Genomic DNA, 45,333 nt, shown 5'->3' with positions numbered 1-45,333 from the left:
CCCCGCCCCCCCCCCCCCGCCCCCCCCCCCCCCCCCCCCCCCCCCCCCCCCCCCCCCCCCCCCCCCCCCCCCCCCCCCCCCCCGCGGGCCGCTGCTCGGGAGCCTGCTGCGCTGGCTGCCCGGCCGGGCGGGCCGTCGGCGCGGGGCGGTCGCCGAGGTCGGGCAGCTGCTCCAGGAGCGTGCGCACGTCGGTGAGCCGCTCGGCGAGCTCGTCCCGGACCGCCCGGATGGCGGCCGCGGAGGCCTCCGCCTCGGTGACGGTGCGGTGCGCGTGCTCGTCGGCGGCGGCCACGCGCTGCTGGGCGGCGGCCACGGAGTCGCGCTCACGCTCCTCCTCCAGCCGGGCGGCCTCGGTGCGCCGGATGCGCATCGCGATCTCGAAGTCCTCCTCCGCCTTGGTGCGGCGGGCCTGCGAGTCGGCGTCGAGGCGGGCGACCCGCTCCTGCGCCTTGGTGACCAGCTCGTCGGCGCGGGCCTGGGCCTTCACCGCGACCTGCTCGGCGTGCGCCCGGGCCTCGGCGACGAGCCGCTCGGCCTCGGCCCGGCTGGCGGCCGACCGTTCCCCGAGCGCCCGCTCCTCCCCGGTGATCCGCTCGCGCACCGCCTCGGCCTCGGCGGCGACCGCCGCCTGCAGCTGCGCGGCGTCCTCCTGGGCGGCCCGGCGGATCTCCGCGGCCTCCTCCTCGGCCAGCCGCAGCATGTTCGAGATGCGCTCGCCCATGTTCTCGAACGTGGGCGCACTGGCGCTCGCGGCCCGGCGGCGCAGCTGCTCCACCTCGCCGTGCAGGGCCTGCAGCTGGCGGGCCAGGTCGGAGGAGCGCGCCACCGCGGCGTCCCGATCGGCGATGGCGACCCGCAGGTCGGCGTCCATCCCGGCGAGGGTCTCGTGGACCTGTTCGCGGTCGTAACCCTTGCGCACCACGTCGAAGCCGGGGCCGCCGTCGCGGAAGAAGTCGTCACGAGGGTCGCTCATGGGCGACATCCTCGCAGAGAACCGGCGCCGGGTCAGCGTGTCCCAGGCCGCTGCGCGGGCGGCTCCCGGGGAGCCCGGCCGGGGGCCGCGATCCGGGCCGGAGAGCCGCTCAGCGGTCGGCGGGGCCGCCGGCCGGCTCGACGAGCTCGACCAGCACGCCGCCGGCGTCCTTGGGGTGCACGAAGTTGACCCGGCTGCCGGCGGTGCCGCGGCGCGGCGAGTCGTACAGCAGGCGCAGTCCGCGGTCGCGCAGCGTCTGCGCGGCGGCCTCGACGTCGGTCACCCGGAAGGCCAGCTGCTGCAGGCCCGGGCCGGAGCGGCCGATGAACTTCGCGATCGTCGACTCGGGGGTGAGCGGGGCGAGCAGCTGGACCCGGGTCTCCCCGTCGCCGACGACGAGCATCGCCTCCCGGACGCCCTGCTCCTCGTTCGTCTCCTCGTGCACCGACCGCACGCCGAACGTGCCGGCGTAGAAGGCGACCGCCTCGTCCAGGTCGGGCACCGCGATGCCCACGTGGTCGATGGTGGTGAACATCCCGGCGGGCAGCCGGCTGTGCGCGTCGTCGGGCACGGCATCGGTCATGCCGGGCATCCTGCCGAAGGAGACGCCGGGGCCGTCGTCCGGGCCCTATCCTCGACGGGTCCCGCAGCGGTGCGGAAGGCCGCGCCGCGATCCCGGAGCAGGCCGCCAACGGCGGCGGCCGGAGCCACTGGAGGCCCCGATGAGCCAGCCCGCCCCCACCCGCTCGGTCATCGTCGGCGGCGCCCGCACGCCGATGGGCCGGCTGCTGGGTTCCCTCAAGGACTTCAGCGCCGCCGACCTCGGCGGCGTCGCCATCAAGGCGGCCCTCCAGCGCGCCGGGATCACCGGCGACCAGGTCGACTACGTGATCATGGGCCAGGTCGTCCAGGCCGGTGCCGGGCAGAACCCCGCCCGCCCGGCCGCGGTCGCCGGCGGCATCCCCATGTCGGTGCCCTCCTTCACGCTGAACAAGGTCTGCCTCTCCGGCATCGACGCCATCGCCCTGGCCGACCAGCTCATCCGGGCCGGTGAGTTCGACGTCGTGGTGGCCGGTGGCATGGAGTCGATGACCCGGGCGCCGCACCTGCTGCCCAGCTCGCGCACCGGCACGAAGTACGGCGACGCCGCGCTGGTCGACGCGATGGCGCACGACGGCCTCACCGACACCTTCGACCAGGTGGCGATGGGGGCGCTCACCGAGCAGGCCAACAGCCGCTACGGGCTGACCCGGGAGGAGCAGGACGCGTTCGCCGCCGCCAGCCACCAGAAGGCCGCGGCCGCGCAGAAGAACGGCCTGTTCGACGACGAGATCACCCCGGTGCTCATCCCGCAGCGCAAGGGCGACCCGATCGAGTTCCGCGAGGACGAGGGCATCCGCCCGGACACCACCGCGGAGAGCCTGGCCCGGCTCCGGCCGGCCTTCGCCCCCGACGGCACGATCACCGCGGCCTCGGCGTCGCAGATCTCCGACGGCGCCTGCGCGGTCGTGGTGATGTCCGCGGCCAGGGCCGCCGAGCTCGGCTGCACCGTGCTGGCCGAGATCGGCGCGCACGGCGTCGTCGCCGGCCCCGACGCCACGCTGCAGACCCAGCCGTCCCGGGCCATCGCCAAGGCGTGCGCCCGCGAGGGGATCGACCCGGCCACCCTGGACCTGGTCGAGCTGAACGAGGCCTTCGCCGCCGTCGGCATCGTCTCCACCCGTGAGCTGGGCATCGACCCGGAGCGGGTCAACCCCAACGGCGGGGCGATCGCGCTGGGCCACCCGGTCGGGATGAGCGGTGCCCGGATCGTGCTGCACCTGGCGCTGGAGCTCCGCCGCCGCGGCGGCGGGGTGGGCGCCGCCGCGTTGTGTGGCGGTGGCGGCCAGGGTGACGCGCTCATCCTCCGGGTCCCCGCCGCGGCGTGACCGAACCCGACCCGCTCGCCGTCCAGGCACCGGCCGCCGGCCCGGGACGGCGGGGCCGGCGGGCGGCCGACGTGCCGGCGCTGGTCGCGGGGGCCCGGGAGGGCGACGCCCGGTCGGTGGCGCGGCTGATCTCGCTGGTGGAGGACGCCAGCCCGCTGCTGCGCGACGTCGCGGCCGCGCTGGCGCCGCACACCGGCTCCGCCCGGGTCGTCGGTCTCACCGGACCGCCCGGGGTCGGCAAGTCGACGACGACCACGGCGCTGGTGCGGGCCTTCCGGGCGCGCGGTGAGCGGGTGGGGGTGCTCGCCGTCGACCCCTCCTCACCGTTCTCCGGCGGCGCGCTGCTCGGTGACCGGGTGCGGATGCAGGACCACGCCGGCGACCCCGGGGTGTTCATCCGGTCGATGGCCTCCCGCGGGCACCTGGGCGGGCTGGCGTGGGCCACCCCGCAGGCGCTGCGGGTGCTCGACGCGGCCGGCTGTGACGTCGTGCTGGTCGAGACGGTCGGGGTGGGCCAGTCGGAGCTGGAGGTCGCCTCGCTGGCCGACACCACGCTGGTGCTGCTCGCCCCGGGCATGGGCGACGGGATCCAGGCGGCCAAGGCCGGGATCCTCGAGGTCGCCGACGTCTTCGTGGTCAACAAGGCCGACCGGGACGGCGCGGACCAGACCGTCCGCGACCTCCGCGCGATGCTCTCCCTCGGCGGCCGGCACGCCGACGCCGGGGAGTGGCGGCCACCGATCGTGAAGACGGTGGCCAGCCGGGGCCAGCACTCCCGGGACGGGGACAGCGGGGTGGACGACGTGGTGGCCCGGCTCGACGAGCACGCCGCCTGGCTGGCGTCCTCGGGGCAGGGGCGCCGGCGCCGGGTCGCCCGGGCCGTCCGCGAGGTCGAGGCGATCGCCGTCGCCGGGCTGCGCGAGCGGATGGGGGACGTCGGCGGCGCAGCCGCGTTGCCGGCCCTGGCCGAGCGGGTCGTGGCGGGCGAGACCGACCCGTACCGCGCCGCGGACGAGCTCATCGCGCACCTGCAGGACCCGGCGGGCAGGATGGCTCCCGTGCAGAGGTCAGCCAGGTGAACGGGACCCCGGACGCGGTCGTCGTCGGAGCCGGCCCGAACGGGCTGGCCGCTGCCCTCCGCCTGGCCGCGGCCGGCCTCTCCGTGCGCGTGGTGGAGCGCGGCGAGCAGCCCGGCGGCGGGCTGCGCACCGAGGAGGTGACGCTGCCCGGCTACCGGCACGACATCTGCTCCACGGTGCACCCGATGGCGGCCAGCGCGCCGTTCTTCACCGAGTTCGACCTGGCCTCCCGCGGGGTCCGGCTGCTGCAGCCGGAGGTCAACTTCGCCCACCCGCTGGACGGCGGCCGGGCCGCGCTCTCGGTGCACGACCTGGACCGGACGGCCGAGTCGCTCGGCCGGGACGCCGCGGCCTACCGGCGGCTGTTCGGGCCCCTGCTGCGGCACGCGGACGACATCGTCGACTTCTTCCTGACCTCGGCCTTCCGCCGGCTGCCGGTGCGCGGCGCGCCGGCGATCGCCGCCTTCGGCCTGCAGGGGCTGCCGAACATCGAGTTCCTGGCGAACCGCTGCTTCGCCGACGACGAGGCGAAGGCGCTGGTCACCGGCGCCGCGGCGCACGGGATGCTCGACCTCACCCGGCCGCTGACCGCGGCGCTGGGCATGTTCCTCGGGATGCTCTCCCACCACCAGGGGTGGCCGGTGGTCCAGGGCGGGTCCCAGGTGCTCTCCGACGCCATGGTCACCGCGCTCGAGCAGCAGGGCGGTGAGGTCGTCACCGGGCACGAGGTCACCGACCTGCGCGAGTTCGCGGGGGTGCCCGCCGTCCTGCTGGACACCTCGCCGGGGGCCTTCGTGGCGATGGCCGGCAACGGCGTCACCGACGGGTACCGGCGCTGGGTGCACCGGTACCGGCACGGGCCCGGGGTGTTCAAGGTCGACTGGGCGCTGTCCGAGCCGGTGCCGTGGACCAACCCCGACGTCCGGCGGGCCGGCACCGTGCACGTCGCCGGCACCATGGCGGAGACGATCGCGGGGGAGGCGGCCCCGGCCGGCGGGCGGATCACCGACCGGCCCTACGTGCTGGCCGTGCAGCCGACCGTCGTCGACCCCTCCCGCGCGCCGGAGGGCGGGCACGTCTTCTGGGCGTACGTGCACGTGCCGCACGGGTCGACGGTGGACATGACCGAGGCGATCGAGGCCCAGATCGAACGCTTCGCACCCGGCTTCCGCGACACGATCCTGGCGCGGCACACCATGCACGCCGGGGAGATGGAGCACTGGAACCCCAACGACGTCGGCGGCGACATCTCCAACGGCGAGGCGTCACTGCGGCAGATGCTGTTCCGCCCGGTGCCCCGCTGGAACACGTACAAGACGCCGATGGCCGGGGTCTACCTCGCCGGTGCGGCCACCCCGCCCGGGCCGGCCGTGCACGGTCACTGCGGCGACAACGCGGCCCGGGTGGCGCTCCGTGAGGTGTTCGGCATCCGCCGCGCGCCGGAGCTGCGCCCCGCTCCTCCCGCCTGACCCGTTCGCCGGGTGTCGACTCGTCGACAGGTCGACGGGTCGACGGGGGCGGTCGGCGGCCGGAACTACGCTCTGCGGTCATGGTCCGACCCCTGGGGCTGCCCTTCGACCCGATCGAGCGCGCGGCGGAGACCTGGGCGGAGCGCTTCGGCCCGGCGGCCTCGATGCGTGCGGCGACGTCGGTGTTCCGGGTGCAGCAGATCCTGCTCGCCCGATTCGACGAGGCGCTGCGCCCGCACCGGCTGACCTTCGCCCGCTACGAGGTGCTGGTGCTGCTCACCTTCTCCCGCACCGGTCAGCTGCCGCTGAAGGTGATCGGCAGCCGGCTGATGGTGCACCCCACCAGCGTCACCAACGCGATCGAGCGGCTGGTCGCCGCCGGCTACGTCGAGCGGCGCCCCAACCCGACCGACGGCCGGGGGGTGCTGGCGGCGATCACCGACGCCGGCCGGGAGGTCGTCCCGCCGGCCACCGAGGCGCTCACCGGTCAGGACTTCGGCCTGGCCGGCCTGCCCGAGCACGAGCTGGACACCTTGTTCGCCATCCTCAAGAAGGTGCGGCTGGGCGCCGGCGACGTCGCGCCGGACTGACCGGGCCGCGGACGCTGGCCGCAGATGCTAGGACGTCCTAGCATCTGGTCATGACCGAGCCCGCGGGCAGCGAGGCCCGCCAGCGCTGGCAGCAGCGGTACGACGCGGCGCTGGCCGCCGGGCGGGTCCGGGCGGCCGACTTCACCACGCTCTCGGGGGTGACCGTCGACCCGGCCTACGGGCCCGCCGACGAGCGCACCGTCCCCGGGTTCGAGCGGATCGGCTGGCCGGGGGAGTTCCCGTTCACCCGAGGGCTGCACCCCACCGGCTACCGCGGCCGGCTCTGGACGATCCGCCAGTTCGCCGGGTTCGGCAACGCCCGGCAGACCAACGAGCGGTTCCGGTCGCTGCTGGCCGCCGGCGGTGGCGGGCTGTCGGTCGCCTTCGACATGCCGACGCTGATGGGCCGGGACTCCGACGACCCCCGCGCGCTCGGCGAGGTGGGCCACTGCGGGGTCGCGGTCGACTCCGCGGCCGACATGGACGTGCTGTTCGACGGCATCCCGCTGCAGGACACCACGACGTCGATGACCATCAGCGGCCCGGCCGTCCCGGTGTTCTGCATGTACCTGGTCGCCGCCGAGCGCCAGGGGGCGGACGTGTCGACGCTGGACGGCACGCTGCAGACCGACATCTTCAAGGAGTACACGGCGCAGAAGGAGTGGCTGTTCGCCCCCGGACCGCACCTGCGGCTCATCGGCGACCTGATGGAGTTCTGCGCCGCCGAGCTCCCCGCCTACAAGCCGGTCTCGGTGTCCGGGTACCACATCCGGGAGGCCGGTTCCACGGCTGCGCAGGAGCTCGCCTACACGCTGGCCGACGGCTTCGGCTACGTCGAGCTGGGGCTCTCCCGGGGGCTGGACGTCGACGTGTTCGCGCCGGGGCTGTCGTTCTTCTTCGATGCGCACATCGACTTCTTCGAGGAAATCGCCAAGTTCCGGGCCGCCCGGCGGATCTGGGCGCGCTGGCTGCGCGACGTCTACGGCGCCCGGACGGCGCGGGCCCAGCAGCTGCGCTTCCACACCCAGACCGCCGGGGTCTCGCTGACCGCCCAGCAGCCGGAGAACAACATCGTGCGGACGGCGGTCGAGGCGCTCGCCGCGGTGCTCGGCGGCACCAACTCGCTGCACACCAACGCCCTCGACGAGGTGCTCGCGCTGCCCAGCGCCAAGGCGGCGCAGATCGCGCTGCGCACCCAGCAGGTGCTCGCCGAGGAGACCGGGGTGGCGAACGTGGCCGACCCGCTCGGCGGCTCCTGGTACGTCGAGGCGCTCACCGACGAGCTGGAGCGCCAGGCGGAGGAGGTGTTCGCCCGGATCCGCGAGATGGGCTCCGACGGCTCGATGACCAGCGGCATCCTGCGCGGCATCGAGGACGGCTGGTTCACCGGGGAGATCGCCGAGGCGGCGTTCACCTACCAGCGGGCCCTGGAGAAGGGCGAGAAGAAGGTGGTCGGGGTGAACACCCTGACCGACTCGGTGCAGGACGGCGACCGGCTGGAGGTGCTGCGGGTCGGCCACCAGGTCGAGCTCGACCAGCGGGCCGAGCTGGCCACCCGGCGGCAGGCCCGCGACGACGCGGCCGCCCGGGCCGCGGTGGCCAGGATGGTCGAGGTGGCCCGCACCGACCAGAACATGGTGCCGGCGATGCTCGACGCCGCCCGGGCCGAGGCCACCCTCGGCGAGATCTGCGACGCCCTCCGCGCCGAGTGGGGCACCTACGCCGAACCGGCGAGGTTCTGAGCCCGCACGCGGCCGACATCCCACCTGGTCGACGACCGGGTGCATGGGGTGACAATGGGTCCATGCAGCCGAACCGCCCTGCTCGTCCCGCCGCCCCGCGCGACCCCCGCGCCGCCGCCCAGCAGGCGCAGATGGCCGCCTCCCTGGCCGGTGCCGTCGACCTCGCCGCGGTCAAGGCGCGCAGCGAGGCGGCGGCCCGGGCGCAGGCCGCGCCGCCCCCGTCGGCGAGCGCGCCGGCCGGCGCCCCGGGCAGCGCCGTCGTCGACGTCACCGAGGACACCTTCCAGTCCGAGGTCCTCGACCGCTCCTTCCAGGTGCCGGTCGTGCTCGACCTGTGGGCCGAGTGGTGCGGCCCCTGCAAGCAGCTGTCGCCGGTGCTGGAGAAGCTGGCCACCGAGGGCGCCGGCTCGTGGGTGCTGGCCAAGGTCGACGTCGACGCCAACCCGGCGCTCGCCCAGGGGCTGCGGGTGCAGGGCATCCCGGCGGTCAAGGCGGTGTGGCAGGGCCAGCTGGTCGCCGAGTTCACCGGGGCCATCCCGGAGGAGCAGGCCCGCCAGTTCGTCACCGAGCTGGTCGCCGCCACCACCGGGGGCGCGGTGCCCGGCGCCGAGGGTGAGCCGGCCGAGCCGGAGGACCCGCGGCTGGACGAGGCCGAGGCCGCGCTGGACCGTGGTGACCTGACCGCCGCCGAGGCCGCCTACCAGGCGATCCTCGACGCCGAGCCCGAGCACCCCGTCGCCGGGCTCGCGCTGCGCCAGGTGCAGCTGTTCCGCCGGGCCGAGGAGGCCGGGCCGGAGGCGCTCAACGCCGCCGACGCCGCACCCGACGACGTCGCCGCGCAGACCCGCGCCGCCGACCTGCTGCTCGGCACCGGCAACGTGGAGGCCGCGTTCGACCGGCTGCTGGACGTCATCCGCCGCACCGCCGGTGAGGACCGCGACCTGGCCCGCAAGCACCTGGTCGAGCTGTTCGGCGTCGTCGGCGACGACGATCCCCGGGTCGGCGCCGCCCGCCGCGCGCTCACCCTCGCCCTCTACTGATCGGTTCCGGTTGGATCAGGTGACCTGACCAGAATCCGTCCTCCCGCACCGATGCTGGTGCGGGAGGACAGCCGTTGATCAGGTCACCTGATCACTCCGTGAGCGGAGGGGCGCGGCTCAGCTACCGAGGCCGCAGGCGGTCGGGCCTTCGAACACCCCGGCGCGGAAGACGTCGACCAGCTGGAAGCCGGTCAGCCCGACGTCGGCGATGACCTCGGGGTCGTCGCTGTACTCGAGCAGGAACGAGACGCTCTCGTCGGCATCGCCGGGGGAGATCCGGATGCTGGGCACCTCCTCCTCGAGCGCCGCCGCGGTGAAGGCCCCGGCCAGGCACACGGAGGAGCGGACCGCCTCCTGGTCGTCGGTCGACAGCCCGAGCTGGTCGCGCACCGCCAGGCCGTACGGCACGGCGACGGCGGTGAGCACGGCGTAGTCGCCCAGGTCGTCGTAGAGCGGCCGGGTGAGGTCGGCCTCGTCGAAGGCGACGGTGCCCTCCGCCGGGCAGTAGACCAGGTCGCCCTCGGGCCGGCTCCCGGCGCAGCCGGGCGCCGTCCGGGTGAACGGCTGCAGCTCGGGGGCTCGGAACTCCTCCCCGCGGGAGTCGAGGACCGCCGTCCAGAACTCCGGGAAGGACGTGGCGATCAGGCTCTGCACGTCGGCGTAGGGCGCGTCGCCCCCGGTGAGCAGGTCCTGGTCGGAGAACTCGCGCTGGGTGTACGGGCGGTCGGGGCCGAAGGCGTCCCGGCAGGCCGTCGGGCCGTCGTCGAAGCCCTGCTGGAAGGCCGAGACCCGGTCGAAGTACGAGCCGTGGGCCTCGCCGGCGTCGAGCCCGGTACCGACCGGGTCGCGCAGCAGCAGGTAGCCGCGCAGCACGTCGTCCAGCTCCGCCGGCCGGATCGAGTTGTGCGGTGCCTCCCCGTCGGCGACCCACCGGGTCCAGGCCCCGGCGAAGCAGTCGGCCTGGGTCTCGATCGCGATGGAGGCCTGGACCGGGTAGCCCACGCGGCCCTGCACGGCGTGGCCGAACTCGTGGGCCATCACCAGCGCCGGGATGAAGCGCCCGTAGCCCTCGGACCCACCGGTGCCGAAGGCCAGCTCGCCGAGGAACGCCCGGTCGTACTGGATGGCGTCCCCGTTGGGGTACTGCTGGCTGGGCCCGCAGTAGAAGGCGTTGTCCTCGACCGCCTCGGGGGGCTCGCCGCAGCCGATCTCGCCCCCGGGGTAGGCGGTGGGGTCGATGTCGGCGGGGTCGACGGAGTAGTAGCCACCGGTCAGCGGTGGGAACTGCTGCTGGTAGACCGGGCCGAACTGGTCGGCCCACCAGGTGTTCAGGTCGGCCAGCGCGTTGCGGGCGAGGCGGTCGACGTCGGAGTCGACGGCCCCGATGATCGGGAACTCCTCCGGGTCGACGTCGCCGCGCACGTCGACCAGCGGGGTCGCCGAGCCCTCGATGAAGGTGACCGCACACCCGCTCAGCGCCGTGGTCCCGAGCGTCGCGGCCAGCGCGAGGCCGGCGAGCCGGCGCGAGGAGATGGGCATCGGCTCCCTGTCGTACGGGCCACCGGGCCGGTGGCGGTCACCCCGCGGGACGGCGGAGGTGGCGACGGCCCCGCGGGACCGTCGCCACCTCCGGGTCACTCCTGGGTACCGGCCTGCGCCGGCTCCAGCCCGGTGCCCGGCCCCTCGGCGGCACCGGAGGCCTCGGCGGCGGCGATCTGCGCCTGGTCGGCCGGGGCGCCGGAGTCGGGCAGCTCGGGCTCGGGGCCCTCGTGCACGAGCCACACGGTGGCCAGCGGCGGAGCGGTGAGCGTCGCCGACCACGGCTGCCCGTGCCAGGCCTCGGCCACGGCGTCGACGCCGCCGAGGTTGCCCACGCCGGAGCCGCCGTAGCCCTCCGAGTCGGTGTTGACCAGCTCGCGCCAGCGGCCACCCCTCGGCAGCCCGATCCGGTACTCGTGGTGCGGGGTGCCGGAGAAGTTGGCGACGCAGGCCAGCACCTGGCCGTCCTTGCCGTAGCGCAGGAAGGTCAGCGTGTTGCCGCCGGCGTCGTTGGCGTCGATCCACTGGAAGCCGGCCGGGTCGACGTCCTGGGACCACAGTGCCTCGGTCTCCTTGTAGACCGTGTTGAGGTCGCGGACGAGGTCCAGCACGCCCCGGTGTGCTGGGTCGTCGAGGTGCCACCAGTCCAGCGAGCGGCTCTCCGCCCACTCCGAGAGCTGGCCGAACTCCGAGCCCATGAAGAGCAGCTGCTTGCCCGGGTGGGCCCACATGTAGCCCAGGTAGGCGCGCAGGTTGGCCAGCTGCTGCCAGCGGTCCCCGGGCATCTTCCGCAGCAGCGACCCCTTGCCGTACACGACCTCGTCGTGGCTGATCGGCAGGACGTAGTTCTCCGAGAACGCGTAGACCAGGGAGAACGTCAGCTGGCCGTGGTGGTAGCTGCGGTACACCGGCTGGTTGGCCATGTAGCCCAACGAGTCGTGCATCCAGCCCATGTTCCACTTGAAGCCGAAGCCCAGGCCGCCGAGGTAGGTGGGCCGGGTGACGCCCGGCCAGGCGGTCGACTCCTCGGCGATCGTCACGACGCCGGGCACCTCGCGGTACACGGTCGCGTTCATCTCCTGCAGGAACGAGACCGCGTCCAGGTTCTCCCGGCCGCCGTACTGGTTGGGCGTCCACTCGCCGTCGTTGCGGGAGTAGTCCAGGTAGAGCATCGAGGCGACGGCGTCGACCCGGATGCCGTCGACGTGGAACTCCTGGGCCCAGAACAGCGCGTTGGCGACCAGGAAGTTGCGCACCTCGGGCCGGCCGAAGTCGAAGACGTAGGTGCCCCAGTCCGGCTGCTCACCGCGGCGCGGGTCGGCGTGCTCGTACAGCGCGGTGCCGTCGAAGCGGGCCAGCGCCCACTCGTCCTTCGGGAAGTGCGCCGGCACCCAGTCGACGATGACGCCGATGCCGGCCTGGTGCGCGCGGTCGATCAGGTAGCGCAGGTCGTCCGGGCTGCCGAAGCGTGAGGTGGGGGCGTAGTAGGAGGTGACCTGGTAGCCCCACGACCCACCGAAGGGGTGCTCGGCCAGCGGCATGAACTCCAGGTGGGTGAACCCGGCGTCCGTGACGTAGGCGACGAGCTCGTCGGCCATCTCGCGGTAGGACAGCCCCTGGCGCCACGAGCCGGCGTGCACCTCGTAGACGCTCATCGGCCGCTCGTGCCACCTGCCCTCGGCGCGCTGGGCCAGCCAGTCGCCGTCGCCCCACTCGTGCGTGGACTCGGTGACCACGGAGGCGTTCGACGGCGGCACCTCGGTGGCGAACGCCATCGGGTCGCTCTTCACCCGCCACTGCCCGTCGGCGCCGAGCACGTGGTAGCGGTAGCGGGTGCCCACCTGCACGCCCGGGACGAAGACCTCCCAGACCCCCGAGGAGCCCAGCGACCGCATCGGGTAGGCGCGCGCCTCCCAGTAGTCGAAGTCGCCGGTGACCTTCACGCCGCGGGCGTTCGGCGCCCAGACGGCGAAGGAGACGCCGTCGACCGGGCCGCCGGGGGTGTCGTAGTGCCGGACGTGCGCACCGAGCACGGTCCACAGCTTCTCGTGGCGGCCCTCGCGCAGCAGGTGCTGGTCGAGCTGGCCGAGCGTGGGCAGCCAGCGGTACGGGTCGTCGACGGTGTAGGTGTCGGTGCCGCCCTGCCCGTTGGGGTAGACGACCTCGATGCGGTAGTCACCCGGCTGCTGGGGCAGGCGGGCTTCGTAGATGCCACCGCCGTGCAGCTGGTGGGCCTCGTACCGGGTGCCGTCCTGGTCGACGACCACCACGGCCACGGCGTCCGGCCGCAGCGTGCGGACCGCCCAGCCCTCGGGCAGCCGGTGCGCACCGAGCACGCCGTGCGGGTCGTAGGACCAGCCTTCGACGACGGCGCGCAGCTCCTCCCCGGTGACCTCGCGGCCGGCCGGGGTGGCGTCCTCGGGCACCGACGTGCTCACCGGCGCCTGCCCGTCCGGCAGGGCTGCCACGAGCTCGGTGGCGGCCGGCTCCGGGACGTCGCCGGGGGCGGGCGGCAGGTCGGTGACCTCGCCGACGACCAGGTCGCCGGTCGCCGTCTCGGCCGTGGTGGCCTCGGCGTCGACGGTGTCCGGTGCGGGCTCCGTGCCGGATGCGGAGGCGGTCTCGGCCGGGGAGCTGCCGCCGGTGCCGGCGTGCTGGCCGTCCTCGGGCGCCTGCGGGGTGCTCGGCGCGGCAGGGTCGGGGCTCGGCGGCTCGGGCTGGGGGGCCGGGGGTGCGCTCGGGTCGCCGGGCTCGGCGATCGGGGCCGGGGCGACGACCGGGGCAGCGGTCACCTTCTTGGCGGCGGCCTTCCGGGTGCGCTTCGCCGGGGCGGCATCGCCCTCGGCGGCCGCACTCTCGACAGACGGGGCCGCCTTCTTCGTCGTCCGCTTGGCGGCCTTCTTCGCCGGCGGCGCCTCGCCGGCGGGCTCGGTCTGCTCACCGGCGCCGCCGGCTGCGGCGGCCGCCCGCTTGGCCGGGGTCTTCGCCGGGGCCTTCTTCGCCGGGGCCTTCTTGGCGGCGGCCTTGCGCGTGGTCTTCTTCGCCGGCTGCGCGGCGTCGGCCGGGTCGGTGTCGGTCGCGGCGGCCTCATGGACGGCGGCCGTCTTCTCCTCGACCCGGCGCATCAGCTCGTCCTTGCCGGCCGGCTCGGGGTCGGGGGAGCGCCCCTGCGTGTCCTCGGTGCTCATCGGTGTCTCCAGGTGCTTCTCGGTGGTCCGTGGTCGTCTCAGGCCGGGCCGTCCGGCGTCAGTCGCCGGAGGTCAGCCGGGACAACGAGCTCAGCGGGATCATCAACCAGTGCGGCCGGTTCCGCGCCTCGTAGACGCACTCGTAGACCGCCTTGTCCGCCTCGAACGCGCGAAGCAGGGCCGAGTCGGCCGACAGCGGCACCCCGCCGGCAGCGGAGTAGCCCGCGCAGAAGGCGGCCCGGTTCCGCTCGGCCCACTCCTGGGCGCGGTAGGCCCGCTGCGGGTCGTCGGGCTGCTCGACCAGCATGTGCCGGGCCGCGTAGTCGAAGCTGCGCAGCATGCCGGCGACGTCGCGCAGCGGGGTGTCCAGCTCGCGCCGGGCGGCCAGCGGCCGGGCCGGCTCGCCCTCGAAGTCCAGCACGATCCAGCCGCTGGTGGTGCGCAGCACCTGGCCCAGGTGCAGGTCGCCGTGCACCCGCTGGCGGGTGACCGGCTCCTCGCTGTCGGCCACCGCGGAGTAGAGCGTGCGCAGCCCGTCGGCGTGCTCGGCCAGGTCCGGGACGACGGCGAGGGCCGCCTCCAGCCGCTGGGTCATCTGCTCGCCGAGGGTGCGGTACCAGTCCCGGTCGGCCGGCTCGACCGGCAGCACCCGGGCGAGGTCGGCGTGCACCGAGGCGGTGGCCTCGCCCAGCCGCTCGCTCTCACCGGCGAAGTCCCCGCCCACCTCGTCGGCGTGCAGGTCGCCCTCGGCGTAGAGGTCGCGGACGCTGGAGGTGGCCAGCCGCCAGCCATCGCTGGCGTTGGGGACGAAGGTCTGCAGCATGGCCACGGTGGCCGGCTCGTCGCCGGGGGCGCCGTCGATCTCGATGTACCCGAGCAGCCCGGCGATGTGCGGGTTCTCCGCCCGGCGCAGGGCGTCGTGGATCTCGACGTCCGGGTTCAGCCCGGGCTCGAGCCGGCGGAACAGCTTGAGGATCGCCGTCTCGCCGTAGACCAGCGAGGTGTTGCTCTGCTCGGTGGAGACGATGTCGCCGGGCAGCCCCTCGGGGATGTGCGCGACCCCCGCCGGGTGGAAGTGCATGGGGCCCACGGTGGAGGCGGCCACCAGGTGGGTCAGCCACGGCACGGTGGCGTCCCGGTCGCGCATCGCGTCGTAGGCGTAGTTCTCCGTGCCGTTGGCGCCGGTCACCGCACCGATGAAGGCGCTGGACAGGTCCTCGGCCGGCGACTCGCGCCAGGAGAGGGGGACCAGGTAGGTCTCGGTCGCCCCGTCGGTGTAGGTGACCTGCACGCGGTGGACGGAGAGGACCGGGTCGGACTGGTCGAGGAAGAACCCCTCGTCACTGACCTCGGCCCACTCGCGGCCCTTGCCGCCGAACCAGCGCTGTCCCGGCATCCAGCCGGCCAGCAGGTCGGTCACTGCAGTCATCAGGCCTCTCCCTCACGGTCGGTGGTCGTGGCGGCCTCGCTGCCGAGACCCCCGCTGCCCGCCGGGGCGCCCTCGGAGACGAGACCGGAGTCCAGCAGGGACCGCGCGACGTTGCTGCTCGTCGTGCTCTCCCAGTCCTCCTCGTCCTCGGGTGTCGTGTCGACGGGCTTCTGCAGCTCGAACCAGTAGAAGCCGTGACCGCCCAGGGTCAGCATGTAGGGCAGCACCCCGATCTGGGGGAACTGCACGCGCCCGGTCAGCTCGACCGGGGTGTAGCCCTCGAAGCGCCGCAGGTCCAGCTCCACCGGCTGCGGGAACCGGGACAGGTTGTTCACGCAGAGCACGATGTCGTCGCCGAACTCGCGCACGAACGACAGCACGGTCGGGTTGCGGGAGCCGATCTCGGTGAAGCTGCCGACGCCGAAGGTCGGGTGCTGCTTGCGGATCGAGATCATCGTGCGGGTCCAGTGCAGCAGCGAGTTCGAGTTGCGGAGCTGGGCCTCGACGTTGGTCACCTGGAACCCGTAGACGGGGTCGGCGACCAGCGGCAGGTGCATGCGCTGCGGGTCGGCGGTGGAGAAGCCGCCGTTGCGGTCGGGGGTCCACTGCATGGGGGTGCGCACGCCGTCGCGGTCACCCAGCCAGATGTTGTCGCCCATGCCGATCTCGTCGCCGTAGTACATGACCGGCGACCCGGGCAGCGACATCAGCAGGGCGGTGAACAGCTCCAGGGTGTCCAGGTCGTTGTCCAGCAGCGGGGCCAGCCGGCGGCGGATGCCGATGTTGGCCTTCATCCGGGGGTCCTTGGCGTACTCGCCCCACATGTAGTCCCGCTCCTCGTCGGTGACCATCTCCAGGGTCAGCTCGTCGTGGTTGCGCAGGAAGACGCCCCACTGGCAGTTCTCCGGGATGGCCGGCGTCTGGGCCATGATCTCGGAGATCGGGAAGCGCTGTTCGCGCCGCACGGCCATGAACAGGCGCGGCATCACGGGGAAGTGGAACGCCATGTGGCACTCGTCGCCGTCCTCGCCGAAGTACTCGACGACGTCGGCCGGCCACTGGTTCGCCTCGCACAGCAGCACCCGGTCGGGGTACTCGGCGTCGACGACCTTGCGCAGCTTCTTGAGGAACTCGTGGGTGCGGGGGAGGTTCTCGCAGTTGGTCCCCTCCTCCTCGAACAGGTAGGGGACGGCGTCCAGCCGGAACCCGTCGACGCCGAGGTCCAGCCAGAACCGCAGGGCGTCGATGATCGCCTCCTGGACCTTCGGGTTCTCGAAGTTCAGGTCGGGCTGGTGGCTGAAGAACCGGTGCCAGAAGTACTGCTTGCGGACCGGGTCGAACGTCCAGTTCGAGCTCTCGGTGTCGACGAAGATGATCCGCGCGTCGGCGTAGCCGGTGTCGTCGTCGGCCCACACGTAGAAGTCGCCGTAGGGACCGTCCGGGTCGCTGCGGCTGGCCTGGAACCAGGGGTGCTGGTCCGAGGTGTGGTTCATGACGAAGTCGATGATCATCCGCATCCCACGCGAGTGGGCGGCCTCGATCAGCTCCTTGAAGTCCTCGATGTCGCCGAACTCCGGCAGCACCGCGGTGTAGTCGCTGACGTCGTAGCCGCCGTCGCGCAGCGGGGAGGAGAAGAACGGCGGCAGCCAGAGGCAGTCGACGCCGAGCCACTGCAGGTAGTCGAGCTTGCCGATCATGCCGCGCAGGTCGCCGATGCCGTCGGCGTTGCTGTCGGCGAAACCGCGGACCAGCACCTCGTAGAAGACGGCGCGCTTGAACCACTCGGGGTCGCTCCCCGGGGGAGGGAGGATCGACTGCTCGCCCGCGCCGGAGGTCGACTGGGCGGGGACGGGGAGGGTCATGGAACTCGGTCCTCGTTCGTTCTCGGGGGTGCTGGGCGGTGCGACGGCGCCGGCCGCGGCAGGTCCGGCGCCGTCGCGGGGTGAGGACGGTCGGGAGACCCGTCAGGGGGTCAGCGGGTCCACCGGTGCGGCCAGGCTGCGGTGCACGGTGAACACGTGGGCCGGCTCCCGGTAGGGGTCGAGCTCGACGTAGTTGTGCTGACCCCAGTCGTAGTGCGCGCCGGTGAGCTCGTCGGTGACGGAGAACCGGTCGGACCAGTCGAGCCCCAGGGCCGGCATGTCCAGTGACGTGGTGCCGATCTGGGTGTAGCTGCTGTTCAGCGAGACCACCACGAGCACCGCGTCGGGCGAGCCGGGGTCGGTCTTGGAGAAGCAGAGCAGGTTCTCGTTGTCGATGTGGTGGAACCGCAGCGTGCGCAGCTGCTGCAGCGCCGGGTGTGCCCGGCGGACCTCGTTGAGCCGGCGCAGGTAGGGCGCCAGCGTGCGGCCGCTGGCCTCGGCGCCGGCCCAGTCGCGGGGGCGCAGCTGGAACTTCTCGGTGTCCAGGTACTCCTCGCTGCCCGGGCGCAGGCCGACGTGCTCGAACAGCTCGTAGCCGGAGTAGACGCCCCAGGTGGGGCTCATCATCGACGCCAGCACCGCGCGGATCTTGAACATCGGCGGCCCGCCGACCTGCAGCGTCTCGTGCAGGATGTCCGGGGTGTTCACGAAGAAGTTCGGTCGCATGTAGTGCGAGCTGGCGGCCAGCTCGCGGCCGTACTCCTCCAGCTCCCACTTCTCCGTGCGCCAGGTGAAGTAGGTGTAGCTCTGGGTGAAGCCCAGCCGGGCGAGCTGGTGCATCATCGCCGGCCGGGTGAACGCCTCGGCGAGGAACAGCACGTCCGGGTCGGTCTTCTTGACCTCCCAGATGAGCCAGTGCCAGAAGTTCAGCGGCTTGGTGTGCGGGTTGTCGACCCGGAACACCCGCACCCCGGCGTCCATCCAGTGCCGCACCACCCGCAGCACCTCGGCGTAGATGCCCTCGGGGTCGTTGTCGAAGTTGATCGGGTAGATGTCCTGGTACTTCTTCGGCGGGTTCTCCGCGTAGGCGATCGTGCCGTCGGGCTTGGTGGTGAACCACTCCGGGTGCTCGCGCACCCACGGGTGGTCCGGCGCCGCCTGCAGGGCGAGGTCGAGCGCGACCTCCATGCCCAGCTCGCGGGTGCGGCCGACGAAGGCCTTGAAGTCGTCGAGGGTGCCCAGCTCGGGGTGGACGGCGTCGTGCCCGCCCTCGTCGCTGCCGATCGCCCAGGGGGAGCCGACGTCGTCCGGGGTCGCGACCAGGGTGTTGTTCTTCCCCTTGCGGTTGACCTTGCCGATCGGGTGGATCGGCGGCAGGTAGACCACGTCGAAGCCCATGTCGGCGATCGCCGGCAGCCGCTCGGCGGCCTGGGCGAACGTGCCGTGCGTGGGCCGGCCGCCGACGACGGGGCCCTCCGAGCGCGGGAAGAACTCGTACCAGGAGCCGTACAGCGCCCGCGGGCGGTCGACCCACAGCTCGTGGTCCTGCGTCGGGGTGACCAGCCGGCGCACGGGGTGCTCGTACAGGAACTGCTGGAGCGCCGGCGCGAACGCCGGGGCGATCCGGGCGGTGAGCTCACGGCCCTCGTCGCGGAGCGCGCCGACGGCGTCGTACAGCGCGGGGCGGTGCTCCTCGGAGACGGCGGCGGCGACCTCCTCGAGCAGCCGGGCGCCGGACTCCAGGTCGTTGGCGAGCTCGTCGGCGCCCTGGCCGGCCTCGACCTTGACCTCCACGTCGTGGTGCCAGGTGCTCAGCGGGTCGTCCCAGGCCTCGATCCGGAAGGTCCACAGGCCCTCCCGGTCGGGGACGACCGTGGCGGCCCAGCGGTCGGGCTCGGGCCCGAACTTCCGCATCCGGGTCAGGGAGGGCGTCCCCGCGGTGCCGTCCGGGGGCGTGAGCACCACGGTGGCGGCCACGGCGTCGTGGCCCTCGCGGAAGACGGTGGCGGTGATCGGCAGGTGCTCGCCGACCACGGCGCGGGTCGAGAACGACCCGCACGACACGACGGGGGCGACATCGGTGATGCCGAGGCGGAGGTCAGCGCGGCCAGTCATCGCGGCAACGCTATCCACATCCGCGCTGGTGGGCACTTCGGAGTGATCTCCCCTCCGCCAGGAGGGGGAGGCGGGCCGGTTCGCCGGACCCCTGCCCCCGACCCGCGAGCGCGGGGCCGGGCAGGGGTCGGTCGACGGGAGAACGCAGGTCGTTCGACCCGGTGCGGACCGGTCGCCGCGGCTAGGGTCGGGCCCGTGCGAGCTCTCCGCCGACTGACCGTCCGAGCCTCGCTGCCCGAGGCGCTCCTCCCGCTGTCCCAGCTGGTGACGAACCTGCGCTGGTCCTGGCACCCGGAGACCCGCGACCTCTTCGAGGCGCTGGACCCGGAGCTCTGGGCGTCCTGCGACGGCGACCCGGTGAAGGTCCTCGGCGAGGTCTCCGCCGATCGGCTGGCCACGCTGGCCGCCGACCCGGCGTTCCTGCAGCGGTTGCAGACCGTCGCCGACGACCTCCGCGAGTACCTCGACGCCCCGCACTGGTACCAGTCGCTGGGCGAGGGCGCGCCGGCGACGATCGCCTACTTCTCCGCCGAGTTCGGCATCACCGAGGTGCTGCCGCAGTACTCCGGTGGTCTGGGCATCCTCGCCGGTGACCACCTCAAGGCCGCCTCCGACCTCGGCGTCCCGCTGATCGGCGTCGGGCTGCTCTACCGGTCGGGGTACTTCTCCCAGGGCCTGTCCGCCGACGGCTGGCAGCTGGAGCACTACCCGGCGCTGGACCCGCACGGCCTGCCGCTGAAGCTGCTCCGGGACGCCGACCGCAACGCAGTGGTGGTCGCGGTGCCGCTGCCCGAGGGGCGCACGCTGCACGCGCACGTCTACCGCGCCCAGGTCGGCCGGGTCTCGCTGCTGCTGCTCGACAGCGACATCGAGGAGAACAGCCCGGCCGAGCGCGGGGTCACCGACCGGCTCTACGGCGGCGGTGAGGACCACCGGCTGCGGCAGGAGATGCTGCTGGGCATCGGTGGCGTCCGGGCGCTGCGCGCCTTCTGCTCGCTCACCGGCACCCCGCCGCCGGAGGTGTTCCACGCCAACGAGGGGCACGCCGGCTTCCAGGGCGTCGAGCGGATCCGCGAGCTCACCGAGTCCCACGGCCTGTCCTTCGCCGAGGCGCTGCAGGCGGTGCGCGGCGGCACGGTCTTCACCACCCACACCCCGGTGCCCGCGGGGATCGACCGCTTCCCCAAGGCGCTCATCGAGCGGTACTTCGCCGGGTTCGGCGTCCCGATCGACCAGCTGCTGCCGCTGGGCGCCGAGGACGACCCGAGCAAGTTCAACATGGCCCACATGGGGCTGCGGCTGGGGCAGCGGGCCAACGGGGTCAGCCAGCTGCACGGCCACGTCAGCCGGGACATGTTCGGGCCGCTGTGGCCGGGCTTCGACCCCGACGACGTGCCGATCGGGTCGATCACCAACGGGGTGCACGCCCCGACCTGGACCGCGCGCGAGCTGCTGGAGCTCGGCACCCAGACCACCAGCCAGGGCGATCCGCTCGAGGTGGACGGCGACGTGCACTTCGACGGCGTCGACCGCATCCCCGCCGCCGAGCTCTGGAACACCCGCCGGCTGCTGCGGAGCCGGCTGGTCGAGGAGGTGCGCCGCCGGGTGCGGGCCACCGCCGTCTCCCGCGGCGCGGCGGAGGCGGAGCTGGAGTGGACCGAGACGGCGTTCGACCCCGACGTGCTGACCATCGGCTTCGCCCGCCGGGTGCCCTCGTACAAGCGGCTGACGCTGATGCTGCGTGACCCCGGCCGGCTCAAGGCGCTGCTGCTGGACGACGAGCGACCGGTCCAGCTGGTCATCGCCGGCAAGAGCCACCCGGCCGACGACGGCGGCAAGCAGCTGATCCAGCAGATGGTGAAGTTCGCCGACGACCCGGAGATCCGGCACCGGATCGCCTTCCTGCCCAACTACGACATCGGCATGGCCCGCTACCTCTACTGGGGTTGTGACGTCTGGCTGAACAACCCGCTGCGGCCGCTGGAGGCCTGCGGCACCTCGGGGATGAAGTCGGCGCTCAACGGCGGGCTGAACCTGTCCATCCGCGACGGCTGGTGGGACGAGTGGTTCGACGGCCAGAACGGCTGGGCGATCCCGACCGCCGACGGCGTCGAGGACCCGGAGCGGCGGGACGACGTGGAGGCGCAGGCCATCTACGACCTCCTCGGCCGCCAGGTCATCCCGCGCTTCTACGAGGTCGACGAGGAGGGCATCCCGAGCCGCTGGGTGGAGATGGTCCGCGACACGCTGCGCGAGACCGGCCCGAAGGTGCTCGCCACCCGCATGGTGCGGGACTACGTGCAGCGGCTCTACGTGCCGGCGGCCGGCGCCGCCCGCGCGATGGCCGCCGGGGGCTACGAGCCGGCCCGCGCCGAGGCGGCCTGGCGGGCCCGGCTGCTGGAGCACTGGCCCGGGGTGCGAGTGGCCCACGTGGAGGCGACCGGTGTGGGGGAGACCCCGGAGATCGGCGGGGGCATCGGACTGCGGGCCGAGGTCGAGCTGCCGGGGCTCAGCCCGTCCGACGTGCTGGTGGAGGCGGCCTACGGCCGGGTGGACGACGCCGACGGGCTGCACGAGGTCACCACGCTGGAGCTGCGGCACGACGGTGCGGAGGGTTCGCGGCACTGGTTCACCGGAACCGTGCCGCTGGAGCGCACCGGCGCCTTCGGCTACACGGTCCGGGTGCTGCCGCACTCGGAGCTGCTGGCCACGCCGGCCGAGCTGGGGGTCGTGGTCAACGCCTGAGGAACGACACCCGCGCCGGCTCGGGCCAGCCGCTGAGCGGGGCCCGGCAGCGGGCCGACGGCTGACTGCTCACAGTCATCGAGCCGTAGCGGAACGTCACGGTCTCGGTGGTGAGGATGTGACCGCTGGTACGTGCCGGGCAGAACGGGTCGAGATCACGGCGCGGCACGCGGTGGCGGGCGGTCGGATGTGCGGGTCCCTCGTTAGGGTGGCCTCCATGCCCGACCGCTGTGAGGTGCTCCCCGGAGACTCTGTCGTCGCCCGCCGCGGCGGCGGCCTGCTGTGGGTCGACGCCCCCGGCTCACCGGCGCTGGTCGCCGCGCTGCACGCCTGTCTCGGCGTCAGCGGCCCCGGCGCCGACCGTGTGCTCGCGGCCGTCGCCGGACAGGTGAACCGGCTCTCCGACGGCCCCGTCTCCTTCGCCCTGGTCCTCGCCGACACCACCGACGGCGCCGGCTCCGGCGTCGCGCTGTGGTCGGGGAAGGGCCAGCCGGCCGTCGACGGGGTGCCGGTCTCCGGCTCGGCCGCCGACGGGTGCACCCTGGCCGCGGGCTTCGCCCTCGGGCAGACGCTGTACGTCGGCCCCGGGCAGCAGGCCGCGGCCATGCCGCCGGGGGTCGCGCTCGACCTCGTCGAGGGCACCGTGCCCGGCTCCGGTGCGCTGCTGCAGCTGGCCGCCGCCGTGCCGCCCGCCGTCGCCGTGCCGCGGTCCGCCGGCCTGCCCAGCGAGTCGCCCTTCACCGCGAGCACCGACGGGGGCTTCAGCGGCGCCGGGCGGGCCGCCTCCGCGGCGGCCGCCCCGTCGGGTGAGCAGACCGCCTTCTGGCGTCCGGAGCCCCCGGCGGCCCCGGTGCTCCGCTTCGACGACGGCATGGTCGTCACCGTCGACGAGGACCTGGTGCTCGGGCGCCGTCCCGACGGGCACGACCTGGTCACCAGCGGATCGGCGCGGCCGGTGCCGATCGCCGACACGCAGAACGTGCTGTCCTCGGCGCACGCCGCCATCCAGCGCTCCGGGCGCGAGGTGTCGCTGATCGACCTGGGCTCGCTCAACGGCACCCACGTCGCCGGCCCCGAGGCGACCGAGTGGACGCAGCTCGAGCCGGGCGTCCCGCACGTGCTCGCCGACGGCGACCGCCTGCTGCTGGGCTGGACCGTCATCACCTTCGAGCAGGCCGCGGAGTAACCGCAGCCCCACCCACGACCGCGGCCTCGTCCCTCCTGCCGGGGGGACGGGGCCGTGTCACGTGCGGCGAGCAGGTCCGCCGTCGATCATGACGGTGTTGCCCGCCGACACTCCGCTCACCGGCGTGTCGGCGGGCTGCTCGCCCATGGTCAACCTGAGGGACCCCGTCAGGAGGCGTGCGCCTCCGGCTGCGGCGGCCGCAGCACGCGCAGGGCCCACACCGACCGGCCGGGCAGCTGCACCGGGCCCGGGGCCACCGCCGTCGGCCGGGGTGGCTGGCCGGTGGGGTACTCGGTGGCCAGCACCAGCTCGTAGCCGTCGCTCCAGGGGGCACCCGGCAGGGCGACGTCGACCGCGTCGGCGCCGGCGTGCAGCCAGATCAGCCACGAGTCGTCGACCACCGGCCGCCCGCGCTGGTCGCGGTGCCGCAGCCCGCGGCCGTCGAGGTACATGCCCACCGTCTGCAGGTCGGCGTCGAACCAGTCACCGCTGGTGAGCTGCTCTCCGGTGGGGGAGAACCAGGCCAGGTCCCGGGTGCCGCCGGTGCCGACCACCTCGGCGCCCTCGAAGAAGGCCTCCTGGCGCAGCGCGGGGTGCGCCCGCCGCAGCCCGACGGCGTGCGCGACGAACGACCACAGGTCGGCGTCCATCGCGCCCCAGTCGATCCAGGAGACCTCGTTGTCCTGGCAATAGGCGTTGTTGTTCCCGCGCTGGGTGCGGCCCAGCTCGTCGCCGGCGGTGAGCATCGGCACGCCGGTCGACAGCAGCAGGGTCGCCAGGTGGTTGCGCACCTGGCGGGCCCGCAGCTCGGTGACCGACGGGTCGTCGGTGGGGCCCTCGACGCCGCAGTTCCAGTTGCGGTTGTGGCTCTCGCCGTCCCGGTTCTCCTCGCCGTTGGCCTCGTTGCGCTTGGTCTCGTAGGTGACCAGGTCGGCCATGGTGAAGCCGTCGTGCGCGGTGACGAAGTTGACCGAGGCGAACGGACGGCGGCCGTCGGAGCGGTAGAGGTCCGAGGAGCCGGTGAGCCGGTAGGCCAGGTCGCGCACCCCCACCCGTGCCCCGGACCACACGTCGCGCACGGTGTCGCGGTACTTGCCGTTCCACTCCGTCCACGGCGGCGGGAAGTTGCCCACCTGGTAGCCGCCCTCGCCGATGTCCCACGGCTCGGCGATCAGCTTGACCGTGCTGACCACCGGGTCCTGGTGCACCACGTCGAAGAACGCCGACAGCCGGTCGACGTCGTGCATCGAGCGGGCCAGCGCCGAGGCCAGGTCGAACCGGAACCCGTCGACGTGCATCTCGGTGACCCAGTAGCGCAGCGAGTCCATCAGCAGGCCGAGCACGGCCGGGCGACGGACGTCGAGGGTGTTCCCGCAGCCGGTGTAGTCGGTGTAGCGGGACGGGTCCTCACCGCCCAGCCGGTAGTACCCGCCGTTGTCGATGCCCTTGAACGACAGGGTCGGGCCGGTGTGGTCCCCCTCGGCGGTGTGGTTGTAGACGACGTCGAGGATCACCTCGATGCCGGCGGCGTGCAGCGCCTTGACCATGGCCTTGAACTCGGTGACCTGACCGCCGCGGGAGCCCACCGAGCTGTAGGCCGCGTGCGGGGCGAAGTAGCCCAGCGTGTTGTAGCCCCAGTGGTTGGTCAGCCCGCGCCGCAGCAGGTGCGGCTCGCTGACGAAGTGGTGCACGGGCAGCAGTTCGACCGCGGTGACGCCCAGGGAGACCAGGTGCTCGACGAAGGCCGGGTGGGCCAGGCCCGCGTAGGTGCCGCGCAGTGCCGGGGGCACGTCGGGGTGCAGCTGGGTGGCGCCCTTGACGTGCACCTCGTAGATCACCGTGTCCGACCACGGGGTGTCCAGCCGGGTGTCGCCGTCCCAGGGGAAGGAGTCGTGGATGACCACGCCCCGCGGCACGTACGGCGCGGAGTCCCGCGGGTCGGCGAGGTTCGGGTCGTGCCGGTCGTGCCCGAACAGCGCGTCGTCCAGGACGAGCTCGCCGTCGACCGCCCGGGTGTAGGGGTCCAGCAGCAGCTTGGCCGGGTTGTACCGGGCGCCGGACGCCGGGTCGAAGTGCCCGTGCACCCGGTAGCCGTAGCGCTGCCCGGGCCCGACGCCGGGCACCCGCCCGTGCCACACCTGGTGGGTGGTCTCCCGCAGCCGCTGCCGGTGCTCGGTGCCGTCGGCGTCGAACAGGCACAGGTCCACTCCCGACGCGCCGGCCGACCACAGGGCGAAGTTGGTGCCCGTGCCGTCCCAGTGCGCTCCGAGGGGCGCCGGCCTGCCCGGCCACACCTCCGCCGTGCCGCCGTGCCAGCGTGCCCCCGTCTGTCCGCTCACCCGGAGCATGGTGCCCGACACGGCCCGCCCAGTCCGTCGCGACGCCCGGCGGGTTGGTTGGATGGTCCGCGTGGAGAACGAGCCCGTCGTCGAGATCCGGGGTGTGGACGTCGTCCGGGGCCAGGCGCACCTGTTGCGCTCGGTCGACTGGACCGTCCGGGCCGACGAGCGCTGGGTGCTGCTGGGACCCAACGGGGCGGGGAAGACCACGCTGCTGCAGCTGGCGGGAGCGCAGATGCACCCGACCCGCGGCGAGGTGCAGGTGCTGGGGGAGACCCTGGGCGCCGTCGACGTCTTCGAGCTGCGCCCGCGGATCGGGCTCACCAGCGCCGCGCTCGCCCAGCGGATCTCCGCCAGCGAGCGGGTCGGTGACGTGGTGGTCAGCGCCGGCTACGCGGTGATGGGCCGGTGGCGCGAGCGCTACGACGTCCACGACCTGACCCGCGCGGCGATGCTCATGCAGCAGTGGGGGATCGCCCCGATGGCGCACCGGCCCTTCGGCACCCTCAGCGAGGGTGAGCGCAAGCGCACCCAGATCGCCCGTGCGCTGATGACCGACCCCGAGCTGCTGCTGCTCGACGAGCCCGGCGCGGGGCTCGACCTGGGCGGCCGGGAAGACCTGGTCACCCGGCTCTCCGGCCTGGCCCGCGACCACTACGCGCCGGCCCAGGTGCTGGTCACCCACCACGTCGAGGAGATCCCGCCCGGGTACACCCACGCCCTGCTGCTGCGTGCGGGCGAGGTGGTCGCTGCCGGCCCGATGGCCGAGGTGCTCACCGCGCCGCTGCTGTCGGATGCCTTCGGCGTCGGGCTCGACGTGCAGCTGGACCGCGGCCGGTTCGCTGCCCGCCGCGCCTAGCAGGGCCCCGCCCCCCCCTCGCACGCTCGCGGCGGACCCCTGCGAGGGGGCCGGTCGTAAGGTGCCGGCATGACCCAGCCCGAGTTCGTGACCCTGCAGGTCGACGGTCCGGTCGGCACGATCCGGCTGGACCGGCCGAAGATGAACGCCATCGACGAGCAGGTCCACTGGGAGGTCCGCGCCGCCGCGCTGGAGGCCGGGTCACGGGAGGACGTGCGCGCCGTCGTCCTCTACGGCGGGGAGCGGGTCTTCGCCGCCGGCGCCGACGTGAAGGCGATGGCGGAGCTGACCGGCGCGAGCATGGTCGCCTGGGGGCGTGAGCTCACCGCGTCCTTCACCGAGGTGGCCCGGATCCCCAAGCCGGTCATCGCCGCGATCACCGGCTACGCGCTGGGCGGCGGGTACGAGCTGGCGCTGTGCGCGGACTTCCGGGTGATGGGCCACGGGGCGAAGGTGGGGCAGCCGGAGATCCTGCTCGGCGTCATCCCGGGTGCCGGCGGCACGCAGCGGCTGGCCCGGCTGGTCGGCCCGGCCAAGGCCAAGGACCTGGTCTTCACCGGCCGGCACGTGGGGGCCGAGGAGGCGCTGGAGATGGGCCTGGCCGACGCCGTCGTCCCGGACGACGACGTGTACGCCACCGCGGTGGCGATGGCCCGCAAGTTCGCCGCCGGCCCGCCGCTGGCGCTGGCCGCGGCCAAGCGGGCGATCGACCAGGGGCTGGACGGGTCGCTGGCCGCCGGCCTGCAGCTGGAGAGCCGGCTGTTCGCCGAGCTGTTCGACACCGAGGACCAGGCGGCGGGGATGCGCTCGTTTCTGGAGCAGGGGCCGGGCAAGGCCACCTTCACCGGCCGGTGAGCGCCCCCGCCGACCTCGACCGCTCCGACCCCACCGGCCGGGCGTGGGTCGAGCGCGCGGTCGCGCTGGTCGAGGCCGACGCGCACCGCAGCGCCGACACCCACCTGCTGGTGTTCCCGCTGCCGCCGGAGTGGGGGATCGACCTGTACCTCAAGGACGAGTCGACCCACCCCACCGGCAGCCTCAAGCACCGGCTGGCCCGCTCGCTGTTCCTCTACGCGCTGTGCTCCGGCCAGCTGCACGAGGGCAGCACCGTGGTGGAGGCCTCCAGCGGGTCGACCGCGGTCAGCGAGGCCTACTTCGCGCGGATGCTCGGGCTGCCCTTCGTCGCGGTCATGCCGGCGGCCACCAGCCCGGAGAAGATCGCGCTCATCGAGTTCCACGGCGGCCGCTGCCACCTGGTCGCCGACGCCGGCAGCGTCTACGACGAGGCGCGCCGGATCGCCGCGGAGTGCGACGGCCACTACCTGGACCAGTTCACCAACGCCGAGCGGGCGACCGACTGGCGCGGCAACAACAACATCGCCGAGTCGGTGTTCGACCAGCTGGCCCGGGAGCGCCACCCGGTGCCGGAGTGGGTGGTCGTCGGCGCGGGGACCGGCGGCACGAGCGCCACGATCGGCCGGTACCTGCGCTACCGCCGGCTGCCCACCCGGCTGGCCGTCGTCGACCCCGAGGGCTCGGCCTTCTTCGCCGGCTGGCGCGACGACGACCCGGCCGCCACGGCGCGCGGGTCGCGGATCGAGGGGATCGGCCGCCCGCGGGTGGAGCCGTCGTTCGTGCCGACGATCGTCGACCGGATGGTGTGCGTCCCCGACGAGGGGTCGCTCGCGGCGATGCGGCACCTGCAGCGGGTCACCGGGCGGCGGGCGGGCGGCTCGACCGGCACCAACCTGTGGGGCGCCTTCGGGCTGGTCGCCGAGATGCTCGCCGCGGGCCGCACCGGCAGCGTCGTGACGCTGCTGTGCGACGGCGGCGAGCGCTACGCCGACACCTACCACTCCGATGGCTGGGTAGCGGGTCAGGGGCTGGACCTGGCGCCGTTCGTCCGGACCCTCGAGCACTTCACCGCGACGGGGGAGTGGCACCCTCCCACGTGACGGGGGCCACCCGCACCGGCGTCGTTACCGGTGAGTAACCTCGATGATCGGCGCGAGGCGGGCCCCGCCCGTGCCCCGACTGAGCACCGCGGAGGTCGTCTGACGATGGACATCGTCGTTCTGGTCAAGCAGGTCCCCGACTCCGGCAGCGAGCGGAAGCTGGACCCGGCGGACAACACCGTCGCCCGGGCCACCGCCGACAACGTCATCAACGAGATGGACGAGTACGCCATCGAGGAGGCGCTGACCCTCAAGGAGGCGCACGGCGGCGAGGTGACCGTGCTGACCGTCGGCCCGGACACCGCCACCGACGCGATCCGCAAGGCGCTGTCGATGGGTGCGGACAAGGCGGTGCACGTCAGCGACCCCGCGATCCACGGCGCCTGTGCTCCGCAGACCAGCGCCGTGCTCGCTGCCGCGCTCTCCCGGGTGCCGTACGACCTGGTGCTCTGCGGTGCGGAGTCGACCGACGGCCAGGTGTCGGTCATGCCCGCGCTGCTGTCCGAGCGGCTGGGCATCCCGCAGCTGTCCGGCGCCCGCAAGCTCACGGTGGAGGGCACGACGGCCCGGGTCGAGCGGCAGACCGACGGCGGCTACTGGGAGCTGGAGGCCCAGCTGCCGGCGATCGTCTCCACCTGGGACACGATCAACGAGCCCCGGTACCCCTCGTTCAAGGGGATCATGGCGGCCAAGAAGAAGCCGGTGGAGACGCTGACCCTCGCCGACCTGGGCATCGACCCGGCGACGGTCGGTCTGGCCACCGCCACCAGCGCCGTCGTCGACTTCGCCGGACGCCCGCCCAAGGGCGAGGGCGTGAAGGTGACCGACGACGGCGACGGCGCCGAGAAGCTGGTCGGCTTCCTCGCCGAGCAGAAGATCGTCTGAGCCGGACCTCGAGGAAGAGGAGCAGCAGAACATGGCAGAGGTACTGGTGCTGGCCGAGCTGAACCCGGCCGGCGGTGGCGTGCGCAAGACGACGCTGGAGGCGCTGACCGCGGCCCGCGCCCTCGGTGAGCCCTCGGCGGTCGTGCTCGGGGCCCCCGGCACCGCCGCGTCGGTGCGCGAGCAGCTGGCCGAGTACGGCGCGGCGAAGGTCTACGTCGCCGAGTCCGACGACGTCGACGCCTACCTGGTCGCTCCCAAGGCCGAGGTGCTGGCGCAGCTGGTCGCCGAGGAGCAGCCGGTGGCGGTCGTCATCCCGTCCTCGTCGGAGGGCAAGGAGATCGCCGCCCGGCTGGCACTCAAGACCGGCAGCGGCTTCCTCACCGACGTCACCGAGATCGCCCCCGACGGCACCGCCACCCAGGTGGCCTTCGCCGGGGCGACGATCGTGCACTCGAAGGTGACGGTCGGCACGCCGATCTACACCCTGCGGGGGAACTCGGTCACCGCCGAGCCCGCGCCGGCCGCCGGCGCCGAGGAGACCGTGGCGGTCTCGATCTCCGACCAGGCCCGGCAGACCCGCGTGGTCGACCGGGTGGTGGAGCAGAAGAGCAGCCGCCCCGAGCTCACCGAGGCGTCCGTCGTCGTCTCCGGCGGCCGCGGTGTGGCCAGCGCGGAGAACTTCGCCATCATCGAGGGGCTCGCCGACGCCCTCGGCGGCGCCGTCGGCGCCTCGCGCGCGGCGGTCGACTCCGGCTTCTACCCGCACACCTTCCAGGTCGGGCAGACCGGCAAGACCGTCTCCCCGCAGCTCTACATCGCGGTCGGGATCTCCGGGGCGATCCAGCACCGCGCGGGGATGCAGACCTCGAAGACGATCGTCGCGGTCAACAAGGACCCCGAGGCGCCGATCTTCGAGCTGGCCGACTTCGGCGTGGTCGGCGACCTGAACACCGTCGTCCCGGCCGCCACCGAGCAGATCGCCGCCCGCCGGGGCTGAACCGCTCCGCGCCGCCGTTCGGGCGTCGTCCCTCCGGGGGCGGCGCCCGACGTGCGTGCGGGTGGCCACTTCCACCAGCCGGGCGCCCGGCGACCGGGGCCGTTCCGCGGCGCCTACGCTTGCCGGTGCCATGACTCACCAGGACCAGCCATGACCTACCTGGACCACGCGGCCACCACCCCGATGGTGCCGGCCGCCGTCGAGGCGATGGCCGCGCAGCTGGGCCGGGTCGGCAACGCCTCGTCGCTGCACGCCAGCGGGCGCGAGGCCCGGCGGGTGGCCGAGCAGGCGCGCGAGCAGCTCGCCGCCGCGCTGGGCGCCCGCCCCTCGGAGGTGCTGTTCACCGCCGGCGGCACCGAGGGCGACAACCTCGCGGTCAAGGGCCTGTACTGGGCCCGGCGGGGCGCCGACGACCGGCGGCGCCGGATCGTGGCCAGCCCGGCCGAGCACCACGCCGTCCTGGACAGCGTGGAGTGGCTGGAGAAGCACGACGGCGCCGAGGTCACCTGGCTGCCGGTCGACCCCAGTGGACGGATCACCCCCGGAGCGCTGGCCGACGCCCTCGGCGAGGGCGCCGACGTGGCGCTCGTCAGCGTCATGTGGGCCAACAACGAGATCGGCGCGGTCAGCGACGTCGCCGCGCTGGCCGACGTCGCGCACGCCGTCGGCGTCCCACTGCACACCGACGCGGTGCAGGCCGTCGGCCAGCTGGCGGTGGACTTCACCGCCAGCGGCGTCGACGCGCTGACCATGACCGGGCACAAGCTCGGCGGGCCGATGGGCGCCGGCGCGCTGCTGCTGCGCCGGGACGCCGAGTGCACCCCGCTGCTGCACGGCGGGGGCCAGGAGCGCGACGTGCGGTCGGGCACCCTCGACGTCGCCGCGATCGTCGGGCTCGCGACCGCGACGCGGCTGGCCGTCGCCGACCGGGTCGAGCGGGGCACGCGGATCGCGGCGCTGCGCGACCGGCTGGTGGCCGGGGTCGTCGCCCAGGTGCCCGACGCCCAGCTCAACGGCCCGGCGCTGGACGACGTCGTGGCCGGTGGCCCGGGCCGGTTGCCCGGCAACGCGCACCTGTCCTTCCCGGGCGCGGAGGGCGACGCGCTGCTGATGCTGCTCGACGCGCGCGGCATCGAGTGCTCGACCGGGTCGGCGTGCAGCGCCGGCGTCGCGCGCCCCAGCCACGTGCTGCTCGCCACCGGGGCGGACGCCGCCCGGGCGCGCAGCTCGCTGCGGTTCAGCCTGGGGCACACCTCCACCGACGGTGACGTCGACGCCGTGCTCGAGGTCATCGCGCCGGTCGTCGAGCGGGCGCGCCGGGCCGGCACCGGGCGGTCCTGACCGTGCGGGTCATCGCCGCGATGAGCGGGGGAGTGGACTCGGCGGTCGCCGCCGCGCTGGCGGTGGAGGCCGGGCACGACGTCACCGGCGTGCACCTGGCGCTCTCCCCGGACCGCCAGCAGCTGCGGAGCGGGGCGCGGGGGTGCTGCAGCGTCGAGGACGCGCACGACGCCCGGCGGGTCGCCGACGAGCTCGGCATCCCGTTCTACGTGTGGGACCTGGCCGAGCGGTTCCGGGAGGACGTCGTCGAGGACTTCGTCGCCGAGTACGCGGCCGGCCGCACGCCCAACCCCTGCCTGCGCTGCAACGAGAAGATCAAGTTCTCCGCGGTGCTGGACCGGGCGCAGGCGCTCGGCTTCGACGCCGTCGTGACCGGCCACCACGCCCGGCTGGCCGACGGCGAGCTGCGCCGCTCGGTCGACGCGGCGAAGGACCAGTCCTACGTGCTGGGCGTGCTGACGCCCGCGCAGCTCGCCGGCGCCGCCTTCCCGCTCGGGGGCATGACCAAGGAGCGAGTGCGCGAGCTCGCCGCCGAGCGCGGTTACGCGGTGGCCGCCAAGCCCGACTCGCACGACATCTGCTTCATCGCCGACGGCGACACCCGCGGCTTCCTCGCCCGCCGGCTGGGCGAGCAGCCCGGGCCGGTGGTCGACGCGCTGACGGGGGAGACCGTCGGCACCCACGCCGGCGCCTACGGGTTCACCGTCGGTCAGCGGCGTGGGCTGGGGATCAGCACCGGCGACCAGCGGCCGCGCTACGTGCTGGGCATCGAGCCGGTGAGCCGCACGGTGACCGTCGGCACCGCCGAGCAGGCCGAGGTCGGCGAAGTGTGCACCGGGGCCCCGACGTGGACCGGCCCGGCGCCGGCGCTGCCGTTCACCGCGGAGGTGCAGCTGCGCGCGCACGGCACCCCGGTGCCGTGCACGGTCACCGCGGCCGGCGACGGCGGCCTGCGGATCGAGCTGGGCCGTCCGCAGCGCGGCGTCGCGCCGGGGCAGTCCGCGGTGCTGTACGAGCCGGACCCGGTGCGGGGTGACCGGGTGCTCGGCCAGGCCGCCGTCCGCCGCGCGCAGTGACGACGGCGGGCGACGGGTGCGCGGGAGGGGCGGGCTACCGTCGGCGCCGTGGCCTCGCCGAGTGACTCCCCGGACGACAGCAGCTTCCCCGGCACGGTCGTGCCGGGGGAGGAGGGCCTGACCGCTGGTCCCTTCCCGTGGGGGCCGGCCTCCGGGGTCGGGTCGTTGCCCGGCACCGACCCGGTCGAGGCGATGCGAGTGGTGCTCGGTGAGCTGCCGGACTTCCCGCACCTGCCCGAGCTGCCCGGGCGGGGTGCCGGGGCCGACATGATCGGCCGTTCCGCCGGCCTGCTGGTCGACCTCGCCGTCGACCTCACCCCGGCCGGCTGGCGGCTCGTCCCGCGCCCCGGCACCGACCAGCGCCGCGCACGGGAGCTCCTGGCCCGCGACCTCGACGCCCTGCACGAGGTCGCCGACCGCTACACCGGTCCGTTCAAGGTGCAGGTCACCGGCCCGTGGACGCTGGCCGCCGGGCTGGAGCGCACGCGGGGTGACCGGGCCGTCGTCGACGCCGGCGCCCGGCGCGACCTGGCCCAGTCGTTGGCCGAGGGCGTCGCCGCCCACGTCGCCGCGGTGGTCGGGCGGGTGCCCGGCGCCCGGGTCGTCGTCCAGCTCGACGAGCCCTCGGTGCCCGCCGTGCTGCAGGGCGGGCTGCCCACGGTGAGCGGGTTCGGCAAGCTGCCCGCCGTCGAGGCGCAGGTGGTCGAGGAGGAGCTCGCCGACGTGGTGGGCCGCATCGCGGCACCCGTGGTCGTGCACTGCTGCGCCAACCGGGCGCCGCTGGAGCTCTTCCGCGCCGCCGGGGCCGCCGCCGTCTCCTTCGACCTCGGGATGGTGCAGGACCTCGACGACATCGGCACCGCCGTCGAGGCGGGCACCCAGCTGCTGGTCGGCGTCGTGCCGGGCACCGACGCCACCCTGGCTGCGCCGAAGGTGACCGCCAGCCGGGTGCAGTCGTGGTGGCGGGAGCTGGGTTTCCCGGTCGAGCACCTGCACGAGGCGGTCGCCCTCACGCCGGCCTGCGGTCTGGCCGGGGCCAGCCCGGCCTACGCCCGGACGGCGATGGAGCACGTCCGGGAGGCGGCGAAGTACCTGCTGCCCGAGTGAGCGGGCCCGGCTCAGCCGAGCCCGCCGATCGGTGACACCACGCCGGTGTCGCGCGGGCAGGCCCACACCGCCTCGCCGTCCTGCAGTGCCGGGGTGAGCGGGTGCGTGGTCGGGTGCCGCGGGCACGGCGGCCAGTTGGTCGGCCGAGAGCCCCGCACTGCCTCGATGGCCCACTCCTGCACGGTGTCGGCCACCGCGGCCACCTGCTCGGCGTACGGCTGGCCGAGGGTGACGGCGACGCCCTGGCCGCTCCCGTCGGCGCTCCACGGCATCGCGCCGACCCGACCCGGGTCGTCCGGCCAGTCACTGGCCTCGATGCGCGGCACGGGCGCCCCGGTCGCCGACAGGTCGGTGAGCACGGGCGCGAGCGCCCGCGACAGGTCATCGTGCACGGCGACATCATCACCCGGCAGTCGAGCCTGCTCCCGCTCGTCGTCAAGACCTTCGATGAATCTGTGGACAGGCGGCTGACCTTGGGGATTCGACTGGTCGCGGCGCTCGCCTCGCGCTATCGTTCGTACACACGTTCGAACGGCGAGGAGGTGTCCGTGAGCGACTCGATCACGCTGGACCCCCCTGCGCCGAACGTGGTCGCGGAGCTGTCCCCCGATGACCTGGAGGGGCTGTTCGGGTCGCCGTTGCAGTCGGCGCTGGACGCGTTGGCGGCCGAGGACCTGCACGGTCTGACGAACGGTCAGACGCTGGATCGGACGGCGTTGCTGGTGTCGGCGCGGAACCGGTTGGACGCGGAGCTGACCCGCACGGTGCGGCACGCCGAGCTCACGCAGGCCGTCGAGCACGACGGGTTGGCGTCGATGCGGTCGTGGCTGATCGGGCACCGGCGGTTGTCGGCGGGCGAGGCATCGCGGGTGGTGCGGGCCGGGCGGGCGCTGGAGCACCTGCCGGCGCTGGCGGCGGGGTTCGCCGCCGGGGAGGTCACCGCCGCGCAGGTCGACGTCGTGGCGAGCGCGGTGGGGGAGCCAGAGCGAGCGCAGGCCGCGGAGCAGGGGATCGACCTGGCCGCGTTCGACACCGCGTGGGCGGATGTGGCGCGGGAGGCGCCGCATGGCTCGCTCGGGGTGGCGGTGCGGGCGTTCATCGAGGCGCTGGACCCGGACGGTGCGGAGCCGGACCCGACCGAGGGGCGGCGGCTGTCGATTGCCAAGCACGCTGATGGCAGCGTCGCCGGCCGGTTCGACCTGGATGCGGTGGGTGGGGAGAAGCTGCAGGCGGCGATCGAGTCGATCGTGCAGGCCAACCGGCCCAAGGGCGACACCCGGACGAGGTGCCAGCAGTAGGCCGATGCGCTGGTGCAGTTGTGTGACAACCAGCTCGCGTCGGGGAGCCTGCCGGCGCTGCGGACGGTGAAGCCACACGTGGTCGTCGGTGTCGACCTCGACGACCTGGTGGACCCGGAGACCGGCGCGGGCGCGGCGGAGCTGGGGTTCGGGGCGACGATCTCCGCTGCGCGGGCCCGCTACCTGGCCTGTGACGGGAGCATCTCCCGGATCGTGATGGGCCCCGACGGCACCCCGCTGGACCTGGGCCGGGACCACCGGGTCGTCACCCCCGGGCTCCGCAGGGCCGTGGAACGGCGGGACAAGGGCTGTGTGTTCGCCGGCTGCGGCGCCCCGACCTGGTGGTGCGACGTGCACCACCTGATCCACTGGCTGCACGGCGGCGAGACGTCGCTGACCAACTCCGCACTGCTGTGCGAACGCCACCACACCAAGGTCCACCACGGCTTCCGGGTCGAGCGACAACCCGACGGCCGATGGCGCACCTTCCGGCCCGACGACACCGAAATCCTCATCGGACCACTGCTCGCCTGATCCCCGACGGCGGGCGCCGCGACGGCTGGCCTGCCGCGCCGTCGGCATGGGCGGGTGGCGGAGGCAGCGGGCAGGCCACCACCGGCGACCGCTGCGCACCCGCGCGGGTGACGCGGCGGTGATCGCCGTTTCCCGTCGGACCTGCCGGTTACGGTTCCCGCGTGAGCACCGAGGCAGGGGTGGAGCAGGACGCGGTGGACGGGCGCGACCAGCCCGCGGTCGAGGCCGCCGTCGACCGGGCCGATCTCACCGAGGTCCCCGACGAGGCCCGCACCCGGCACCGCGACCTGTCCGAGGAGCTCGACCGGTACGCCTTCGCCTACTACGTGCAGGACTCCCCGCTGGTCAGCGACGGCCAGTACGACGAGCGCATGGGCGAGCTGAAGGCGATCGAGGCGGCCCACCCGGCGCTGGTCACCCCCGACTCGCCGAGCCAGAAGGTCAACGGCGGCTTCGCCGCCACCTTCGCCCCGGTGCAGCACCTGGAGCGGATGCAGAGCCTGGACAACGTCTTCTCCTCCGACGAGCTGTCCGCCTGGGCCGCCCGCGTCGAGCGGGAGGCGGGCACCGGTGTCAGCTGGCTCTGCGAGCTCAAGATCGACGGCCTGGCCGTCGCGCTGCTCTACGAGAAGGGCCGGCTGGTGCGCGCCGCCACCCGCGGCGACGGCACCACCGGTGAGGACGTCACCGCCAACGTGCGCACCATGCGCGACGTCCCGCAGCAGCTGAACGGCAGCTACGACGACGGAGACCTCCCCGACCGGCTCGAGGTGCGGGGGGAGATCTACTTCCCGGTCGCCGCCTTCGCCGACCTCAACGCCGCGATGGTCGAGCAGGGCAAGCCGCCCTTCGCCAACCCGCGCAACGCCGCCGCCGGATCCCTCCGCCAGAAGGACCCGAAGGTCACCGCCACCCGCCCTCTCCAGCTCATCGTGCACGGCATCGGTGCGCACGACGGCTGGCAGCCCGAGCGGCAGTCCGAGGCCTACGCCCGGCTGCGCGAACTCGGCCTGCCCACCAGCGGGCGGTACGAGGTGGTCGAGGACCTCGAGGCGGTCTGGGGCTACATCGAGCGCTATCGCGACCAGCGGCACTCGGTCGAGCACGAGATCGACGGCGTCGTCGTCAAGGTCGACCAGGTCGCCCTGCAGCGGCGGCTCGGCTCGACCAGCCGCGCCCCCCGCTGGGCGATCGCCTTCAAGTACCCGCCGGAGGAGGCCACCACGACGCTGCTGGACATCCGGGTCAACGTCGGCCGCACCGGGCGGGTCACGCCGTTCGCCTACATGGAGCCGGTCAAGGTCGCCGGCTCCACCGTCCAGCTGGCCACCCTGCACAACGCCAGCGAGGTGCAGCGCAAGGGCGTGCTGATCGGCGACACCGTCGTCATCCGCAAAGCCGGCGACGTCATCCCCGAGGTGCTCGGCCCCGTCGTCGCGGCGCGCACCGGTGACGAGCGGGCGTTCGTCATGCCCACCCACTGTCCCGAGTGCGGCACCGAGCTGCGGCCGGAGAAGGAGGGCGACGCCGACATCCGCTGCCCGAACTCCCGCTCCTGCCCCGCCCAGCTGCGGGAGCGGGTCTTCCACGTCGCCGGCCGGGGCGCCTTCGACATCGAGGTGCTCGGCTACGAGGCGGCGGTCGCGCTGCTGCAGTCACACCTGCTGACCGACGAGGGCGACGTCTTCTTCCTCGACGAGGACGCGCTGTGCCGCACCGACTTCTTCACCAAGAAGGACGGCACCCTCTCGGCCAACGGGCAGAAGCTGCTGGCCAACCTGCAGACCCGCAAGGACGTCCCGCTCTGGCGGGTGCTCGTCGCCCTCTCCATCCGGCACGTCGGGCCCACCGCCGCCCAGGCGCTGGCCCGCGAGTTCCGCTCGATCGACCGGCTGATGGCCGCCAGCGAGGACGAGCTGGCCGCCGCCGAGGGCGTCGGCCCGACCATCGCCGCCGCGGTCCGCGACTGGTTCGCCGTCGACTGGCACCGCGAGGTGGTGGAGAAGTGGCGCCGGGCCGGGGTCCGGATGGCCGACGAGGGGGAGGACGCCGGCCCCGGCCCGCTCACCGGGGTCACCGTCGTCGTCACCGGATCGCTGCGCGACCACAGCCGCGACCAGGCGATCGCCGCGATCCAGCAGCGCGGCGGCAAGGTCACCGGGTCGGTGTCGAAGAAGACCGGTTTCGTCGTGGTCGGTGCCGACCCGGGCAGCAAGTACGACAAGGCCGTGCAGGTGAAGGCGCCGATCCTGGACGACGACGGGTTCCAGGTGCTGCTCGAGCAGGGTCCGGACGCCGCCCGCGAGGTCGCCACCATCGGCGACGGCTGACGGGCCCCGCGCCCCACGCCTCGTCGGCTCAGCGCGCGCCTCCTGCAGCGGGGCCCGAAGAGCTGGGTCTTCCGCCGCATCATCGGCCCTCGACCACCTCGACCATCAGGACCCGGCGGCTTCCGCTCCGGCCGGTCGCCCCGCCGTCCTGCTGGCGGAGGTACCAGCAGGACGGCCGACACCAGGCCGGGTCACACCCGGGCGAGAACACCGTCCCGCGAGGCGGTCACTTGGGTGCGCAGAGCGTCGACGTCCACGTCGACCAGCGCACCGTTCCACTTCCGCGCCCGCCCGGCCACCAGCACCGCGTCGATGTTGCGCGCATCCGCGCCGAGCACGAGCGTGCCGACGGCGTCGTTGAGCGGCATGTTGTTCACGTCCTCAGCGCGGACCACGATCAGGTCAGCCTGCTTGCCAGGGGTGAGCGAGCCAGTGACGGCCCCCAGGCCGTTCGCGCGCGCGCCCTGCAGGGTCGCGAAGTCCAGCACGTCACGGGTGGTGATCCGGGGCAGCTGGGTGTCCGAGTCGTAGACGGCATGGACGGCGCGCATCCGCTGGATCGCGTGCAGGGCCCGCATCTGGGTGAACATGTCACTGGCGAGGGCGACCTCGACGTCGATGCCCAGGCCGGGGCGGATGCCGACGGCGAGCGCCTCGTCGATGGCCGGGACGGCGGTCTCCAGACCGATCTGCGCGTCCGAGGTCGGGGCGAGGCTGACCGAGACCCCAGCGGCCCCCATCGCCTGCCACGCCCGGTCGGTGAGCCCGGTGCAGTGGATCAACGTGAGCGTCGGGTCGAGGATGCCCTGATCGGCCCAGCGCAGAACGGCCTCCGACGACCTGGCGCCGAACACCGCGTCGATGCTCGTCCAGACCCCCAGGTCCCGGGCGAGCGCCGCCAGCTCTGGACCGTAGGCCAGCGCGGGCCCGGCGATCTCGTCGGTGGCCAGCGCGGCCAGTCGGACGTCCACCAGCCCGCCGGCCCGGTCCCGGAGGCGGGACACGTCGGCCGGCCACTGACGGTCCCAGTCGCCGAAGTGCGGGCCCATGGCGGCGTGCACCCCGCGGATGCCGGAGTCGACGAGGGCGTCGAGCGCAGCGTCGCTGTGCGCTGGGCTCCGCGAGTTGTGCGAGAAGTCCAGCATGGTGGTGATGCCGGCGTCCAGGGCGGACAGCGCGGCCAGCCGGGTGCCCACGTACATGTCGTGCGGGGTGTAGCGGGGGGCGATCTCGGCCAGCGTCGACACCACGTAGGCACCGAGGTCGGTGACGTCGGGGATGCTGCGCCGGAACTGGGTCTCCCACGCGTGCCGGTGGGTGTCGACGAAGCCGGGGCTGACGATGCAGCCGGTGACGTCGACGACGACGGCGTCGCGCGCTTCCGGGGTGTGCCGGAGGTCGGTGCCGACGGCCACGATCTCCGTGCCTCGCACCAGGACGTCGCCCCAGGGCAGGTCGCCGATCGTCTGGTCCATGGAGACGACGGCGCCGCCGGTGAACAGTGTGGGGGTCGTCGGCAGGCCAGCGGGTGGGTCGAGCGGGAGCATCGCGGGGTTCCTGTTCTGGCTGGGGGCGGTCATCGGCGGGAGAAGACGTAGCCGGCGTGGTGCAGCACGCCGTCGCGGAACTGCCCGTAGGCCCAGAAGCCGAGGTCGTCGCGGTAGACGATGCGGTCCCCGTTGATCCAGAAAGAACCCTGGTAGGCGTGCGGGCGACCGCCGCGGGTCTCGTCGTACCGGCCGTCGGCGGTGAGCTCCTGGTGCACGAAATCGGTCTCGTCGACCCACATGCCCAGGTACGGGCTGTCGACCGGGGCCCGGCCGAGGTCCGTCTCCTCCGCCGGCGCGGTGAGCCGGCGGCCGTTCCACTGCTGCACGACGCCGTCGGCGACGATCGCCGCCGCGTCCGCCGCGTGCCACACCAGCATCTCCATCGGGCCGGTGCTCGTGGACGGGACCACGCCGAAGGTGGCCGGGTTGCCCGGCGTCAGGCTGCCGACCCGGTCCCGGCGCCCGCGGAGCCCGGCCAGTGCCACCGTGTCGATGACCGCGGGCGCGATGGTGAAGCCGGTGCAGTCGACGACCAGTGCGTCGTCGTCCTCGGCGGCGGTGTGCAGTCCCGGGCCCACGCCCACGATCTCGGTGCCGCCGAGCAGTACGTCTGCGTCGGTCAGGTCGCCGATCAGCGGGTCCATCGTGTGCACAGTCGCGTGGGCGAACAGCAACGGCTGATGCCGGGCCCCTTGATCGGCGAGGATCGCCTGGAGGACGTTCTCGCTCAGCTGGTGTGTCGTGGTCATGCCAACGACCCTGCGGTCGGAGCCGAAGGACATCCAGGCCGAGCTCCCCCGGGGTGCGGCGCACCCTGGTTGGCCCTCGGCGGCCCGCCTAACCTCTCAGGAGTGGACCTCGGTGGCCTGGGAGCCTTCCTCGTCGCCCGCCGGGCACAGCTGCGGCCCGCTGACGTCGATCTGGTCCCCTCCGGTGTTCGACGGGTCGCCGGTCTGCGCCGGGAAGAGGTCGCCCTGCTGGCCGGGGTGAGCGTCGACTACTACACCCGGCTGGAGCAGGGCCGTGAGCGCCACCCGTCGGCGGCCGTGCTGCGCGGGTTGGCCCGGGCACTCCGCCTCGACCGCGACGCCGGCGACCACCTGTTCCGGCTGGCCGGCGTGCCGGTCGGCACGCCGGCGTCGCCGACGCCGGAGATGGTCGACCCCCAGTTGCTGGTCCTGCTCGACTCCTGGCCGAACAACCCGGCGGTCGTCATCAACCGCGCGCTGGACGTCCTCGCCGTCAACTCCCTGGCCCGGCAGCTCCACGCCGGTTTCGCCCGCCCGGACAACCTCGCCCGGATGACCTTTCTGGACCCCGCCGGCCGGACGTTCTTCGCCGACTGGCCACGGGCTGCAGACGCCTGCGTGGCCAATCTCCGGCACGCCCTCGGGATCGACCAGCACGACCCCGGCATCCACGCACTGCTCATCGAGCTCGCCCAAGGCAGCGCCGAGTTCCGATCACGATGGGAGCGCAACGACGTCCGCGGCAAGACCCGCGAGGCCAAGACCTTCTGTCACCGAGACGTCGGCACCCTCACGCTCACCCACCACACGTTCGACGTGCGTTCCGCCCCCGGACAACAGCTGATCGTCTACAACGCCGAGCCGGGCAGCCCCAGCGCCGACGCACTCAGCCTGCTCGGCGCCTTGGCAGCCACCCGCGACGCGCCCTGAGTCCGTTCCCGGGGAGGGGTCAGCAGGTCCCGGTCTCGGTGGACTGCGCCCCCGCCGTGCACAGCTGCCGCGCCGTCCAGGCACGTGTGCCGGTCGCGGCGGCCCTGCTCACAGCCGGACAGCCCGAGGGGCAGTGACGGTCGAGCGAGTCCCGGGCAACCGGGGATTCGATCGCGCGCTCACCCCCGAGCGGGTTCCGTCAGACACCCGACCTAGGCCGGGGGCATCCGGGCGACGGTCGCGGCGAGGCCGGTGAGGTGTGCCAGCCGCAGCAGCTCCGAGCGCCGGAACGCCGGCCCGCCGGAGCGGCCGAGCAGCACCGCCTGCCCGCCGTCCAGCGGGGCGGCCATCATCTCCACCGCCAGCTCCTGCCAGCGGCTCGGCACCCACTCCGCCTCGCTGGGCAGCAGCAGCGGTCCGGTCAACGGCAGCCAGGGCATCGAGACCCCGTCCAGCGAGGGCGCGGCGTCCGAGGCGGCCAGCACCTGCACGTCCTCCGCCGAGCCGGTGAGCACCACCGCCCAGCCGCTGCGGAAGACCCGCGGCAGCTCCGCGGCCAGCGTCTTCGCCGTGCCCTCGCCGGCCGGTGCGAGCGCCTCCAGCAGGTTCAGCTCCCGATGGGTGTCCAGCGGCCCGGCGAACGGGCGCAACGACTCCACCTGCACCCCGTCGACCGCGGTCGCCGCGGTGATCAGGCTGTCGGCCACCCGGTCGGGCGGGAGCTCGACCACGATGTCGTCGACGGCCACGCCGTTGCCGCGTTCCAGGACGTCGACCGAGACGATGTCGATGCCGGCCTCGCCCAGGGCGGTGGCCACCGCGCCGAGGATGCCGGGCCGGTCGGGCACGACCAGCCGCAAGAGGTAGGACACGTCGATCCTCCGGTGCAGTCCGGGTGCGGGCCGATCTCCGTCGATCGCGGGCAGGTGCAGCCTCCCGCATGGAGGGCCCGGGCTCCAACCCCGGCTCGCACGGGCGCCCGTCGCCTCCCACGTACAGTGGCGGGGTCGTGGACGTGGGCCCCAGCGGGCCCGGCCGGCTGACGGAGTGGAGTCGCAACAGAGCATGAGCAGCATCTCGCGGGACGACGTCGCGCACCTGGCGCGCCTGGCCCGGCTGGCGGTGACCGACGACGAGCTCGACCGGTTCGCCGGGCAGCTCGACCAGGTGCTCGCAGCGGTCGCCCGCGTCGGCGAGGCCGCCGTCGGCGACGTCCCCCCGATGACCCACGCCGTGCCGCTGACCAACGTGCTGCGCGCCGACGAGGTCACCCCGAGCCTGCCTCGCGAGGCCGTGCTGGCCGCCGCGCCCGCCGCCGAGGACGACCGCTTCCGCGTGCCGCGCATCCTGGGGGAGTCCGAGTGAGCGACCTGACCGCCATGGACGTCGCGGAGCTGTCCCGCCGGCTCACCGCCGGTGAGGTCAGCGCCGCCGAGGCCACCCGCGCCCACCTCGACCGCATCGCCGCCGAGGACGGCGCCCTGGGCGCCTACCTGCACGTCGACGGCGAGGCCGCGCTGGCCGCCGCCACCGCCGTCGACGAGTCACGTGCCGCCGGCGCCGAGCTGGGCCCGCTGGCCGGTGTCCCGGTGGCGCTGAAGGACCTGGTCGTCACCGAGGGCGTGCCCACGACCAGCGCCTCGAAGATCCTCGAGGGCTGGCGGCCGCCCTACAGCGCGACCATCGCCACCCGGCTCGCCGAGGCCGGCACCGTGCTGCTCGGCAAGACCAACATGGACGAGTTCGCCATGGGCTCCTCCACCGAGAACTCCGCCTACGGCCTCAGCCGCAACCCGTGGGACCGCGACCGGGTCCCGGGCGGCTCGTCCGGTGGGTCCAGCGCCGCCGTCGCCGGCCACCTGGCGCCCTGGGCCATCGGCACCGACACGGGTGGCTCGATCCGCCAGCCGGCCGCGCTCACCGGCCTGGTCGGGCACAAGCCCACCTACGGCTCGGTCTCCCGCTACGGCCTGATCGCGTTCTCCTCCAGCCTCGACCAGGCCGGGCCGATGGCCCGCACGGTCCTGGACGCCGCCCTGATGCACGAGGTCATCGGCGGCCACGACCCGCGTGACTCGACCAGCATCGACAGCCCGCTGTCCGGGCTGGCCGACGCCGCCCGCACCGGTGCCGCCGGTGACCTGAGCGGCGTGCGCGTCGGTGTCGTCCGCGAGCTCGGCGGGGACGGGCACGCAGACGGCTACGACCCCGGCGTGCTGGCCCGCACCCGGGAGGCGGTCGAGCTGCTCGCGAGCCTGGGCGCCGAGGTCACCGAGGTCTCCTGCCCGTCGTTCGACCTCGCGCTCCCGGCCTACTACCTGATCGCCCCCAGCGAGGCCTCCAGCAACCTGGCCCGCTACGAGGGCGTCCGGTTCGGCCTGCGGGTCGGCGACGACGGCAACCGCGACCTCGACGAGGTCATGGCGCTCACCCGGGAGCAGGGCTTCGGCCCGGAGGTCAAGCGGCGGATCATCCTGGGCACCTACGCGCTGTCCAGCGGCTACTACGACGCCTACTACGGCCAGGCGCAGAAGGTCCGCTCGCTGATCTCCCGGGAGTTCACCGCCGCGTTCGCAGGCGTCGACGTGCTGGTCAGCCCGACCAGCCCCACCGTCGCCTGGCCGCTGGGCGCCCGGGTCGAGGACCCGATCGCGATGTACGCCGCCGACCTGTGCACCCTGCCGGCCAGCCTGGCCGGCGTGCCGGCGATCTCGGTGCCCAGCGGCCTGTCCGAGGGGCTGCCCGTCGGCCTGCAGGTCATGGCGCCGGCGCTGGCCGACGACCGCTGCTACCGGGTGGCCGCCGCCCTCGAGGCGGCGCAGGACGCCGCCCGGGGTCACCGCCTGCTCGACGAGCTGCCGACGGCCGCCGGGACCCCGGCGTGAACGGCCCGCTGAAAGCAGCCTGGGGGCTGACCGCCTTCGTGATCGTCGCCGGGATCGTGCTGTGGGTCGTCACCGACCGCGCGATCTTCGCCGTCTTCATCGGCCTCGGCCTGCTCACCGCGGTCGGGGCCTGGTTCACCGGGCGCTCCGCACCGACGCAGGCGGGTCCGACCAGCCCCTCGTCCTCTCCCGAGGAGACTCCGTGACCATGACGCACACCGGCGACCGGCTGGTCGAGTTCGACGACGCCGTCGCCCGCTACGAGCCGGTGATCGGCCTGGAGACGCACGTCGAGCTGGGCACCGCCTCCAAGATGTTCTGCGGCTGCTCGACCACCTTCGGCGCCGAGCCGAACACCCAGACCTGTCCGGTCTGCCTCGCGCTGCCCGGGTCGCTGCCGGTCGCCAACGCCGCGGCGATCGAGGCGACCATCCGGATCGGCCTGGCCCTGGGCTGCCGCATCGCGAACTGGTCGCGGTTCGCCCGGAAGAACTACTTCTACCCGGACATCCCCAAGGGCTTCCAGACCAGCCAGTACGACGAGCCCCTGTGCACCGCCGGCCACCTCGACGTCGAGGTCGACGGCCAGACGTACCGGGTGGAGATCGAGCGCGTGCACCTGGAGGAGGACACCGGCAAGAACCTGCACGTCGGTGGCGCCACCGGGCGGATCCACGGCGCCGACCACTCGCTGGTCGACTTCAACCGCGCGGGCATCCCGCTGGTCGAGATCGTCACCCGGCCGGTGCCCGGCGCCGGCCCCAAGGCCCCCGAGGTGGCCCGCGCCTACGTCACCGAGCTGCGCGAGATCCTGCTGACCCTCGGCGTCTCCGAGGTGCGCATGGAGCAGGGCAACCTGCGCTGCGACGTGAACACCTCCCTCGCGCCGGTCGGCAGCCTGGAGTGGGGCACCCGCACCGAGACCAAGAACGTCAACTCGCTGCGGTCGGTCGAGCGCGCCGTCCGGTACGAGATCCGCCGTCAGGCCGCTCTGCTGGACGACGGCGGGACGGTGCGGCAGGAGACCCGGCACTTCCACGAGGACACCGGCTCCACCTCGCCCGGGCGCAGCAAGGAGGAGGCGACCGACTACCGGTACTTCCCCGAGCCCGACCTGGTGCCGCTGGCGCCGGACGCCGACTGGATCGAGCGGTTGCGCGTCGCCCTGCCGGAGCTGCCCGCCGCCCGCCGGGCCCGCCTGCAGGAGGAGTGGGGCGTCTCGGGCACCGAGATGACCTGGCTGGCCAACGCCGGAGCCCTCGGCCTGGTCGAGCAGACCGTCGCCGCCGGGGCCACCCCGGCCGACGCCCGCAAGTGGTGGCTGGGTGACCTCGCCCGCCGGGCCAACGAGCTCGGGGTCGAGCTCGGCCAGCTGGCGATCACCCCGGCCCAGGTCGCCGAGCTCACCGGGCTGGTCGCCGCCGGCACGGTGAACGACAAGCTCGCCCGGCAGGTGCTCGACGGGGTGCTCGCCGGCCAGGGCGGTCCGGCGCAGGTCGTGGAGGCGCAGGGGCTGGCGGTGATGGGGGAGTCCGACGAGCTGGTGGCCGCCGTCGACGCCGCCATCGCCGGCGCCCCCGACGTCGTCGAGAAGGTCCGCGGCGGCAAGGTGC

General features: G+C 74.0%; 35 protein-coding genes and 1 pseudogene (1 of these 36 cut by a window edge). 24 read left to right on the top strand and 12 right to left on the bottom strand.

Annotated features, from left to right (window positions below):
• Positions 1 to 973: hypothetical protein (locus ACI783_RS09910; RefSeq protein ID WP_457140288.1), on the bottom strand; the 973-nt coding region annotated here is incomplete at its 3' end.
• Between the two features lie 109 nt (positions 974 to 1,082).
• Positions 1,083 to 1,556, bottom strand: a complete 474-nt coding sequence (mce, locus tag ACI783_RS09905) for a methylmalonyl-CoA epimerase (RefSeq protein WP_457140287.1) — start codon at positions 1,554 to 1,556, stop codon at positions 1,083 to 1,085.
• 139 nt (positions 1,557 to 1,695) lie between these two features.
• On the opposite strand from mce, the gene ACI783_RS09900 reads away from it, so the two are divergent.
• The 6 genes from ACI783_RS09900 to ACI783_RS09875 all read left to right on the top strand — a co-directional run bounded on the left by ACI783_RS09900 (position 1,696) and on the right by ACI783_RS09875 (position 8,821).
• Positions 1,696 to 2,901: an acetyl-CoA C-acetyltransferase gene (locus ACI783_RS09900; RefSeq protein WP_457140286.1), complete on the top strand. Its 1,206-nt coding sequence runs from the start codon at positions 1,696 to 1,698 to the stop codon at positions 2,899 to 2,901.
• A complete protein-coding gene (gene meaB / locus ACI783_RS09895; RefSeq protein WP_457140285.1) occupies positions 2,898 to 3,980 on the top strand; it encodes a methylmalonyl Co-A mutase-associated GTPase MeaB in 1,083 nt (360 codons plus the stop codon). Before ACI783_RS09900 ends, meaB begins: the two co-directional genes overlap by 4 nt.
• Positions 3,977 to 5,449 (top strand): phytoene desaturase family protein, encoded by a 1,473-nt coding sequence (locus tag ACI783_RS09890; protein WP_457140284.1) that lies wholly within the window; start codon positions 3,977 to 3,979, stop codon positions 5,447 to 5,449. The genes meaB and ACI783_RS09890 overlap by 4 nt, the downstream gene beginning before the upstream one ends.
• Positions 5,450 to 5,529: 80 nt before the next feature.
• Positions 5,530 to 6,039, top strand: a complete 510-nt coding sequence (locus tag ACI783_RS09885) for a MarR family winged helix-turn-helix transcriptional regulator (protein ID WP_457140283.1) — start codon at positions 5,530 to 5,532, stop codon at positions 6,037 to 6,039.
• A 50-nt stretch (positions 6,040 to 6,089) separates the two neighbouring features.
• On the top strand, positions 6,090 to 7,781 hold the full coding sequence (locus tag ACI783_RS09880; protein WP_457140282.1) for an acyl-CoA mutase large subunit family protein: 1,692 nt from the start codon (positions 6,090 to 6,092) through the stop codon (positions 7,779 to 7,781).
• A 62-nt stretch (positions 7,782 to 7,843) separates the two neighbouring features.
• A complete protein-coding gene (locus ACI783_RS09875; protein ID WP_457140281.1) occupies positions 7,844 to 8,821 on the top strand; it encodes a tetratricopeptide repeat protein in 978 nt (325 codons plus the stop codon).
• 117 nt (positions 8,822 to 8,938) lie between these two features.
• Here ACI783_RS09875 and ACI783_RS09870 read toward each other — a convergent pair whose 3' ends face one another.
• The 5 genes from ACI783_RS09870 to ACI783_RS09850 all read right to left on the bottom strand — a co-directional run bounded on the left by ACI783_RS09870 (position 8,939) and on the right by ACI783_RS09850 (position 18,954).
• Positions 8,939 to 10,360: a neutral zinc metallopeptidase gene (locus tag ACI783_RS09870; protein WP_457140280.1), complete on the bottom strand. Its 1,422-nt coding sequence runs from the start codon at positions 10,358 to 10,360 to the stop codon at positions 8,939 to 8,941.
• 95 nt (positions 10,361 to 10,455) lie between these two features.
• The gene (gene glgB, locus ACI783_RS09865; RefSeq protein ID WP_457140279.1) at positions 10,456 to 13,548 is read right to left on the bottom strand and encodes a 1,4-alpha-glucan branching protein GlgB; all 3,093 of its coding nucleotides are present in this window, start codon (positions 13,546 to 13,548) and stop codon (positions 10,456 to 10,458) included.
• Between the two features lie 58 nt (positions 13,549 to 13,606).
• Positions 13,607 to 14,977, bottom strand: coding sequence for a maltokinase N-terminal cap-like domain-containing protein (locus tag ACI783_RS09860; protein ID WP_457140278.1), 1,371 nt, complete (start codon positions 14,975 to 14,977; stop codon positions 13,607 to 13,609).
• On the bottom strand, positions 14,977 to 16,839 hold the full coding sequence (gene treS, locus ACI783_RS09855) for a maltose alpha-D-glucosyltransferase (protein ID WP_457140277.1): 1,863 nt from the start codon (positions 16,837 to 16,839) through the stop codon (positions 14,977 to 14,979). The genes ACI783_RS09860 and treS overlap by 1 nt, the downstream gene beginning before the upstream one ends.
• Before the next feature lie 102 nt (positions 16,840 to 16,941).
• Entirely contained in the window at positions 16,942 to 18,954 is a 2,013-nt protein-coding gene (locus ACI783_RS09850) for an alpha-1,4-glucan--maltose-1-phosphate maltosyltransferase (protein ID WP_457140276.1), read from the bottom strand.
• 195 nt (positions 18,955 to 19,149) lie between these two features.
• Between ACI783_RS09850 and glgP the strand changes: the two genes are divergently transcribed.
• Complete coding sequence (gene glgP, locus ACI783_RS09845; RefSeq protein ID WP_457140275.1) at positions 19,150 to 21,699, top strand: alpha-glucan family phosphorylase; 2,550 nt, start codon at positions 19,150 to 19,152, stop codon at positions 21,697 to 21,699.
• A 217-nt stretch (positions 21,700 to 21,916) separates the two neighbouring features.
• On the top strand, positions 21,917 to 22,885 hold the full coding sequence (locus tag ACI783_RS09840; RefSeq protein WP_457140274.1) for an FHA domain-containing protein: 969 nt from the start codon (positions 21,917 to 21,919) through the stop codon (positions 22,883 to 22,885).
• 167 nt (positions 22,886 to 23,052) lie between these two features.
• Here the strand turns inward: ACI783_RS09840 and glgX are convergent, their stop codons facing one another.
• Positions 23,053 to 25,224: a glycogen debranching protein GlgX gene (glgX, locus tag ACI783_RS09835; RefSeq protein WP_457140273.1), complete on the bottom strand. Its 2,172-nt coding sequence runs from the start codon at positions 25,222 to 25,224 to the stop codon at positions 23,053 to 23,055.
• A 61-nt stretch (positions 25,225 to 25,285) separates the two neighbouring features.
• Between glgX and ACI783_RS09830 the strand changes: the two genes are divergently transcribed.
• The 8 genes from ACI783_RS09830 (at position 25,286) to ACI783_RS09795 (ending at position 33,444) form a co-directional block, all read left to right on the top strand.
• The gene (locus tag ACI783_RS09830; protein WP_457140272.1) at positions 25,286 to 26,083 is read left to right on the top strand and encodes an ABC transporter ATP-binding protein; all 798 of its coding nucleotides are present in this window, start codon (positions 25,286 to 25,288) and stop codon (positions 26,081 to 26,083) included.
• A gap of 69 nt (positions 26,084 to 26,152) precedes the next feature.
• A complete protein-coding gene (locus ACI783_RS09825) occupies positions 26,153 to 26,938 on the top strand; it encodes an enoyl-CoA hydratase/isomerase family protein (RefSeq protein ID WP_457140271.1) in 786 nt (261 codons plus the stop codon).
• A complete protein-coding gene (gene cds1 / locus ACI783_RS09820; protein WP_457140270.1) occupies positions 26,935 to 28,038 on the top strand; it encodes an L-cysteine desulfhydrase Cds1 in 1,104 nt (367 codons plus the stop codon). The genes ACI783_RS09825 and cds1 overlap by 4 nt, the downstream gene beginning before the upstream one ends.
• Before the next feature lie 105 nt (positions 28,039 to 28,143).
• The gene (locus ACI783_RS09815; protein ID WP_457081623.1) at positions 28,144 to 28,923 is read left to right on the top strand and encodes an electron transfer flavoprotein subunit beta/FixA family protein; all 780 of its coding nucleotides are present in this window, start codon (positions 28,144 to 28,146) and stop codon (positions 28,921 to 28,923) included.
• A gap of 31 nt (positions 28,924 to 28,954) precedes the next feature.
• A complete protein-coding gene (locus ACI783_RS09810) occupies positions 28,955 to 29,920 on the top strand; it encodes an electron transfer flavoprotein subunit alpha/FixB family protein (protein WP_457140269.1) in 966 nt (321 codons plus the stop codon).
• Positions 29,921 to 30,070: 150 nt separating this feature from the next.
• Positions 30,071 to 31,261, top strand: a complete 1,191-nt coding sequence (locus ACI783_RS09805; protein ID WP_457140268.1) for a cysteine desulfurase family protein — start codon at positions 30,071 to 30,073, stop codon at positions 31,259 to 31,261.
• Between the two features lie 2 nt (positions 31,262 to 31,263).
• Positions 31,264 to 32,337 (top strand): tRNA 2-thiouridine(34) synthase MnmA, encoded by a 1,074-nt coding sequence (gene mnmA / locus ACI783_RS09800; protein WP_457140267.1) that lies wholly within the window; start codon positions 31,264 to 31,266, stop codon positions 32,335 to 32,337.
• 48 nt (positions 32,338 to 32,385) lie between these two features.
• On the top strand, positions 32,386 to 33,444 hold the full coding sequence (locus ACI783_RS09795; protein WP_457140266.1) for a methionine synthase: 1,059 nt from the start codon (positions 32,386 to 32,388) through the stop codon (positions 33,442 to 33,444).
• Positions 33,445 to 33,455: 11 nt separating this feature from the next.
• Here the strand turns inward: ACI783_RS09795 and ACI783_RS09790 are convergent, their stop codons facing one another.
• The gene (locus ACI783_RS09790) at positions 33,456 to 33,836 is read right to left on the bottom strand and encodes a hypothetical protein (protein ID WP_457140265.1); all 381 of its coding nucleotides are present in this window, start codon (positions 33,834 to 33,836) and stop codon (positions 33,456 to 33,458) included.
• Here ACI783_RS09790 and ACI783_RS09785 point away from each other — a divergent pair.
• From ACI783_RS09785 to ligA, 3 genes and pseudogenes are all read left to right on the top strand, one after another.
• A pseudogene (locus tag ACI783_RS09785) lies at positions 33,831 to 35,033 on the top strand (DUF222 domain-containing protein); the annotation flags it as partial. The gene ACI783_RS09790 and the pseudogene ACI783_RS09785 sit on opposite strands and share 6 nt — an antisense overlap.
• Positions 35,031 to 35,276, top strand: a complete 246-nt coding sequence (locus ACI783_RS09780; protein ID WP_457140291.1) for an HNH endonuclease signature motif containing protein — start codon at positions 35,031 to 35,033, stop codon at positions 35,274 to 35,276. The pseudogene ACI783_RS09785 and the gene ACI783_RS09780, both read left to right, overlap by 3 nt.
• A gap of 161 nt (positions 35,277 to 35,437) precedes the next feature.
• On the top strand, positions 35,438 to 37,606 hold the full coding sequence (ligA, locus tag ACI783_RS09775) for an NAD-dependent DNA ligase LigA (RefSeq protein WP_457140264.1): 2,169 nt from the start codon (positions 35,438 to 35,440) through the stop codon (positions 37,604 to 37,606).
• 191 nt (positions 37,607 to 37,797) lie between these two features.
• Here the strand turns inward: ligA and ACI783_RS09770 are convergent, their stop codons facing one another.
• Positions 37,798 to 39,153, bottom strand: coding sequence for an amidohydrolase family protein (locus ACI783_RS09770; RefSeq protein WP_457140263.1), 1,356 nt, complete (start codon positions 39,151 to 39,153; stop codon positions 37,798 to 37,800).
• A 29-nt stretch (positions 39,154 to 39,182) separates the two neighbouring features.
• Positions 39,183 to 39,905 carry an Atu4866 domain-containing protein gene (locus ACI783_RS09765; RefSeq protein ID WP_457140262.1) on the bottom strand — a complete coding sequence of 241 codons (723 nt, stop codon included), beginning with the start codon at positions 39,903 to 39,905 and terminating at the stop codon, positions 39,183 to 39,185.
• Positions 39,906 to 40,007: 102 nt separating this feature from the next.
• Here ACI783_RS09765 and ACI783_RS09760 point away from each other — a divergent pair, with 102 nt between their 5' ends.
• The gene (locus tag ACI783_RS09760; RefSeq protein ID WP_457140261.1) at positions 40,008 to 40,835 is read left to right on the top strand and encodes a helix-turn-helix domain-containing protein; all 828 of its coding nucleotides are present in this window, start codon (positions 40,008 to 40,010) and stop codon (positions 40,833 to 40,835) included.
• Between the two features lie 212 nt (positions 40,836 to 41,047).
• Here the strand turns inward: ACI783_RS09760 and ACI783_RS09755 are convergent, their stop codons facing one another.
• Complete coding sequence (locus ACI783_RS09755; RefSeq protein ID WP_457140260.1) at positions 41,048 to 41,707, bottom strand: ACT domain-containing protein; 660 nt, start codon at positions 41,705 to 41,707, stop codon at positions 41,048 to 41,050.
• 193 nt (positions 41,708 to 41,900) lie between these two features.
• Between ACI783_RS09755 and gatC the strand changes: the two genes are divergently transcribed.
• The 4 genes in view from gatC to gatB are tightly spaced (at most 2 nt apart) and all read left to right on the top strand, a layout consistent with a single transcriptional unit that may run on beyond the window.
• Complete coding sequence (gene gatC / locus ACI783_RS09750; protein WP_457075376.1) at positions 41,901 to 42,200, top strand: Asp-tRNA(Asn)/Glu-tRNA(Gln) amidotransferase subunit GatC; 300 nt, start codon at positions 41,901 to 41,903, stop codon at positions 42,198 to 42,200.
• Positions 42,197 to 43,720: an Asp-tRNA(Asn)/Glu-tRNA(Gln) amidotransferase subunit GatA gene (gene gatA / locus ACI783_RS09745; RefSeq protein WP_457140259.1), complete on the top strand. Its 1,524-nt coding sequence runs from the start codon at positions 42,197 to 42,199 to the stop codon at positions 43,718 to 43,720. Before gatC ends, gatA begins: the two co-directional genes overlap by 4 nt.
• A complete protein-coding gene (locus tag ACI783_RS09740) occupies positions 43,717 to 43,926 on the top strand; it encodes a hypothetical protein (RefSeq protein ID WP_457140258.1) in 210 nt (69 codons plus the stop codon). Before gatA ends, ACI783_RS09740 begins: the two co-directional genes overlap by 4 nt.
• Before the next feature lie 2 nt (positions 43,927 to 43,928).
• Positions 43,929 to 45,333 carry the 5' portion of an Asp-tRNA(Asn)/Glu-tRNA(Gln) amidotransferase subunit GatB gene (gene gatB, locus ACI783_RS09735; RefSeq protein ID WP_457140290.1) on the top strand. 104 nt of this gene lie beyond the right edge of the window, so 1,405 of the gene's 1,509 nt are visible here — the first part of the coding sequence; it begins with the start codon at positions 43,929 to 43,931; its stop codon lies off the right edge, out of view.

This window comes from Modestobacter sp. SYSU DS0511 (genome assembly GCF_054050755.1).
This window is presented reverse-complemented; position numbering and strand designations above follow the sequence as displayed.

Excerpts from the sequence above, each read along its gene's own strand:
- ACI783_RS09840 (WP_457140274.1), top strand. The coding sequence starts at position 21,917 with ATGCCCGACCGCTGTGAGGTGCTCCCCGGAGACTCTGTCGTCGCCCGC.
- glgB (WP_457140279.1), bottom strand. The coding sequence starts at position 13,548 with ATGAGCACCGAGGACACGCAGGGGCGCTCCCCCGACCCCGAGCCGGCC.
- gatC (WP_457075376.1), top strand. The coding sequence starts at position 41,901 with ATGAGCAGCATCTCGCGGGACGACGTCGCGCACCTGGCGCGCCTGGCC.
- treS (WP_457140277.1), bottom strand. The coding sequence starts at position 16,839 with ATGACCCTCCCCGTCCCCGCCCAGTCGACCTCCGGCGCGGGCGAGCAG.
- ACI783_RS09805 (WP_457140268.1), top strand. The coding sequence starts at position 30,071 with ATGACCTACCTGGACCACGCGGCCACCACCCCGATGGTGCCGGCCGCC.
- ACI783_RS09770 (WP_457140263.1), bottom strand. The coding sequence starts at position 39,153 with ATGCTCCCGCTCGACCCACCCGCTGGCCTGCCGACGACCCCCACACTG.
- ACI783_RS09880 (WP_457140282.1), top strand. The coding sequence starts at position 6,090 with ATGACCGAGCCCGCGGGCAGCGAGGCCCGCCAGCGCTGGCAGCAGCGG.
- ACI783_RS09870 (WP_457140280.1), bottom strand. The coding sequence starts at position 10,360 with ATGCCCATCTCCTCGCGCCGGCTCGCCGGCCTCGCGCTGGCCGCGACG.
- ACI783_RS09885 (WP_457140283.1), top strand. The coding sequence starts at position 5,530 with ATGGTCCGACCCCTGGGGCTGCCCTTCGACCCGATCGAGCGCGCGGCG.
- ACI783_RS09810 (WP_457140269.1), top strand. The coding sequence starts at position 28,955 with ATGGCAGAGGTACTGGTGCTGGCCGAGCTGAACCCGGCCGGCGGTGGC.
- ACI783_RS09765 (WP_457140262.1), bottom strand. The coding sequence starts at position 39,905 with ATGACCACGACACACCAGCTGAGCGAGAACGTCCTCCAGGCGATCCTC.
- ACI783_RS09830 (WP_457140272.1), top strand. The coding sequence starts at position 25,286 with ATGGTCCGCGTGGAGAACGAGCCCGTCGTCGAGATCCGGGGTGTGGAC.
- ACI783_RS09900 (WP_457140286.1), top strand. The coding sequence starts at position 1,696 with ATGAGCCAGCCCGCCCCCACCCGCTCGGTCATCGTCGGCGGCGCCCGC.
- ACI783_RS09825 (WP_457140271.1), top strand. The coding sequence starts at position 26,153 with ATGACCCAGCCCGAGTTCGTGACCCTGCAGGTCGACGGTCCGGTCGGC.
- ACI783_RS09875 (WP_457140281.1), top strand. The coding sequence starts at position 7,844 with ATGCAGCCGAACCGCCCTGCTCGTCCCGCCGCCCCGCGCGACCCCCGC.
- ACI783_RS09815 (WP_457081623.1), top strand. The coding sequence starts at position 28,144 with ATGGACATCGTCGTTCTGGTCAAGCAGGTCCCCGACTCCGGCAGCGAG.
- ACI783_RS09850 (WP_457140276.1), bottom strand. The coding sequence starts at position 18,954 with ATGACTGGCCGCGCTGACCTCCGCCTCGGCATCACCGATGTCGCCCCC.
- mce (WP_457140287.1), bottom strand. The coding sequence starts at position 1,556 with ATGACCGATGCCGTGCCCGACGACGCGCACAGCCGGCTGCCCGCCGGG.
- ACI783_RS09860 (WP_457140278.1), bottom strand. The coding sequence starts at position 14,977 with ATGACTGCAGTGACCGACCTGCTGGCCGGCTGGATGCCGGGACAGCGC.